General features: G+C 60.6%; 55 protein-coding genes, 1 tRNA gene and 1 pseudogene (1 of these 57 only partly in view). 34 read left to right on the forward strand and 23 right to left on the reverse strand.

Annotation, left to right across the window (positions count from 1 at the left end; all coding sequences use genetic code 11):
- Positions 1-235: 235 nt before the first annotated feature.
- From FHX16_RS03850 to FHX16_RS03865, 4 genes are all read left to right on the forward strand, one after another.
- Complete coding sequence (locus FHX16_RS03850; RefSeq protein ID WP_259126537.1) at positions 236-820, forward strand: hypothetical protein; 585 nt, start codon at positions 236-238, stop codon at positions 818-820.
- Positions 821-1,312: 492 nt separating this feature from the next.
- A complete protein-coding gene (locus FHX16_RS03855) occupies positions 1,313-1,558 on the forward strand; it encodes a helix-turn-helix domain-containing protein (RefSeq protein ID WP_016552825.1) in 246 nt (81 codons plus the stop codon).
- 236 nt (positions 1,559-1,794) lie between these two features.
- A complete protein-coding gene (locus FHX16_RS03860) occupies positions 1,795-2,250 on the forward strand; it encodes a hypothetical protein (protein WP_183860140.1) in 456 nt (151 codons plus the stop codon).
- 65 nt (positions 2,251-2,315) lie between these two features.
- A complete protein-coding gene (locus tag FHX16_RS03865) occupies positions 2,316-2,783 on the forward strand; it encodes a DUF4174 domain-containing protein (protein WP_183860138.1) in 468 nt (155 codons plus the stop codon).
- Between the two features lie 21 nt (positions 2,784-2,804).
- Here the strand turns inward: FHX16_RS03865 and FHX16_RS03870 are convergent, their stop codons facing one another.
- The gene (locus FHX16_RS03870) at positions 2,805-3,686 is read right to left on the reverse strand and encodes a LysR family transcriptional regulator (protein WP_259126541.1); all 882 of its coding nucleotides are present in this window, start codon (positions 3,684-3,686) and stop codon (positions 2,805-2,807) included.
- Entirely contained in the window at positions 3,683-3,997 is a 315-nt protein-coding gene (locus tag FHX16_RS03875) for a putative quinol monooxygenase (protein ID WP_183860136.1), read from the reverse strand. Before FHX16_RS03875 ends, FHX16_RS03870 begins: the two co-directional genes overlap by 4 nt.
- A 186-nt stretch (positions 3,998-4,183) precedes the next feature.
- Here FHX16_RS03875 and FHX16_RS03880 point away from each other — a divergent pair, with 186 nt between their 5' ends.
- From FHX16_RS03880 to FHX16_RS03915, 8 genes are all read left to right on the forward strand, one after another.
- Positions 4,184-5,680, forward strand: coding sequence for a CoA-acylating methylmalonate-semialdehyde dehydrogenase (locus tag FHX16_RS03880; protein WP_183860134.1), 1,497 nt, complete (start codon positions 4,184-4,186; stop codon positions 5,678-5,680).
- Positions 5,681-5,891: 211 nt separating this feature from the next.
- Positions 5,892-6,374: an iron-responsive transcriptional regulator RirA gene (rirA, locus tag FHX16_RS03885; protein WP_016552831.1), complete on the forward strand. Its 483-nt coding sequence runs from the start codon at positions 5,892-5,894 to the stop codon at positions 6,372-6,374.
- A gap of 331 nt (positions 6,375-6,705) precedes the next feature.
- Complete coding sequence (locus FHX16_RS03890) at positions 6,706-8,301, forward strand: ABC transporter substrate-binding protein (RefSeq protein ID WP_183860132.1); 1,596 nt, start codon at positions 6,706-6,708, stop codon at positions 8,299-8,301.
- Positions 8,302-8,391: 90 nt separating this feature from the next.
- Positions 8,392-9,396 (forward strand): ABC transporter permease subunit, encoded by a 1,005-nt coding sequence (locus FHX16_RS03895; RefSeq protein WP_183752561.1) that lies wholly within the window; start codon positions 8,392-8,394, stop codon positions 9,394-9,396.
- Between the two features lie 9 nt (positions 9,397-9,405).
- Complete coding sequence (locus tag FHX16_RS03900) at positions 9,406-10,296, forward strand: ABC transporter permease subunit (protein ID WP_183860130.1); 891 nt, start codon at positions 9,406-9,408, stop codon at positions 10,294-10,296.
- 1 nt (position 10,297) lies between these two features.
- On the forward strand, positions 10,298-11,134 hold the full coding sequence (locus tag FHX16_RS03905; protein ID WP_183860128.1) for an ABC transporter ATP-binding protein: 837 nt from the start codon (positions 10,298-10,300) through the stop codon (positions 11,132-11,134).
- The gene (locus tag FHX16_RS03910; protein ID WP_259126546.1) at positions 11,131-11,970 is read left to right on the forward strand and encodes a dipeptide ABC transporter ATP-binding protein; all 840 of its coding nucleotides are present in this window, start codon (positions 11,131-11,133) and stop codon (positions 11,968-11,970) included. The genes FHX16_RS03905 and FHX16_RS03910 overlap by 4 nt, the downstream gene beginning before the upstream one ends.
- A gap of 52 nt (positions 11,971-12,022) precedes the next feature.
- Positions 12,023-12,556, forward strand: a complete 534-nt coding sequence (locus FHX16_RS03915) for a gluconokinase (RefSeq protein ID WP_259126547.1) — start codon at positions 12,023-12,025, stop codon at positions 12,554-12,556.
- A gap of 8 nt (positions 12,557-12,564) precedes the next feature.
- Here FHX16_RS03915 and FHX16_RS03920 read toward each other — a convergent pair whose 3' ends face one another.
- From FHX16_RS03920 to FHX16_RS03930, 3 genes are all read right to left on the reverse strand, one after another.
- Entirely contained in the window at positions 12,565-13,812 is a 1,248-nt protein-coding gene (locus tag FHX16_RS03920) for an FAD-binding oxidoreductase (protein ID WP_259126548.1), read from the reverse strand.
- Between the two features lie 74 nt (positions 13,813-13,886).
- A complete protein-coding gene (locus FHX16_RS03925; protein ID WP_259126550.1) occupies positions 13,887-14,387 on the reverse strand; it encodes an isoprenylcysteine carboxyl methyltransferase family protein in 501 nt (166 codons plus the stop codon).
- Positions 14,387-15,439 (reverse strand): type III polyketide synthase, encoded by a 1,053-nt coding sequence (locus tag FHX16_RS03930; protein WP_259126552.1) that lies wholly within the window; start codon positions 15,437-15,439, stop codon positions 14,387-14,389. Before FHX16_RS03930 ends, FHX16_RS03925 begins: the two co-directional genes overlap by 1 nt.
- Positions 15,440-15,601: 162 nt before the next feature.
- On the opposite strand from FHX16_RS03930, the gene FHX16_RS03935 reads away from it, so the two are divergent.
- The 3 genes from FHX16_RS03935 to FHX16_RS03945 are packed head-to-tail and all read left to right on the forward strand — an operon-like array spanning position 15,602 to position 17,635.
- Positions 15,602-16,189, forward strand: coding sequence for a tetratricopeptide repeat protein (locus tag FHX16_RS03935; protein WP_259126553.1), 588 nt, complete (start codon positions 15,602-15,604; stop codon positions 16,187-16,189).
- Positions 16,190-16,241: 52 nt separating this feature from the next.
- Positions 16,242-16,847: an RNA polymerase sigma factor gene (locus tag FHX16_RS03940; RefSeq protein WP_259126554.1), complete on the forward strand. Its 606-nt coding sequence runs from the start codon at positions 16,242-16,244 to the stop codon at positions 16,845-16,847.
- Positions 16,844-17,635: an anti-sigma factor gene (locus FHX16_RS03945; protein ID WP_259126556.1), complete on the forward strand. Its 792-nt coding sequence runs from the start codon at positions 16,844-16,846 to the stop codon at positions 17,633-17,635. The genes FHX16_RS03940 and FHX16_RS03945 overlap by 4 nt, the downstream gene beginning before the upstream one ends.
- Before the next feature lie 137 nt (positions 17,636-17,772).
- On the opposite strand, the gene FHX16_RS03950 is transcribed toward FHX16_RS03945, so the two are convergent.
- From FHX16_RS03950 to FHX16_RS03970, 5 genes are all read right to left on the reverse strand, one after another.
- On the reverse strand, positions 17,773-19,986 hold the full coding sequence (locus FHX16_RS03950; protein WP_259126557.1) for a xanthine dehydrogenase family protein molybdopterin-binding subunit: 2,214 nt from the start codon (positions 19,984-19,986) through the stop codon (positions 17,773-17,775).
- Positions 19,983-20,960 carry a xanthine dehydrogenase family protein subunit M gene (locus FHX16_RS03955; RefSeq protein ID WP_183860112.1) on the reverse strand — a complete coding sequence of 326 codons (978 nt, stop codon included), beginning with the start codon at positions 20,958-20,960 and terminating at the stop codon, positions 19,983-19,985. Before FHX16_RS03955 ends, FHX16_RS03950 begins: the two co-directional genes overlap by 4 nt.
- A gap of 3 nt (positions 20,961-20,963) precedes the next feature.
- Positions 20,964-21,605: a (2Fe-2S)-binding protein gene (locus FHX16_RS03960; RefSeq protein WP_210296591.1), complete on the reverse strand. Its 642-nt coding sequence runs from the start codon at positions 21,603-21,605 to the stop codon at positions 20,964-20,966.
- A 183-nt stretch (positions 21,606-21,788) separates the two neighbouring features.
- Entirely contained in the window at positions 21,789-22,694 is a 906-nt protein-coding gene (locus tag FHX16_RS03965) for an AraC family transcriptional regulator (RefSeq protein WP_259126561.1), read from the reverse strand.
- A 139-nt stretch (positions 22,695-22,833) separates the two neighbouring features.
- Positions 22,834-22,907, reverse strand: a tRNA-Gln gene (locus tag FHX16_RS03970).
- Between the two features lie 256 nt (positions 22,908-23,163).
- On the opposite strand from FHX16_RS03970, the gene FHX16_RS03975 reads away from it, so the two are divergent.
- From FHX16_RS03975 to FHX16_RS03985, 3 genes are read left to right on the forward strand one after another with little or no spacing between them, the layout of a single operon-like run.
- Complete coding sequence (locus FHX16_RS03975; RefSeq protein ID WP_183860111.1) at positions 23,164-24,696, forward strand: Ppx/GppA phosphatase family protein; 1,533 nt, start codon at positions 23,164-23,166, stop codon at positions 24,694-24,696.
- A 9-nt stretch (positions 24,697-24,705) separates the two neighbouring features.
- The gene (locus FHX16_RS03980) at positions 24,706-25,425 is read left to right on the forward strand and encodes an RlmE family RNA methyltransferase (protein ID WP_183860109.1); all 720 of its coding nucleotides are present in this window, start codon (positions 24,706-24,708) and stop codon (positions 25,423-25,425) included.
- Between the two features lie 58 nt (positions 25,426-25,483).
- Entirely contained in the window at positions 25,484-25,867 is a 384-nt protein-coding gene (locus FHX16_RS03985; RefSeq protein WP_183752531.1) for a VOC family protein, read from the forward strand.
- Between the two features lie 3 nt (positions 25,868-25,870).
- Here FHX16_RS03985 and FHX16_RS03990 read toward each other — a convergent pair whose 3' ends face one another.
- Positions 25,871-27,295, reverse strand: coding sequence for an MFS transporter (locus FHX16_RS03990; RefSeq protein WP_183860108.1), 1,425 nt, complete (start codon positions 27,293-27,295; stop codon positions 25,871-25,873).
- Positions 27,296-27,548: 253 nt separating this feature from the next.
- On the opposite strand from FHX16_RS03990, the gene FHX16_RS03995 reads away from it, so the two are divergent.
- From FHX16_RS03995 to FHX16_RS04005, 3 genes are all read left to right on the forward strand, one after another.
- Positions 27,549-28,541 carry an MBL fold metallo-hydrolase gene (locus FHX16_RS03995; protein ID WP_183860106.1) on the forward strand — a complete coding sequence of 331 codons (993 nt, stop codon included), beginning with the start codon at positions 27,549-27,551 and terminating at the stop codon, positions 28,539-28,541.
- A 178-nt stretch (positions 28,542-28,719) separates the two neighbouring features.
- Positions 28,720-30,204: an IMP dehydrogenase gene (gene guaB / locus FHX16_RS04000; RefSeq protein WP_183860104.1), complete on the forward strand. Its 1,485-nt coding sequence runs from the start codon at positions 28,720-28,722 to the stop codon at positions 30,202-30,204.
- A gap of 2 nt (positions 30,205-30,206) precedes the next feature.
- Positions 30,207-30,767 carry a hypothetical protein gene (locus FHX16_RS04005; protein WP_183860102.1) on the forward strand — a complete coding sequence of 187 codons (561 nt, stop codon included), beginning with the start codon at positions 30,207-30,209 and terminating at the stop codon, positions 30,765-30,767.
- A gap of 2 nt (positions 30,768-30,769) precedes the next feature.
- Here FHX16_RS04005 and FHX16_RS04010 read toward each other — a convergent pair whose 3' ends face one another.
- Positions 30,770-31,687, reverse strand: a complete 918-nt coding sequence (locus FHX16_RS04010; protein WP_183860100.1) for a LysR family transcriptional regulator — start codon at positions 31,685-31,687, stop codon at positions 30,770-30,772.
- Positions 31,688-31,782: 95 nt separating this feature from the next.
- Here FHX16_RS04010 and FHX16_RS04015 point away from each other — a divergent pair, with 95 nt between their 5' ends.
- From FHX16_RS04015 to FHX16_RS04025, 3 genes are all read left to right on the forward strand, one after another.
- A complete protein-coding gene (locus FHX16_RS04015) occupies positions 31,783-32,538 on the forward strand; it encodes an SDR family oxidoreductase (protein WP_183860099.1) in 756 nt (251 codons plus the stop codon).
- 101 nt (positions 32,539-32,639) lie between these two features.
- Positions 32,640-33,062 (forward strand): MAPEG family protein, encoded by a 423-nt coding sequence (locus FHX16_RS04020; RefSeq protein ID WP_183860097.1) that lies wholly within the window; start codon positions 32,640-32,642, stop codon positions 33,060-33,062.
- A gap of 106 nt (positions 33,063-33,168) precedes the next feature.
- Positions 33,169-34,044, forward strand: coding sequence for a dienelactone hydrolase family protein (locus FHX16_RS04025; RefSeq protein WP_183860095.1), 876 nt, complete (start codon positions 33,169-33,171; stop codon positions 34,042-34,044).
- Here FHX16_RS04025 and FHX16_RS04030 read toward each other — a convergent pair.
- Positions 34,045-34,949 (reverse strand): annotated as a pseudogene (locus FHX16_RS04030) (LysR substrate-binding domain-containing protein).
- A gap of 375 nt (positions 34,950-35,324) precedes the next feature.
- On the opposite strand from FHX16_RS04030, the gene FHX16_RS04035 reads away from it, so the two are divergent.
- Entirely contained in the window at positions 35,325-35,957 is a 633-nt protein-coding gene (locus FHX16_RS04035) for a TetR/AcrR family transcriptional regulator (RefSeq protein ID WP_246712551.1), read from the forward strand.
- A gap of 3 nt (positions 35,958-35,960) precedes the next feature.
- Here the strand turns inward: FHX16_RS04035 and FHX16_RS04040 are convergent, their stop codons facing one another.
- Positions 35,961-36,917, reverse strand: coding sequence for a LysR substrate-binding domain-containing protein (locus FHX16_RS04040; protein WP_210296590.1), 957 nt, complete (start codon positions 36,915-36,917; stop codon positions 35,961-35,963).
- Between the two features lie 201 nt (positions 36,918-37,118).
- On the opposite strand from FHX16_RS04040, the gene FHX16_RS04045 reads away from it, so the two are divergent.
- A complete protein-coding gene (locus FHX16_RS04045; RefSeq protein WP_114711580.1) occupies positions 37,119-37,418 on the forward strand; it encodes a DUF1127 domain-containing protein in 300 nt (99 codons plus the stop codon).
- Positions 37,419-37,504: 86 nt separating this feature from the next.
- Here the strand turns inward: FHX16_RS04045 and FHX16_RS04050 are convergent, their stop codons facing one another.
- The 5 genes from FHX16_RS04050 to FHX16_RS04070 form a co-directional block, all read right to left on the reverse strand.
- Positions 37,505-38,365: a DUF937 domain-containing protein gene (locus FHX16_RS04050; RefSeq protein WP_183860090.1), complete on the reverse strand. Its 861-nt coding sequence runs from the start codon at positions 38,363-38,365 to the stop codon at positions 37,505-37,507.
- An 86-nt stretch (positions 38,366-38,451) separates the two neighbouring features.
- Positions 38,452-39,825: a glutamate--cysteine ligase gene (locus tag FHX16_RS04055; RefSeq protein WP_183860088.1), complete on the reverse strand. Its 1,374-nt coding sequence runs from the start codon at positions 39,823-39,825 to the stop codon at positions 38,452-38,454.
- A gap of 149 nt (positions 39,826-39,974) precedes the next feature.
- Positions 39,975-40,712 carry a 16S rRNA (uracil(1498)-N(3))-methyltransferase gene (locus tag FHX16_RS04060; protein WP_183860086.1) on the reverse strand — a complete coding sequence of 246 codons (738 nt, stop codon included), beginning with the start codon at positions 40,710-40,712 and terminating at the stop codon, positions 39,975-39,977.
- A gap of 13 nt (positions 40,713-40,725) precedes the next feature.
- On the reverse strand, positions 40,726-42,225 hold the full coding sequence (locus FHX16_RS04065; protein WP_259126583.1) for an inorganic phosphate transporter: 1,500 nt from the start codon (positions 42,223-42,225) through the stop codon (positions 40,726-40,728).
- A 64-nt stretch (positions 42,226-42,289) separates the two neighbouring features.
- On the reverse strand, positions 42,290-42,802 hold the full coding sequence (locus FHX16_RS04070) for an NUDIX hydrolase (RefSeq protein WP_183860082.1): 513 nt from the start codon (positions 42,800-42,802) through the stop codon (positions 42,290-42,292).
- A gap of 255 nt (positions 42,803-43,057) precedes the next feature.
- Between FHX16_RS04070 and FHX16_RS04075 the strand changes: the two genes are divergently transcribed.
- Positions 43,058-43,948, forward strand: a complete 891-nt coding sequence (locus FHX16_RS04075) for a LysR substrate-binding domain-containing protein (RefSeq protein ID WP_183860079.1) — start codon at positions 43,058-43,060, stop codon at positions 43,946-43,948.
- Positions 43,949-44,040: 92 nt separating this feature from the next.
- On the forward strand, positions 44,041-45,198 hold the full coding sequence (locus tag FHX16_RS04080) for an adenosylhomocysteinase (RefSeq protein ID WP_183860077.1): 1,158 nt from the start codon (positions 44,041-44,043) through the stop codon (positions 45,196-45,198).
- A gap of 30 nt (positions 45,199-45,228) precedes the next feature.
- Here FHX16_RS04080 and FHX16_RS04085 read toward each other — a convergent pair whose 3' ends face one another.
- Complete coding sequence (locus FHX16_RS04085) at positions 45,229-46,227, reverse strand: zinc-dependent alcohol dehydrogenase family protein (RefSeq protein WP_183860075.1); 999 nt, start codon at positions 46,225-46,227, stop codon at positions 45,229-45,231.
- 106 nt (positions 46,228-46,333) lie between these two features.
- Between FHX16_RS04085 and FHX16_RS04090 the strand changes: the two genes are divergently transcribed.
- Positions 46,334-47,185: a LysR family transcriptional regulator gene (locus FHX16_RS04090; protein ID WP_183860073.1), complete on the forward strand. Its 852-nt coding sequence runs from the start codon at positions 46,334-46,336 to the stop codon at positions 47,183-47,185.
- Positions 47,186-47,197: 12 nt separating this feature from the next.
- Here FHX16_RS04090 and FHX16_RS04095 read toward each other — a convergent pair whose 3' ends face one another.
- A complete protein-coding gene (locus FHX16_RS04095; protein WP_259126586.1) occupies positions 47,198-48,094 on the reverse strand; it encodes a LysR family transcriptional regulator in 897 nt (298 codons plus the stop codon).
- A 134-nt stretch (positions 48,095-48,228) separates the two neighbouring features.
- Here FHX16_RS04095 and FHX16_RS04100 point away from each other — a divergent pair, with 134 nt between their 5' ends.
- From FHX16_RS04100 to FHX16_RS04115, 4 genes are read left to right on the forward strand one after another with little or no spacing between them, the layout of a single operon-like run.
- Complete coding sequence (locus FHX16_RS04100; protein ID WP_183860071.1) at positions 48,229-49,668, forward strand: FAD-linked oxidase C-terminal domain-containing protein; 1,440 nt, start codon at positions 48,229-48,231, stop codon at positions 49,666-49,668.
- Positions 49,665-50,870, forward strand: coding sequence for a glycolate oxidase subunit GlcE (glcE, locus tag FHX16_RS04105; RefSeq protein WP_183860069.1), 1,206 nt, complete (start codon positions 49,665-49,667; stop codon positions 50,868-50,870). Before FHX16_RS04100 ends, glcE begins: the two co-directional genes overlap by 4 nt.
- Before the next feature lie 5 nt (positions 50,871-50,875).
- Positions 50,876-52,189, forward strand: a complete 1,314-nt coding sequence (gene glcF / locus FHX16_RS04110) for a glycolate oxidase subunit GlcF (protein ID WP_183860067.1) — start codon at positions 50,876-50,878, stop codon at positions 52,187-52,189.
- A 36-nt stretch (positions 52,190-52,225) separates the two neighbouring features.
- Positions 52,226-52,666 carry a hypothetical protein gene (locus tag FHX16_RS04115; RefSeq protein ID WP_259126589.1) on the forward strand — a complete coding sequence of 147 codons (441 nt, stop codon included), beginning with the start codon at positions 52,226-52,228 and terminating at the stop codon, positions 52,664-52,666.
- A 30-nt stretch (positions 52,667-52,696) separates the two neighbouring features.
- Here FHX16_RS04115 and FHX16_RS04120 read toward each other — a convergent pair whose 3' ends face one another.
- Positions 52,697-53,377, reverse strand: coding sequence for a L,D-transpeptidase (locus tag FHX16_RS04120; protein ID WP_183860065.1), 681 nt, complete (start codon positions 53,375-53,377; stop codon positions 52,697-52,699).
- A 135-nt stretch (positions 53,378-53,512) separates the two neighbouring features.
- Positions 53,513-54,256 (reverse strand): L,D-transpeptidase, encoded by a 744-nt coding sequence (locus FHX16_RS04125; protein ID WP_183752468.1) that lies wholly within the window; start codon positions 54,254-54,256, stop codon positions 53,513-53,515.
- A gap of 209 nt (positions 54,257-54,465) precedes the next feature.
- Between FHX16_RS04125 and FHX16_RS04130 the strand changes: the two genes are divergently transcribed.
- Positions 54,466-54,980, forward strand: partial view of a DNA-3-methyladenine glycosylase I gene (locus FHX16_RS04130; protein WP_183752466.1) — the 5' portion only. The gene runs 115 nt beyond the window's last position; the window shows 515 of its 630 coding nt (coding positions 1-515); its start codon is at positions 54,466-54,468; the stop codon falls past the right edge of the window.

Consider the following 54,980-nt stretch of genomic DNA (forward strand, 5'->3'; position numbering starts at 1 on the left):
CGGGGAACGGGGCACCAAAGAGGGATCACAGACTGTCGGAACGTTAATTCGCTCACTTGTAGATGCCGATCGATATCGGCGCCTGGTGCGATTTCCCGTGTCCTGACACTCAGACCTACCTGCGTTCCAACGCTGTGATCCAAAGAATGAAAGGTGCATAAGTATGGGATTTACTCTCCTTATTCAGACTCTCAGCCAAGATCCTGCAGTATCAATCAAGTCTGCATTGAGAATAGTGCATTTCATTGGGTTGGCACTCGGGCTTGGCGCCGCAACAGTGCTCGATCTTCTTGTGTTGCGGTTTTTGGTGAGAGGCAAGATCACCGAAGATCATTGGAAGGTCTTCAAGTTCGGCTCTAAAGTCGTTAACTGGGGCCTGATCCTGCTCTGGGCCACAGGACTTGGTTTTCTCACTTATTATGGTGCGTTCGATCCGGCGAAGCTGGGCAATGAGAAGATCTGGGCCAAGATGACCATCGTGCTCATCCTGACCGTCAACGGCGGCTTTATCCACTCCGTCATCCTTCCGCGCGTAAAGAAGCAGATCGGTCGTTCGATCATGGAAGGCCTGCCGTCGTCGCATCGCAGTGTGTTTATCGTCTCTGGTGCGATTTCGGCCGTCTCCTGGTACGTGCCGATGATGCTCGGCGCGCTGCCGCAACTCAACTTCGCGGTGCCGATGGGTACAATCCTGCTCGCCTACGCGGCCCTGCTGGGCTCGGCGATCTTGTTTGCCCACGCATTGCTGTTCGTCGTCCCGACCGGAAGCTCTGAGGACGCTTCTGAGGAAGACGTCGCTTTGTCCGCCAAGTTTGCGTGACAGCCACGTTGAGGCGCGTGATCTTCGGGCCACCCGCTACATGATCCCTTGACCTAGCGGTATCGTTGGATCCCACCTTTATCCGCTCGGCCTGGACTTGCTTCGGAAAATGCCTTGCCCCTTTTCGAAGCAAGTCCGGCCACGCATTGGTCTTTGCCGATGCGCCTAACCAGGAGCCTTGGCTCTTGTCTCATTTGCCCGATTTCGATCGCAATGATTCGTCCTCAAGCCGATGTGAATGCCTAAAAATAGGTGACAAATCGCCGCGTGCCGGCCGTTTTTTACATCGATGGCAGCGTGGATGAAGCGGGCGGGACTGTCAGGCAAATGTGCTTTGCTTACAAAGGACAATGGGGTTTTAGGACCCGGTTCGGCTTCCCGCTGGCGGGCTCTGGCCGATCACGAATTAACCATACTGCATTGCAAATCGTGATCGGGAGTGCCATTTTCCCGCCGGGGGCTAATTCAGAGTGATTTCAGAAGGAGACTTAAATGTCCATTTCGCTCAGCAATCTGGATGCATCCAAGGCTACCGCCGTTTCGGCCGTGAATGTAGCCGGTGCTGTACGTGCCGCTCGTGAGGCGGTCGGCTATAGCGTCGACGACCTCGCAGTAACCTGCGGTTTGGTTGTTAATGAGATTGAGGAAATCGAGAGCGGTGAGGATGCTGATCCCGCCAAGCTCAAGCGGATCGCCTCTGCACTGCAGGTGCCGGTCTCATCGTTTGTTCCGATGTGAACATAATCTCAGGGCCGGGCGGCATTTGCCGCCTGGCCTTGCCTGCCTTCAGGCACCTTAAAACGACCCTTAATCCTTCTTTAACTTTTCCCTCCGAACCGGCTGAACGCTTTTGCCCGCAAAGGGTAGTTTTACCGTCGCTGATTGTGCGGTGCGTTAGCAACTTCATAGCAAATCTCCCTCGAACGAGCCGAGCGCCACCGCGCTGCGGTGGTTTACTGTATCGGGGAGGTAGAATGAGCCGGGTACGCATTGGCGCCACGCGGATTGACTTGAACGAAATCATCAAGCGCGGTGTGCTTGCCGTCTTTTCCGTTCTCGCGGTCTTGCTGCCGATCCTGAAGGTTAGTTCCCTGGGTGAATCCGACGATGTTGTTCTCGGCGACTTTCCGCTCCTGGGCGGCGCTGCCTATCTGTTACCGGTGGCATTTCTCTGCGGCCTTGCGACCGTTGTCATCGATGGCATGAGGGCACATGCGCGCTTCATCGACATGGCCGGACTGATCGTCGCGTTCGTCGCCGTCCTGCGCGGCGCCTATGCTCTTGGCTCAAGTTCTGCGCCGGGCGCGGCAGCTGGATCCATGCCGAGGCTGGATCAACTGGCGCAGGTTTCCCTGTCCTACGGCAGCATAGCCTTGTTGCTGGTGCTGCTCGGTGCCATCTGGCAATTGCGGAAATCCTGGCGCAGCTGAGCCCCGTTGCGGTGGATGGAACCGTCCATACTCCTTCGACGTTCCGTCGAGAGGAGATAATGTGCATGTCGAAAACGCTTCTATATGGTGCCACCAAGGTGGATGAGGACAACAGCGCCTATTCCGCCCTCACAAGTCTCGAGCAGTTTCAATGGCGCAATCGCGTCCTGGTCATCTTCGCGGATAAGAAGAATGCACGGGCCGCGCGTCAGGAAAATCAACTCCTTGCCAATCGGGATTCCTTGCAGGAACGCGACATCGTCCTTCTCAAGATTGTCGGCGGTAGCGTGAGAGTGCTTTTCGGGGCAGGTGAAAATCTCGACGCTGCGGCGATCGCAAGCGAACTCGGCAATCCGACGGTTGGAGATTTTGTCGCCTTTCTTGTCGGCAAGGACGGGACGGTGAAACTGAAGGTCGGCGAGCCGATCACGAGCGGCGAATTGTTCACGATTGTCGATGGCATGCCAGTGCGCGCAGCGGAGGTCGCTGCAGAGAAGCAGCAGATCAGCGACGAGCCTGACAGGCGTGATTGACCATCATGCGCTGCGCCGGTGTCACAGGAATATGTGGCGCTCGGCAGCGACGAGTTCCTGCAGGAAATCGGAAACCGTGCGCACCCGCACGAGTTCCCGCGCGCTCTCGTGAAATGTCGTCCAATATGCCCGCCGGATCGAAATATCCGGCAGGATGCGTACGAGTGCCGGGTGCTGGCGCGCGATGTAATCATGCAGGATGCCGATGCCGGCGCCTGAGAGCACCGCTTCTGTCTGCCCCGTCGCCGATGAAATCTCGAAGCCGGCGTTCCAGTTGCGCATCACCTCTCCGGTGAAATTCAGCGACTGCGAGAAGATCAGATCCTCGACATAGCCGATACGCCGATGCTGCTTCAACTGCTCTGCATCGGCGGGCAGGCCATTGAGTTCGGCGTAGCTCCTCGACGCATAAAGTCCGAGCGTGTAGTCGGTCAGTTTGGCCGAGACCAGGCGGCCTTGCTCGGGCCGCTCCAGCGTGATGGCGATATCGGCCTCGCGCTGTGAGAGTGAGAACGACCGCGGCACCGGCACAAGCTGGATCTTCAGTTCCGGATGGCGCTCGATCAGCCGACCGATGCGGGGCGCAAGAAACGAAACCCCGAAACCATCCGGTGCTCCCACGCGCACGGTTCCCGCGATTGCCGTATCCGTGCGACCGAGATTGGCCTGCACGGAAAGGATTTCGGTTTCCATTCGCTCTGCGGAGGCAAGGAAAACCTCGCCTTCCGCCGTCAGTTCGCAGCCGTTTGTGCGGCGGACGAAGAGGCGGCTCTTCAGTGCCTCCTCCAGCGAAGTAAGGCGCCGCGAGAGCGTGGCGTGGTTTAGACCCAGCCTCTTTGATGCGGCCAGGATCTGACCTGTGCGGGCAACGGCGAGGAAGATGCGAACGTCGTCCCAGTTCATGGCTTGCCGTGCATGGCGATTGGATCGACGTCGAGCAACGTCAGGGACGTCACCATACCCGCGGTCGCGCTCTTGTATTTGAGGAAATGCGGAGTCTGCAGGTGTGCTTCATACGCCGCCTGGCTCGCGTACACCTCGAGAATACGAATGCTGTTGGGACTGTCCTTGACGGAGACCGCATTCAGCGACAGAACGCCGGGCTCCAATGCGACGGACGCCTCGATCTCCTCGGCCAGCAGAGCCCGATAGGATTCAAGCTGATCGGAGTCGATCTCGAGCTCCGCTATTCTGACAACCAGTTTCCCGCTCATCGAGCACTATCTCCTCTCCAGTTTGGGCCGGCCGTGGTAGTCTGGTCATGTCCTTTGCAGGCCTTGAGGAAGCGCAGCTCGATTTGCTGGGCTTCAATTTGTGCACAACGGTTGCTTATCGCAGCTCATTGATTTGTGCAAATTGTAGTGCGAATGTTCGCCATCCAAAAAACAGGAGGAGCACTCATGCGTGAGATTGGTCATTTCATCGGCGGCAAGCATGTCGCCGGCACCAGCGGCCGCACCAGCAATGTCTACAATCCGGCCACCGGTGAAGTTCAGGCAACGGTAGCGCTCGCGAGCGTCGAGGACATGCGCGCCGCGGTCGAGAACGCCAAGGCCGCTCAGCCGAAGTGGGCCGCCACCAACCCGCAGCGTCGTGCACGCGTTTTCTTCAAGTTCGTCGAGCTGCTGAACAAGCATATGGATGAACTCGCCACCCTCCTGTCCACCGAGCACGGCAAGACGGTCGAGGATTCGAAGGGTGACATCGTCCGCGGTCTGGAAGTCTGCGAATTCGTCTGCGGCATCCCGCACCTCCAGAAGGGCGAATTTACCGAGGGCGCGGGTCCGGCAATCGACATGTACTCGATGCGCCAGGCAGTCGGCATCGGCGCGGGCATCACCCCGTTCAACTTCCCGGCCATGATCCCGATGTGGATGTTTGCGCCGGCAATCGCCTGCGGCAACGCCTTCATCCTGAAGCCGTCCGAGCGCGATCCGTCCGTTCCGATCCGCCTGGCAGAACTCATGATCGAAGCTGGTCTTCCGGCCGGTATCCTCAACGTCGTCAACGGCGACAAGGCTGCAGTCGACGCGATCCTCACGGATCCCGATATCGGTGCTGTTTCCTTCGTCGGCTCCACACCCATCGCCCGTTACGTCTATGGAACGGCTGCCATGAACGGCAAGCGCGCCCAGTGCTTCGGCGGCGCCAAGAACCACATGATCATCATGCCGGATGCCGACATGGATCAGGCCGTCAACGCTCTGATGGGCGCAGGCTACGGCTCTGCCGGCGAACGCTGCATGGCGATCTCCGTCGCCGTGCCGGTCGGTGAGGACACCGCCAACCGCTTGGTCGAGAAGCTGGCACCGAAGATCGAGTCGCTGCGCATCGGCCCTTACACCGACGACAAGGCCGACATGGGTCCGCTCGTCACCAGGGACGCCTATAACAGGGTCAACGGCCTCATTGACCGCGGTGTGGAGCAGGGTGCCAAGCTCGTCGTCGATGGCCGCGGCTTCAAGCTGCAGGGATACGAGGACGGCTACTTCGTCGGCGGCACGCTGTTCGATCATGTCACGCCCGACATGGACATCTACAAGACCGAGATCTTTGGGCCGGTCCTTTCCGTCGTCCGCGCCAAGAACTACGAGGAAGCCCTCGATCTGCCGATGAAGCACGAATACGGCAATGGCGTCGCGATCTATACCCGCGACGGCGATGCCGCCCGCGACTTTGCATCGCGCATCAACATCGGCATGATCGGCATCAACGTGCCGATCCCGGTTCCGCTCGCCTACCACTCCTTCGGCGGCTGGAAGGCATCAAGCTTCGGCGACCTCAATCAGCACGGTTCGGACTCGATCAAGTTCTGGACCAAGACCAAGACGATCACCGCCCGCTGGCCCTCAGGCATCAAGGACGGCGCCGAGTTCGTCATGCCGACGATGAAGTAAGGCAAAGGAACGAACCTTATCGAATTGGGGGCTGCGGCCCCCAATTTGCATTTCGGGATGTCGGCGCGTAGGCACCTGGGAACTGTTGCAGAAGCAATTGTCGCGGCAATCGGTCTCACATAAGGTGAATATGGTTTTCATATTTTGGAATTGTTCAAAACTAGCAAAGCCCCTATATAGACGATTGTAGACGACGATTCTGGAGATCGGCATGCGTTTGACCAAGCAGACCAACTATGCGGTTCGCATGTTGATGTATTGTGCTGCCAACGATGGGCAGTTGAGCCGGATTCCTGAGATTGCGAGGGCATACGGCGTTTCTGAACTGTTCCTGTTCAAGATCCTGCAACCCCTCAACAAGGCAGGTCTCGTTGAAACCGTCCGCGGCCGCAACGGCGGCGTGCGGCTCGGCAAGCCGGCGAAGGACATCAGCCTGTTCGACGTCGTTCGCGTCACTGAGGACAGTTTTGCGATGGCAGAATGCTTCGAAGACGACGGCATGGTCGAGTGCCCGCTTGTCGATAGCTGCGGTTTGAACTCTGCCTTGCGCAAGGCCCTCAACGCCTTCTTCGACGTGCTGACGCAATATTCGATCGACGACCTCGTCAAGGCACGACCGCAGATCAACTTCCTGCTTGGCCTGACCGGCGAACAGGAACACCGCAAGCCTCGCGTGGCGGCACCCGCCGCCTGATCAGCGATGACAAAGTTTTGATAGGCCGTGGCTGCGTCAAGCGCCGCGGCCGTTCCGTTTTAGGGGAGTTTTTGTCGGTAAATTCGCGTGAAGCGTGTGCGCAAAAGTCGCCATCGACGCGAAATTATACCAAATGCGACAAGAATCGAGTTTATCCAGTCCGATTATTTCTAAATACGGCCCATTTTTGGCGGAAAATTACTAAAGTTGTCCGCGTGGAAAAATTTTCCACTTCGGTCGTTGATTTCAGCAAACAAATGTCGTTCCATCTGCCGTCATTCCGGGGTCCCCCGGGGTCTCAAATAAAAGAACAAATCTGGGAAATGATATCATGAAAAAGATGTCTGTCTTGCTGGCCGCGACGGTCCTGGCTTCGGCCATGGCATCCGCAGCCTGGTCCAAAACGCTCGTTTACTGCTCCGAAGGGTCGCCGGAAGGCTTCGATCCGGGCATCTACACTGCAGGCACCACCTTCGACGCTTCCTCGCGTACGGTTTATAGCCGTCTCGTCGAGTTCCAGCACGGGAAGACCGAAATCGAGCCGGGCCTGGCCGAAAGCTGGACGGTTTCCGACGACGGTACGGTCTACACCTTCAAGCTGCGTCCGGGCGTAAAGTTCCAGACGACGGAATTCTTCACGCCAAGCCGTGATCTGACCGCTGACGACGTCGTCTTCTCGTTCGAGCGCCAGCTGAAGGCTGATAGCCCGTGGGCGAAGTACGTTGCTGGCGTTTCCTACGAATATGCTGCTGGCATGGGCTTCCCGGAACTCATCAAGTCGGTCGAGAAGGTCGATGACCTGACCGTCAAGTTCACGCTGAACCATCCGGAAGCACCGTTCCTTGCCGACCTCGCAATGGACTTCGCGTCCGTCGTGTCCAAGGAATATGCCGACAAGCTGCAGGCTGACGGCAAGATGGAACAGATGAACCAGATGCCGCTCGGCACCGGTCCGTTCACCTTCGTTGCCTACCAGCCGGATGCCGTCATCCGCTACAAGGCCAACGAAACCTACTTCAAGGGCAAGGAAAAGATCGACGATCTCGTTTTCGCGATCACCCCGGACGCTTCCGTCCGCGCTCAGAAGCTGAAGGCCGGCGAATGCCACATCATGCCTTACCCGAACGCTGCTGACGTCAAGGATCTTCAGACGGACTCGAGCCTCAAGGTTCTGGAACAGCCGGGCCTGAACGTTTCCTACCTCGCCTACAACACGCTCCAGGCCCCGTTCGACAAGGCCGAAGTGCGTCAGGCGCTGAACATGGCGATCAACAAGCAGGCGATCGTCCAGGCCGTCTTCCAGGGCGCCGGCCAGGTTGCCAAGAACCCGATCCCCCCGACGATGTGGTCGTATAACGACGACATCAAGGATGACGTCTACAACCCGGACGAAGCAAAGAAGATGCTCGAAAAGGCTGGCGTCAAGGATCTCTCGATGAAGATCTGGGCAATGCCGGTTTCGCGCCCGTACATGCTGAACGCACGTCGCGCCGCTGAACTGATGCAGGCTGACCTCGCCAAGGTAGGCGTCAAGGTCGACATCGTCACCCATGAATGGGCTGAATACCTGAAGCTCTCCAAGGACAAGGCCCGCGACGGTGCTGCGATCCTCGGCTGGACCGGCGACAACGGCGACCCGGACAACTTCCTTGACACTCTGCTCGGCTGCGAAGCCGTTGGCGGCAACAACCGCGCGCAGTGGTGCAACAAGGAATTCGACGATCTCGTGAAGAAGGCCAAGAAGACCGCCGACGTCGCAGAGCGCACCAAGCTCTACGAACAGGCACAGGTCGTCTTCAAGAAGGAAGCTCCGTGGGCGACCATCGATCACTCCACGGAATTCGTACCGATGAGCGCCAAGGTTTCCGGCTACGTGCAGGATCCGGTCGGTGTTCACCGTTTCGACGGCGTTGATATCGCCGAGTAATCAAAATTATGCAAAGATGCCCGGCAATCCCGGGCTTGGCCGGCGGTCAGGTTTGATACCTGACCGCCGGAACACTATGGACACTTGCCAATGTTGCGATTTCTCATCGGACGCCTTGCGATCCTGATCCCAACCTTCATCGGCGTTTCACTCATCGCCTTCTCGTTCATCCGACTGCTGCCCGGTGACCCGGTCATGCTGATGTCGGGCGAGCGCGTGATGGCGCCGGAACGCCATGCCCAGGTCATGCATGATCTCGGCCTCGATCGACCGGTCTACGTTCAATACCTTGATTACCTCGGCAACGTGGTGCAAGGCGATCTCGGTTCGTCGATCGTTACCAAGCGCCCGGTTCTGCAGGAATTCGGCTCGCTCTTCCCGGCGACGCTCGAGCTTTCGCTTTGCGCGATCATTTTTGCCATCGTGCTTGGCATTCCCGCCGGCGTCTTTGCCGCGGTCAAGCGAGGAACCTGGTTCGACCAGAGCGTGATGGGCGTTGCCCTCGTCGGCTATTCGATGCCGATCTTCTGGTGGGGCCTGCTGCTCATCGTTCTCTTCTCGAACACGCTGCACTGGACGCCCGTGTCCGGTCGTATTTCGCTGATGTATTTCTTCAAGCCGGTGACCGGCTTCATGCTGATCGACAGTCTGCTCTCCGGCCAGGCCGGTGCATTCAAGTCGGCGTTCGTCTCGCTCATCCTGCCGACAATCGTCCTCGGCACCATTCCGCTTGCGGTCATCGCGCGCCAGACGCGCTCGGCCATGCTGGAAGTGCTCGGTGAAGACTATGTACGAACCGCTCGCTCGAAGGGCCTAGCGCCCTTGCGCGTCGTCGGCTTGCACGCGCTTCGCAACGCGATGATCCCGGTCGTGACGTCGATCGGTCTGCAGGTCGGCGTGCTGCTCGGCGGCGCGATCCTGACGGAAACGATCTTTTCCTGGCCGGGCATCGGCAAATGGATGGTCGATGCCGTCTTCAAGCGTGACTACACCGTTGTGCAAGGCGGCCTGTTGCTCATTGCCGGCATCATCATGATCGTCAACCTGATCGTTGACCTCATGTACGGTCTCATCAATCCACGTATTCGTCACTAGGAGCGGCTTATGAGTGCGATAACCACCAAGTCGACCCAGCCGTCAGGGCTCTCTGAGTTCTGGTATTACTTCTCCCGCAACAAGGGCGCCGTCATCGGCCTCGGCGTCTTTCTGTTGGTGCTGGTGATGGCGATCTTCGCGCCGTTGATTGCACCGCATGATCCGAACGTTCCTTTCGACGGCATGCAGCGCGTCCCGCCGGTTTGGGCGGAAAAAGGCAACCCGATGTTCCTGCTTGGAACCGATGCCGTCGGTCGCGATATGCTGTCGCGCCTGATTTATGGAACGCGCTTCTCTCTGTTCATCGGCCTTGTCGTCGCGTCGCTTTCGGCTGTCGCCGGCGTGCTGCTCGGTCTTGTCGCCGGGTATTTCCGCGGCCGCACCGATACTTTCATCATGCGCGTCATGGATATTATCCTGGCTTTCCCGTCGCTGCTGCTCGCTCTGGTGCTGGTCGCCGTTCTCGGACCGGGCCTGCTGAACGCCATGATCGCCATCTCGATCGTCAACCAGCCGCATTTCGTGCGCTTGACGCGCGCCGCCGTGATCAGCGAGCGCGAGAAGGAATATGTTGTCGCATCGCGCGTGGCCGGCGCAGGCACTTTCCGTCTCATGTTCAAGACGATCCTGCCGAACTGCCTGGCGCCGCTGATCGTTCAGGCGACACTCGCATTCTCCGCTGCGATCCTCGATGCCGCAGCTCTCGGCTTCCTTGGCATGGGCGCCCAGCCTCCGACATCGGAGTGGGGCACGATGCTCGCCGATGCGCGCGAATTCTTCCAGAGCTCTCCGTGGCTCGTCACTTTCCCGGGTCTTTGCATTCTGATCACCGTTCTCGCTATCAATCTGATGGGCGACGGACTGCGCGATGCGCTCGACCCCAAACTGAAGAGGTCCTGAGATGGCACTTCTTGAAATCGAAAATCTCGTCGTCGAGTTCCAGACCTCCACGGGTCCGTTTCGTGCCGTCGATGGCGTATCGCTGAAGGTTGATGCGGGCGAAGTCCTGGCAATCGTTGGCGAGTCGGGATCCGGTAAGTCGGTCTCCATGCTGGCTGCGATGGGCCTCCTGCCGTGGACCGCAAAGGTGACGGCAGACAAGATGGTCTTTGACGGCCGCAATCTGCTTGGCATGTCGGCAAGCGAACGACGCAAGATCATCGGCAAGGATATGTCGATGATCTTCCAGGAGCCGATCGCCAGCCTCAATCCGTGCTTCACCGTAGGCTTCCAGATCGAGGAGGTCCTGCGGATCCATCTCGGGCTTGATAAGGCTGCGCGGCGGAAGCGCGCGATTGAGCTGTTCGAGGCTGTTGGCATTCCCAACCCGGCCGAACGGCTCGGCCACTTCCCGCACCAGATGTCGGGCGGCCAGTGCCAGCGCGTCATGATCGCCATCGCGATCGCCTGCAATCCGAAGCTCTTGATTGCCGACGAGCCGACTACCGCACTCGACGTCACCATCCAGAAGCAGATCCTCGATCTGCTGATGCGGCTGCAGACGGAGCACCGCATGGGTCTCATCATGATCACCCACAACATGGGCGTGGTCGCCGAGACGGCCGATCGCGTGATCGTGCAGTACAAAGGACGCAAGATGGAAGAGGCCGACGTCCTGTCGCTCTTCGAGTCTCCGAAGAGCGACTACACGAGAGCACTGCTCGCCGCCCTGCCGGAAAACGCCACCGGTGACCGACTGCCGACCATCGGCGAGATTTTCAAGGGAGCGGCCCAATGACGCCAGTCCTCGAAGCAAAGAACATTGTCCGCAACTATTATCTGCCGGGCGGTCTCTTCAAGAAGGAGAGAACCGTACATGCCGTCAAGGGTGTGAGCTTCAAGGTGGAGCAGGGCAAGACACTGGCGATCGTCGGCGAAAGCGGTTGCGGCAAGTCGACGCTCGCCCGCATCGTCACGATGATCGATCCGGCGAGCGGTGGCGATCTCTTCATCGACGGCAAGAAGGTCGATATCGCTGCAGGCGATCTGACACCGGAAATTCGCCGTAAGGTGCAGATTGTCTTCCAGAACCCCTACGGCTCGCTGAACCCGCGCAAGAAGATCGGCGACATCCTGATGGAGCCCCTGATCATCAACACCGATACGCCCGCCCCCGAGCGGCGCGAATTGGCGATGGCGATGCTCAAGAAGGTCGGCCTGCAGGAGATCCATTTCAATCGCTATCCGCACATGTTCTCCGGCGGCCAGCGCCAGCGTATCGCGATCGCCCGCGCTTTGATGCTGAAGCCGCGGCTCCTGGTTCTCGATGAGCCGGTGTCTGCACTCGACCTTTCGGTCCAGGCTCAGGTTCTCAATCTGCTCGCGGATTTGCAGGACGAGCTGAACCTCACCTATGTCTTCATCAGCCACGATCTCTCGGTCGTTCGCTACATGGCCGACGACGTCATGGTGATGTATTTCGGTGAGGCTGTGGAGTATGGCGCGCGGGATCAGGTTTTCAACGATCCGCAGCACAGCTATACGAAGACCTTGTTTGCTGCGACACCGCGCGCCGATGTCGACACCATTAAGGCTCGCCTTGCGCGCAAGAGTGCGGCACTCGCCGCGTCATAGGAATATGGTTCTCCCCGTTCCGGGAGTGCCGGAACGATAAGAGAGATAAACGATGCCAGAGACCAACAAGACCCCTCATGCCATCATCGTCATGGGGGTCAGTGGTTGTGGCAAATCCTCAATCGGCCTGAAGATTTCGGACGCCCTCGGCATGCAATTTGTCGAGGGTGACCAGCTTCATCCTGCGTCGAATGTCGAGAAGATGTCGAAGGGCATTCCGCTGACCGATGACGATCGTATTCCGTGGCTCGACCTCATCGGTCAAACTATGAAACAGGCGCTCGATCGCGGGCAGGGCGTCATCGTTTCCTGTTCGGCGTTGAAACGCACCTATCGCGACCGGCTGCGCAACGCCGTGAACGGCAACCTGTTCTTCGTTTATCTGTCAGGTTCGAAAGAGCTGCTGACGAAGCGGATGGGTGAGCGGAAGGGCCACTTCATGCCCCCATCATTACTTGAAAGCCAACTCGCGACACTGGAAGTGCCGACCGGCGAGCCCGGCGTGGTGACGGTCGATATCGATGACAGCATCGACGGGATTGCAAGGGCGGCACTCCGGGATTTGTCGGGACTCGGTATCGCCTAGGGGAGAGTTCACGGATTGAAACGCTGCGGCGAATAGGCGGAAAGATCGACGAATGGCCTCTCGCCGGTCATGACCTCAGCCAGAGCACGGCCTGTAACCGGCCCCAGCGTCAAGCCGTGGTGGGCGTGGCCGAAGGCGAACCATAGCCCATCATGCCGCGGCGCTTTTCCAATGATAGGCATCATATCAGGGGTGCACGGGCGAGCGCCCATCCAGGGCTCCGGATCAAGCCTTTCGCCGAGCGGAAAGACCGTGCGCGCCACCTTCTCGGCTCGATCGAGCTGCACGGGCGTCTTTGGCGCATCCATGGCGGCGAATTCAGCGCCCGTCGTCAGTCGTATGCCGCGGTTCATCGGTGCAAGGAAATAACCGCGCTCAGCATCGAGCGTCCAGTTGTTGAGGGTCGCATCCTTTGCCGCGGCATAGTGCATGTGGTAGCCGCGCTTGACGCCGAGCGGAAAGGCATAGCCGAGCCGTCGGGTTGCTACCGCGGCCCAGGGGCCGAGCGCCAGGACCGCATCCTCCGCGTCCAGCGAGCCTTCGCTGGTTACCACCCTCCAATTTGCCCCAGAGCGGCCGAGAGAGTTGGCATCACCGGTCAGGTATCTACCGCCCAGGCTTTCGAAATAAGCGCGATAGGCCATCGTCAGCCCGTGCGGATCGAGAACCGACCAAGGATCGCGCCAGCGTAGGCCGCCGACGAAATCTCCGTTGATGTGGGGCTCCAATCGCGCAACGCCAGCAGCATCCAGCTGCTCATAGCTGATCCCGAATTCCGCCCGCAGCCGTTCGGCCTCGGCAAATTCTGCATCACGCTTGCCGGCCGTGCGGAAGATCTCCATCCAGCCATTCTTGCGGATCAGGTGCTGCGCATTGGACGCCTCGATCAGATCATTGTGCTCCGATATCGAGTGCTGGATCAGCGGCGCATAGGCGCGGGAAATCATTTCGTGGCGTTTGGCGTTGGAATTCCACCAATAGCGGGCGAGGAAGGCAAGTTGGCCGGGCAGCGCCTTGAGATGATAGTGGGCATCGATCCGGTTGTTGAAAGCGTAGCGGACCAGAACGCCGAGCTGTTGTGGAAAGCCGTAGGGAACGACACCCTCGCGTTGAATGAGTCCGGCATTACCAAAGGACGTTTCCTTGCCTGGCGCCTTGCGATCGATCAATGTCACCTGCCGTCCCCGGCGCTGCAGATGGATGGCTGTCGATACGCCGACGATCCCGGCGCCAAGCACAATTGCGTTCTTTGTCATTTCCGTGCATTCCACCTATTTCAGGCAATGAAAATGCCGCTCCGGCAAGTCGCACGCAAACGAAAAATTGCGTTTCATTTCAAAAACATTGCGGTTCTCAACGCCTCATTTTCCGCTTTGATGCGGACGTAGAGTGCCGCCGCGTTCAGCGCCGAAAATATCGCGGCGTAGACGGGCATCCCAAAGGCGAGGGGAAGGACGGCGATCTCGCCGGCGACGACCGCATAGTTCGGATGCGTCATGAACCGGTACGGTCCACCGCTGACGAGGGGAGCGCCGGGCAGCACGATGATGCGTGTCGTCCACCGCCCCTTGAGCGTGCCGATGACCCAGAGACGACCTGCCTGCAAAACCACGAAAACGGCCAACCACACTGGGTCGATCGGGCGACCAATTGCCAGCAGCCACAATCCGGCAATCCAGCAGCTGTGCAGCGCCACCATGTAGCGATAGTGCTCCGGCGCGACCTCCTTCGCGCCGCTGTCCAAAAGCGCCCGCGTATTGCGGCGGGCGAGAACGAGTTCCGCGAGGCGCTGGGCCGTCACGAAGGCGAGGAGGGCAACAGAGGGCCACATTACGCGACCCTCTTCAACGTTACGCAGCTCGCCGCAAAGCCTGGCCCCATTGCGACCATGGCGCTACGTGGCGGCAATCCGGCCTTCAAGACGCGTTCCAGTACGAAAAGGATCGTCGGCGAGGACATGTTGCCATATTCGGCGAGCACGGCGCGCTCATGATCCAGTTTTCCTGCTTCGAGTGACAGAGCGCTTTCCAAAGCTGTCAAGACTCGCGCGCCGCCGGGGTGACAGATGAAGCGATCGATATCGCACCGGGACAGGCCGTTACGCGCCAGTATTCCGTCGACGGCGGGGCCGAGTTCAGCCTCGGCAAAGGGCGGCAGCGACTGGGCGAGAACCACGCCAAAGCCGGTATCGTCGATCTTCCAGCCCATGATGCCCAGCGTATCGGGGAAAAGGTGCTCGCCCGTCGACTCGACCTCAGCCTTGCCATGCGGCCCCGCCCGGAGAACGCAGGCCGCCGCGCCATCGCCGAAAAGAGCCGTGGCGATAATGTTGGCGCGTGTCAGTTCGTCGAGCCGGAACGCGAGCGTGCAAAGTTCGATGGTCACGAAAAGCACGGTCTTGCCCGGCCGGTCGCGGGCAAACCGCGAGGCAATGGCGAAGCCCGAAACGCCCGCAGCGCAGCCGAGCCCGAAAACGGGAACACGTTCGATATCCGAGCGAAAGCCCATTTTTTGCGCGAGCTGTGCATCAAGGCTCGGTGTCGCGATCCCAGTGGATGAGACGGTGACGATGCAGTCGACGTCACGCCCCTGCAGTCCCGCCTGTTTCAGCGCGTTGGTGGCGGTTTCGAAGAACAGGCTGCGTGCCACCTCGCCATATGCTTCCATCCGGTCCTGCCAGCCGTGCGGTTCGATGAACCACTCCAGTGGACGCGCGGCATAGCGCTTCTTGATGCCGGAATTTTCGAAGACGCTGGCAAGGTGAGAGAAATCCTTGAATCGGGACGAAAACAGCCGGGCGGACGTCTCCGCTGCTTCCTTCTGGGTGATGACATGCTCTGGTGTCGCGACGGCAAGACTCAACAGTTTTACGGTATCACTCACGGAATGCTCCTTTTGGCCGGCGCGAACGGCTAACACCTCAGCTTCGCATTTATTCGCCGGCGGTGCAGCGCAGCGCTCCAAAAAAGAAGAACAAGCAATCGAATAAACTGCCATTCAACAGTGTTCACTCGCCGCCAACGTCATTTTCTTAGGAGATATCCCATGACGATCGCGACTGTTCGTATTGCTTCCATCCTGGTCGGCGGCTGCATTGCCGCTTTCGCGCTTTCGGCTCCCGCTTTTGCAGTGGGTGGCGGTGGCAGCGGCGCTGGTGGCGGCAGCGGTGCCAGTGGCACGGGCGGCAGCAGCGGCACCATGCCGACCTGCAAGAAGGGCCAGCTGTATGACAAGAAAACAAGGAGATGCGTCAAGCAGAGCAGCGCCAACGTGACGGAGGAAAACCGCACGGACTATGCCTATTCGCTGGCAAAGGCTGGCCGCTACGAAGAAGCGATTGCCATGCTCGATACGCTGAAGGACCCGAACACGGCTGAAGCCCTGAACTACCGCGGCTACGCCACCCGCAAGCTCGGCCGCACGGACGAAGGTATTTCCTACTACCTGAAATCCGTCGAGATCGATCCGAAATATGCGCAGGTTCGCGAATATCTCGGCGAAGCCTACGTGGTTAAGGGTCGCCTCGATCTCGCCAAAGAACAGCTCGAAGTGATCAAGACGCTTTGCGGCAGCACCGAGTGCGAGGAATACGAGGACCTCCACGAAGCAATCATGAAGCCCTCTAAGATGTGATTTCCGGCGACTGGACAGGAGCGCGCAATCACGGTTGACAGGAACCCTCCAAATGCCGTTCGCGTACACCACATTTCCTGCCTATAGTCCTGCAACGCCAAAGCCGCCGGTACAACCGGCGGCTTTGGAAGGAAAACTTGTGGCGGAGGCTCACATCGCAAGCGAAGCCGATATCAGAAGCGGCCTGGCGGACAATCTGCTGCGGCTGTGGCGCTATGGCCTTGTGCTTTCGCATCGCCGCGACGTTGCCGACGATCTCGTGCAGCAGACCTGTGTCCGCGCGCTTGAGCGTGTCGGGCAGTTCGAAACGGGAACCCGGCTGGATCGATGGTTGTTTTCCATCCTGCATTCCATCTGGCTGAATGAGATCCGGTCGCAACGAGTGCGCCTTGGTCGGGGCTTCGTTGATGCCGACGAGGCCTTGGTCGTCGATGGTGCCCGCGAAACGGAAACACATGTCATGGCGAACCAGGTTCTGCGACTGGTCAATACGCTGCCGGACGCGCAGCGGGCAGCCGTGTTCCTCGCTTACGTAGAAGGTCTTTCCTACAAGGAAGTAGCAGACGTATTGGACATCCCGATCGGAACGGTGATGAGCCGCCTTGCTGCCGCGCGCGCCAAGATCGCAGCCAGCGTATCGGGGGGAGGGGACACATGAGCGACAAGAACAAAATCCCCTCCGATGAGGAATTGACGGCCTATATCGACGGTGAGTTGTCGAATGCCGAGGTATCGCGCATCGAGGCGGTTCTGGGCTCTGACGAGCATGCGGCCGCAAGGCTGGCGTTCCTGTCGCAGAGCAGCCTGTCATTCCAGCAGGCCTTCGAACCATTGCTGTCCGCGGCACCGAAGGCGAGGCTCGATGCGATGCTGGGCATTCTGCCGGCCGAGGCAAGGCCGGTTCGGGCGCGCTCCAATCGCCGCGGCTTCCTGGCTGCGCTTGCCGCCTGCCTGGTCGCCGGTGTTGTGGCCGACCGGGCCGTCATCGGCATTCGCAACCGCGTTCACGCACCCGACGAAAGCAATGAATGGCGGGCCGTGGTCGCCGAATACATCGCTCTCTATACGCCAGACACCCTGGCCGGACCGTCGCCATCCGCCGAAGCACAGGTCGCCCAACTCGCGCGCCTCGACGACAAGCTTGGCCTCTCGTTGTCCCCTGAAGCCGTGTCGCTGCCGGGCATCGAGTTCAAGCGCGCACAGATGCTGCAGTATGACGAAAAGCCGCTCGCGCAGATTGCCTATCTCGATCCCGAGACCGGACCGCTGGCGCTCTGCATCGTTCGCTCGGATGTCGGCATGAAGGAGCCTGACGTCGAAGGCCGAAATGGCATGAACGTCGTCTACTGGTCGAACGCAACGCACGCCTTCATGTTGATCGGCCGCATCCCGATCGATCGGATGCAGGAACTGGCGGATGGTGTCAGGGCAAGGATGTCGGCGTAGTCTCGGCCAGGTGTGGCCGAGTGGGCATCGGTTGGCCCTCTAGGCCAGGCTCTCCTCGTCTGCGCGAGGCCAGGATATTGTCTTCCAGACCGAGGCAATTCCATTGCCTGCATCCGATCCGGAAGACCATTTGATGGCTATGCGGTCAGCATATCTTCGATCCGGATCGGCAGGGTTCGCACGCGTTTGCCTGTCGCATGGAAGATTGCGTTTGCGATCGCTGGAGCGGTGCCGACGAGTGCTATCTCGCCAAGGCCCTTCACGCCGAGCGGGTTAACGTGAGGGTCGACTTCCTCCACGAAGTGTGCCTCCAACGTCGGGATGTCGAGGTTTACCGGCATCAGATAGTCGGCCATGTGAGCGTTGACCGGGCGGCCATCGCGCGGATCGAGTGCCGTCTGCTCCATAAGCGCCATCCCCATGCCGCCAATCATGCCGCCGGTGCACTGACTGCGGGCGAGAAGAGGATTGACGACGCGACCGATCCCATAGGCACCGACGATGCGGCGGACGGTGATCGTGCCCACATCCGGATCGATGGCGACCTCCGCAAATACAGCTCCGAAGGAGTGCATCGAATATCGCTCCGCCACGCTCGGATCGCGCTGCGCGGATCCACTGGCTTCGATCGGACCGCGGTTGGCGACAACAATGTCCTGATAAGAAATGCCCAATGACGCTTCGCCGCGGCGCCGAAGCGTGCCTTCGCGCCATTCAAAATCTTCTATCGACGTTCCCGAAACCGGCAAGTTGGCGCTTGTGGTTGCAAGCCGAGTCGCTTCTGCCTGCACCTCGAGACAGGCAGCACGGATTGCCGACCCGACTGACGCCATCGTCCAGGAGCCACCGTGCGAGGGTGTTTGCGGATAGTCCGACCTTCCAAGCTTGAAACGGATTCGCTCCAACGGGAGGCCGAGGAATTCCGCCGCCACCTGGCTCATGGAAGTATAGGTTCCTGGACCCATGTCGCTGGCGGCTGCCTCTACCTCGGCCGTTCCGTCTGCAAGCAATCGCACTCTCGCGTTTGCCGGTGCATGGAAGGCCGGATAGGTCGCGCTGGCCGTTCCCATGCCGATAAGAAGACGCCCGTCGCGCATGGAGCGCGGTTGGGCGGTTCGTCGCTTCCAGCCAAAACGCTCGGCGCCGAGGTCGTAACATTGGATGAGCGACCTGCTGGAGAACGGCTTGTTTTCGCCTTCATCGATATCAGGTTCATTACGACGCCTCAGCTCGATGGGGTCGATACCGAGTTTGTAGGACAATTCGTCGATAGCGCTTTCGAGCGCAAAGATGCCGCTCGCCTCGCCGGGACCGCGCATATGATTTGGCGTGCTCGTGTCGAGCTGCGCCAAGCGGTAGCCGGTCTGGACGTTGGGGCAGGAATACAAGTAGTCGGTGACCGAGGTTAGCGCCTCCGTAAATTGCTCATAGCGGCTCGTTTCTCCCGTACCTTCATGGATCACAGCGGTAAGCCTGCCCTCTGACGTAGCACCGAGCGCAACCCTCTGAAAGGTGCGTGGCCTGTGACCGGTTGTGAAGAACATCTGCTTGCGGGTGAGCACGAGCTTGACCGGCCGTCGGATCTGGCGCGCCGCCAGTGCTGCCAGCGTAACGTGCGGCCACGTCCTGAGGCTGGTTCCGAAGGCGCCTCCGATAAAGGGACAGATGACTTCGACATTCTCCAGCGGCAAGCCGAATACTGCCGCGATTTCGGCTTGCTCATTGACCAGATATTGGCTCTTGCTCCATAGGGTCACACGGTCGCCGCTCCAGGATGCGACCGTTGCGTGCGGCTCCATTGGATTGTGGTTCTCACGCGCAATATTGTAGGTCTCGTCAATGACGACAGGCGCCTCGGCCACTGCCTTATTGGCATCCCCTCGTGATCTGTCGACGCTACCCGCTTCCGGAATGATGCGCTCAACCCTCCGATCCGTCGGGTCCGTGAGCGGCTGCTGGGCTTCATAGGAAATGTGCAGTTCTGCGGCAGCCCGCTCGGCATGATCGATGCTGTCCGCAACGACTACGGCGACGGGCTGGCCGTAGAAGCGCACCTTGTCGTCCTGCAGGACATGAAGGCGGTCCCCCGACGCCGGATCGATGATGGCCCTATGCGGCAGATAAGGCAGCCGTTCGGCGTTACGATGGCTGATGACGGCGATGACGCCCGGCATCTTCTCGGCGGAAGTGCTGTCGATATCGGTGACCGTACCGAGGCCGATCGTGGAACTGACGATGGCGGCGTAGGCTTGGCCAGGTTGATTGAAGTCGGCCGCGTATCGGGCGCCGCCCGTCACCTTCTGCGGGCCGTCGACTCTAGTTCTGGCTGTGCCGATGAGATTGGTTGTCATGCGACTTCTCCTGCCATTTCGAGGGCACGGACAATGGTCCGCGGCAGTAGCTCCACCTTGTAGTGGTTATGGCTTAATGGACGGGCACCGTCGGTCGCCAGATGGGCGGCAGCCTCGAAGCTTGCGCGATCTGCGGCATTGCCGGCAAGGGCCGCCTCGCAGGCTCGCAGACGCCAGGGCTTGGTGCCGACCCCGCCCACAGCGATACGCGCTGAGCGGATCAGCCCGTTGTCGACATCGATCGCGACTGCCGCCGAAACAAGCGCGAACTCATAGGAAGCCCGGTCGCGTACCTTGAGATAGCGTGCGCGTCGGCTGTGGGGTCCGCCGGGGACGCGGATCTCCAGGATCAACTCGGCCGGAAGGAGCGTATGCTCCAGATGCGGAGTGTTTCCGGGCAATCGGAAGAGGTCTTCGACGGGGAAACTGCGCTCGCCTTGCGGACCCCTGACCCGCATTGTCGCGCCGAGTGCGACGAGCGCGACCGCGACATCCGAGGGATGTGTCGCGACGCATTGATCGCTGGTGCCAAGGATCGCGTTGCCCGCATTGAGGCCGTCGATCGCGGCACAACCGGAGCCGGGAGCCCGCTTGTTGCAGGCAGCGTCCAGCATCCGGAAATAAGGACAGCGGCATCGCTGCAGCAGATTGCCGCCCATCGAAGCCATATTCCGCAATTGTGGCGAAGCGCCTTCGATCAGGCTCTCCGCGATCACCGGCTGCAGGCGCTGCACGTCCGGGTGGGTAGCAACGTCGGACATCCGGGCGAGCGCGCCAATAACCAGATCCTCACCATCCACTCGAACATCGCCCAAGGGGAGGGCGTTGATATCCACGAGCTGATCCGGCCGTTCGACCTCCTCGCGCATAAGATCGACAAGCGTCGTTCCGCCGGCGATGTAGCGCGCGCCGGCGGCTGCGGAGGCTATCGCGGCTTCGGTGTTACGTGCCTTTTCCAATACAAACGGAAGCATGGGTCAGCTCCTTTCGGCCGCGTCAGCGATCGCAGCGACGATGCCTGGATAGGCGCCACAGCGACAGATATTGCCGCTCATCCAGAACCGGATATCCTCGAGGGACGCCGCATGGCCCTCGGCAATGCAGCCTAGTCCCGACATGATCTGGCCAGGAGTGCAGAACCCACACTGCAGGCCTTCATGCTCCACGAACGCCTGTTGCAGTGGATGAAGCTCGCCGTTCCTTTCGAGCCCTTCGATGGTTTCGATTTCGGCTCCGTCATGCATGGACGCCAACGTCAGACAGGAAACGATACGTCTGCCGTTGAGGAGAATAGTGCATGCGCCGCAGGCGCCCTGGTTGCAGCCCTTCTTCGTGCCGGTGAGATCAAGAGTTTCACGCAAAACGTCGAGCAGGGATTGCCGGGAATCGACCTGAAGTTCTCTTGCCGTTCCATTCACGACGAGCCGAACCGGCCCTGTCACGCCGCTGGTTGTCACGCTTGGCGGGGACGACTGCGATTCAGCATGGGACACGGACGCGAGTGACACGACGCCTCCCGCCATCTGAAGAACCGTGCGGCGTGAAACCGATATCGAAGCGGCGGAAGAGTGCTCCTCCGGTCCAGCCTCATTTGACAATGTCTGGTTTTGATTGGTCATCTTGGCCTCCTGACGCGGACCGCGTGCGAGGCTTGGCCAGTTAGCCAGCCCCCACCGCACCTTCGCTTAACGCTATCTGCCGATTGCTCGCAGACCAGTGCACAGAGTGCTGTTTTTTGTATGCCAGTGCTACCTTGCAATAAAGCGCCGTGGCCCGACGGGACCGTGTCGGATGGAGCTTGCCTAGAGGCTGCGAAGGCGCCGCCACGAGCCGGGTGTGACACCAACCGCCTTGGAAAAGCTACGCGTGAAGTGGCTCTGATCGGTAAAACCGCATTGATGGGCGATCAATTCGATCGGCACGGAAGGCTTCAGAAGTAGATTTTTTGCTCGTTCTATCCGCTGCGCCTGCAACCACTGAAGCGGCGGCAGGCCCGTCGTGGCCTTGAATTCGCGTGCGAAATGGCTGCGTGACAGGCCACACCCGCGAGCGAGTTCCCCAAGACCGATCTTGTCGTCGAGGTTCGCCAGCAGCATCTCCTTCGCCCGACGCTCTTGCCACTGCGCCAGTCCCCCACGGATCGCATGTACGACCGCAGGCCGCTCGGCATACGCAACGCTGATGTGCGTCAACAGAGCCAGCGCAATGCCATCAGCAAAAAGCTGAGTCGCAGTCTCCTGCTGCTCGAAAGCGGTTACCAGGCATTCGCCCAGATTTCTGATCACGCCATCATCGAAGGCCACGCCGCTGGCGGTGCGGAGCGACCCGACCGACCCCAGATCGTGCTCGTCGTGGAACTGCTGCAATGCCTCATGCGACGCATACATGGACACACAGTCGACAGCTCCACGAGTCAGCGAGGCATGTTCCTCGTTGAGGTCAAGGAAAAGAAACTGCCCGGCATTGAGCGGCATCGCGGGCATTGGTCTGTCATTGACCCAATAGGGATACTCGGCGAGATAGCGCCGCTGGAGGCAGATCAAGTAGCCGTTGCTCCGTTCCATGCGGACCGGAGCTTCGTTTTCCGGTTCATTCCAGCGCAATCGACCGCCGGTAACTTCCGCCAGTTGCAAAAAGCGCGTGGAAAGGGTGCGAGGTTGCTCCAACCCCACAAATCGACCGATGCTCCGTCCAAACTCCTTCGCCATCGTCGCCCCCGGTGTGGAAACCAGCCATGTAAATAGCATTGCGCAGGGGAATTCAAAGCGAAATCAAGTTACCGTGGGAGGTGGTAGGGCTGCCGGGACTAAGGTCAGAGGGAGATCGGCACGCAGCAAAGTGGAGAATTGGCTGGGGAACCTGGATTCGAACCAAGATCGACGGAGTCAGAGTCCGCTGTTCTACCATTGAACTATTCCCCAGCAGCTGCGGCGCTCGAAGCGGCTCCGCTGGTGTGCGGCGCTTATAAACAAAAGCTGGCGGATTGCAAATACCTGTTTCGAAAAAAATGACCAGGGATTTTGCAGCGGGTTTTGATCTCAAAAAGTTGGCTTATTTCGCAACTGCCAAAAAGAATTTGGTGATTTCGCGATGCGCTGGTATCTTCGCGGCAACGCAAAATCGAATGAGCGCCTGCTGCATACCTTCTGGACTTGCGCGGTGCGATGGAAAAAGAACGTGGAAGACCCCGAAGGCGGCCAAGGGCCGCAAGGTAACGGGGCGTTGGCGGCAGGGCGCAAGGACGGCAAGAAGTCCAGGCGCCGCAAGGGCAAGCGTGGCGGGCAATCCCGCAGCGCGAACCAGTCCGCTCAGCATGTCCTCTCAGGCGAGACCGGAGAGGCGGCACGCCCAATCGAAGCCGGCAACGCGGCGCGCAAGCGAAAGCGTCGCCGTCGTGGTATAGGCGCCTCAGGCGAAGCCGCGCAACAACATCGTCAAAGCAACGAAGTTTCCGCCATCGCAGCGCAAGCAGCTCGCGTTGACAGCGAGTCGGTACCGAGCCGCCGCAATCGCCGCAAGCATCGCGGCAAACGCGGTCTGCAGGGACGTCCCCTGGTGCATGAGAAGCCGGTCGGACGTCCAGCTCAGCCGCAGCAGGCGACCCAAGGGAGCGACACCGCTGAATCGCGGATAGGTCAGAACGAGAATCGGGCGCCGCGGCAGGCCGAAAATGGGTACCGCAATCACGGCGAACATCCGTGGCCGGACGAGCTCTATGCCGCTCTCGATCTCGGCACCAACAATTGCCGCCTGTTGATCGCGCAGCCGACGCGGCCCGGCCAGTTTCGCGTCGTCGATGCCTTTTCGCGGATCGTGCGCCTCGGCGAAGGATTGGCGGCAAGTGGTCGGCTCTCCGACGATGCGATGGATCGGGCGGTCGATGCGCTGCGCGTCTGCGCTTCCAAGCTGAAAAGCCGTGAAATCCGCCGGATGCGGCTGATCGCCACCGAGGCCTGCCGGCAGGCGGTCAACGGCGCCCAGTTTCTCGAGCGCGTTGTGGCCGAGACCGGCCTCGAACTCGAGATTATCGATAGGGAGACGGAAGCGCGGCTCGCCGTTTCCGGCTGCTCGTCTCTGGTCGGTCGGGAGACACGGTCGGTTGTCCTCTTCGATATCGGCGGCGGCTCCTCCGAAATCGCGGTCATCCGCATCGGCGATAGCCGCTTCAATCGCCTCGCCAATCACATCACGCATTGGACCTCGCTTCCCGTCGGCGTCGTGACGCTTTCGGAGCGTCACGGCGGGCGGGATGTCACGCCGGACGTCTTTGAAGGAATGGTCGTGGAGGTGGAGGGCATGCTTGAGCGCTTCGATTGCCCTGCGATCGACATCGGTCATGCCGGTGACTTCCATCTCATCGGCACATCAGGAACGGTGACGACGTTGGCCGGCGTTCACCTCGATCTGCCGCGCTACGACCGGCGCAAGGTCGATGGTATCTGGCTTTCCGACGACGAGGTCTCGGCTATGCAGGCCAAGCTTCTGTCGTGGGATTTCGCCAGCCGCGCCGCCAATCCCTGCATCGGGCCGGATCGCGCCGACCTGGTGTTGGCCGGTTGCGCCATTCTCGAAGCGATCCGCCGTCGCTGGCCGAGCCCCCGTATGCGTGTTGCCGATCGCGGCTTGAGGGAAGGCCTGCTGACGGACATGATGGCGGATGACGGCGTCTGGCGGCGCCACCGCAACCGCCGCGGTCAGCGCGGCAAATAGGGGACAAGCATGGCGAAGCCAACCATTGCGGGCAACCGCACCGGCCGCAAACTCGGTCAGCGCGTCAAGAACAAGAAGATGAAGGCGTCGTCGCGGCAATGGCTGCAGCGCCACATCAACGATCCCTATGTGCAGCGTGCCCAGCTGGAAGGCTATCGCGCCCGCGCCGCCTTCAAGCTGCTAGAGATCGACGAGAAGCACAACATTCTGAAGGGCGCCCGCCGCATCATCGACCTCGGTGCCGCACCGGGGAGCTGGTCGCAGATCGCCGCCAAGGTCACAGGCTCCACGGACGAAGATATCCGCGTCGCGGCGATCGACTTCCTGGAGATGGATCAGCTGCCGGGCGTGAAGATCCTGCAACTCGATTTCCTGGATCCGTCGGCGCCGGCGCAGCTGATCGAGGCGGTCGGCGGCACGCCGGATGTGGTGATCTCGGACATGGCGGCGCCGACGACCGGCCACCACCGCACCGACCATTTGCGTACCATGCATCTCTGCGAAGTCGCGGCCCACTTTGCCGTCCAAGTCCTGGGTGAGGGCGGCCACTTCCTGGCGAAGACCTTCCAGGGCGGCACGGAGCGCGATCTTCTCAACATGCTGAAGCGGCATTTCAAGCAGGTAGTTCACGTCAAGCCGCCGTCGTCGCGTGCGGAGTCGGTCGAAATGTTCCTGCTGGCGAAGGGCTTCAAGGGACGGCAACCCGAACCAGATATTTCGGAAGCTTGATCTTTGGGCTGGTCTTGAGTGATGATCGATGCCCCCAGACCTGGAATGCCCGGCTACCATGCTCCTATACGTTACCCTCGGAACCAATGATATCGATCAGGCGAGGCGGTTTTACGACATCGTCCTGCCAGTGCTCGGTTACCGCCGTCAACGCTATTCCGAAGAAGAGATCGGCTACGCCGCAGATGGCGACACCCGCTGCCGGCTCTGGGTCGTCACCCCGTTCAATCGCCGGCGGGCCTCCAACGGCAATGGTTCTATGGTCGCGCTGCATGCCGAACGCCGAGCGGATGTGGATGCGTTCCACGCTGCGGCACTGGCCGCAGGCGGCGTCGACGAAGGCGCGCCGGGATTGCGGCCGTTCCATGCCAATTTCTATGCCGCCTACGTTCGAGATCCGGACGGCAACAAGCTGAGCGCTGTCTGCGAAACTCCGGAATAGCCCTTACTTCACCGCTTGCTGTGCGGCCTCGATTGTTGCTGGGGAGATGCGCTTTACCCGGTGGCCGGAGACGACCGCCCCGGCGCTCTTGTCCATCCGGATGAAAGGGATCGTTGCCACGACCGTCAGGACCGCGATGACATAGAAGGCGATGTGGAAGTCGGCCACCTGCAGTGCCTCGCCGCGGAAATAGATCGAGGTCTCGAGGATTGCCGCGGCAACCGCGACACCAAGCGCCAGGCTAATCTGCTGCATCACCGAACTCATGGAGGTAGCCTGGCTCGCCTGCGCATCTTCGATGTCGGCAAAGGCCAGCGCATTGACGCCCGTGAAGAAGAACGAGCGCGAGAAGCCGCCGACAAGAAGGACGGCGATGATGACCAGGTGCGGTGTTTGCGGCGTGAAGAAGCCCGTCACCACCGTCACAATCGTCGTGACGCCCGCTGCCGAAAGCAGCGTCGTGCGGAAGCCTGCCGCCGCAAAGACGCGGCGCGCCATGAACTTGGTGGTGATCGCGCCGATCGCGCCGGCAAAGGTGATGAGGCCGGATTGGAACGGCGTCAGACCGAAGCCGAGCTGCAGCATCAGCGGTGTCAGGAAGGGCATTGCGCCGATGCAGATGCGAAACAGTGTGCCGCCGGTGGTCGATGCCCGGAAAGTCGGGTTTTTGAAGAGGTTCAAATTGAGGATCGGCGCTGGATGCCGTTTGGCATGGCGTACATAGAGAAAACCGCAGATGAGACCGATTGCCGTCGCCGTGATGCCGATCACAGGCGGCAGAGCCGGCAGGCTGACGACCGAGAGGCCGAAGACCACGCCGGCCGCCGAAAACGATGTCAGCACGAAACCCGTCACGTCAAGCTTTGGCGGCGCGGTCGCTTCCACCTCCGGCAGGAAGATTGTCGCGAGCCAGACGCCGATGATGCCGACCGGCACATTGATCAGGAAGATCCAGTGCCAGGTAAAATAGGTGGTGATGAAGCCGCCGAGTGGCGGTCCGGCCAAGGGGCCGACCAATGCCGGGATGGTCAGCAGCGCCATCGCCGAGACGAGCTCGCTTTTCTTCGTCGTCCGCACCAGCACCAGGCGGCCGACCGGCGTCATCATCGCGCCGCCCATGCCCTGTAGGAAGCGGGCGACCACGAACTCGATCAGGCCGGACGAGATCGCGCAGAAGATGGAGCCGACGACGAAGACGCAGATGGCAAGGCGAAAGATGCGCTTGGCGCCGAACCTGTCAGCCATCCATCCGCTGATCGGAATGAAGACAGCGAGCGATACCATGTAGGAGGTCAGCGCCAGCTTCAGCGTGATCGGCCCGACATGGAGGTCGTTGGCGATGGCGGGGAGGGCGGTTGATATGACGGTGGAGTCCATCTGCTCCATGAAGAGAGCGACGGCGAGGATCAGCGGAACAATGCGGTTCATGCGCGAATGCCTTGAGGGTCTTGCGAAGGCGTCTGGGGGCCTGTGCTCTGTAGTCCTCGGGAAGACCTCTGCCAACCCCTCATTCCGCTTCTGAAACACGTTTGCATCACGTCTGCGTGAGACTGCTTGCTCAGCAATTTCAACGGTCAAGATTGACATATGTTCGTTTCGGCCAGCTGCAAGAAAGATGGCAGCGGTTCGCTATTTGGGGGCTGGGCGGCAACGATGTCGAACGCTATTGGAAGGATGGGATATGGCAGTACCGTCGGGGATGAAACGGCGCACCTTATTTGCAGCGGGCATCGGCCTGCTGGCGGCGCCGATGATTTTGACAGAGACGGCCGCAAGGGCCGCAAGCGGAGACAAGACCAAGATGGATGCGACGACGCAGCCCCAGTTCAATCAATTCAAGCTCGGCTCCTATAAGTTTACCGTCTTTAAGGACGGCGCCAATGTTGGTGAAAAGCCCTACGAGACATTCGGGACCAATCAGAAACCGGAAACTGTCCAGGAACTGCTCGCGAAGAATTTCCTGCCGACCGAGAAGTTCGTCAATTCCTATGCGCCGACGTTGATCGATACCGGCTCGGACGTCATCCTTGTTGATACCGGCTTTGGCGAAGGCGGCCGTGCGCGAGGCAATGGCCAGCTTCGCGATGGCCTGAAGGCGGCTGGCTATTCGCCCGACGACATCACTGTGGTCGCGCTCACCCACCTGCATGGCGACCATATCGGCGGGCTGATGGAAGGCGGGGCTCCGGCCTTCAAGAATGCGCGCTACGTCATCGGCCAGATCGAATATGACTTCTGGACCGACAAGGCCCGCGAGGGCACGCCGGCCGAAGGCGGCCACAAGGCGGTTCTCGCCAACGTGGTGCCCCTTGCCGAAAAGGCGACGTTCATTGGCGACGGCGGCACCGTCACAAGCGGCATTACCGCGATGCTGGCACCGGGTCACACGCAGGGTCACATGGTTTTCCACGTCGAATCCGAGGGCAAGCGCCTGGTGGCAACAGGCGACACCGCCAACCACTATATCCTGTCGCTGCAGAAGCCGGATTGGGAGGTTCGTTTCGATATGGACAAGGCCCAGGCCGCTGCCACCCGTCGCAAGGTGTTCGGCATGATCGCCGCCGAGAAGATCGCCTTTGTCGGCTACCACATGCCGTTCCCGTCGGTCGGCTTCGTCGAGACCTACGAGGACGGCTATCGCTTCGTTCCGAAGACCTACCAGTTCGACCTGTGAAGTCGCTGCATGGCAGCCATACCGGGCCCGGCGGACACGCCGGGCTTTTTGCTATTCCCTTCCTGTCATAGACGTGTTACCAGCCCTCGCCAACTTCCAAAGCAACCCTTGCACACCGCCGGTGCGGACGATTCGTTCCGGGAGGCGTTGCATTTTTCTTAATTGAAGGAAATTGGCCATGGCTCGCATCATAGAAACGCCAACCGGTTTGGACGCACTCACCTTCGATGATGTGCTCCTGCAGCCCGGTCATTCCGAGGTTCTGCCCGGTCAGACGAGCGTCGCAACCCGCATCGCGACCGACTTCGAGCTGAACATTCCGATCATCTCTTCAGCCATGGACACTGTCACGGAAAGCCGTCTCGCGATCGCCATGGCGCAGGCCGGCGGCCTCGGTGTCATCCACAAGAACCTGACGCCGGCCGAGCAGGCCGAGCAGGTCCGCCAGGTCAAGAAGTTCGAAAGCGGCATGGTCGTCAACCCGGTGACGATCGGCCCCGACGCGACGCTCGCCGACGCGCTCGCCTTGATGAAGATCCACAGCATCTCCGGCATTCCCGTCGTCGAAAAGACCGGCCGTCTCGTCGGCATTCTGACGAACCGCGACGTTCGCTTCGCCTCCGATCCGAGCCAGAAGATCTACGAGCTGATGACGCGAGAGAACCTCGTCACCGTCAAGGAAAGCGTCGACCAGCAGGAAGCCAAGCGCCTGCTGCACGCTCATCGCATCGAGAAGCTGCTGGTGGTCGATGGCGAGGGCCGTTGCGTTGGCCTCATCACCGTCAAGGATATCGAAAAGTCGCAGCTGAACCCGAATGCATCGAAGGATGCGCAGGGTCGCCTGCGGGCCGCCGCCGCCGTCGGCGTCGGTGACGATGGTTTCGAGCGCGCCGAGCGCCTGATCGAAGCCGGAGTCGACCTTCTCGTTGTCGATACCGCGCATGGCCATTCGCAGGGCGTTCTGAATGCCGTGGCGCGCGTGAAGAAACTCTCCAACTCCGTGCGGGTCATGGCCGGCAACGTCGCCACATCTGATGGTACCAAGGCGTTGATCGATGCCGGTGCGGATGCCGTCAAGGTCGGTATTGGCCCGGGCTCGATCTGCACCACGCGCATCGTTGCCGGTGTCGGCGTCCCGCAGCTCGCCGCCATCATGTCGGCCGTCGAGGCAGCACGGGCGCAGGATATCCCTGTCATCGCCGACGGCGGCATCAAGTTCTCCGGCGACGTCGCCAAGGCGATCGCGTCAGGCGCCTCCGCCGTGATGATCGGCTCGCTGCTTGCAGGCACCGATGAAAGCCCCGGCGAAGTCTATCTCTACCAAGGCCGTTCCTTCAAAGCCTATCGCGGCATGGGCTCCGTCGGCGCCATGGCGCGCGGCTCGGCAGACCGTTACTTCCAGGCGGAAGTGCGTGACACGCTGAAGCTCGTGCCTGAAGGCATCGAAGGCCAGGTTCCCTACAAGGGTCCAGTATCCGGCGTCCTGCACCAGCTCGCAGGCGGCCTCAAGGCGGCGATGGGCTATGTCGGTGGCAAGGACATCAAGGACTTCCAGGAGCGCGCGACCTTCGTGCGCATCTCGGGTGCCGGTCTTCGCGAAAGCCATCCGCATGACGTGACGATCACCCGCGAGAGCCCGAACTATCCGAGCGCTGGCGGCTGAGAATGAACGCGGGCAGCCGTATTCCACTCTGGATTATCGCGCTGCTCGCGGCCATCTGCATCGGTGTGCTTGCGTGGACGACATTCGGCTTTGTCGTCCCCTTCAAGCACGAGACCGGGCAAGCGGTTCTCGATATCTATTTCGCCGGCTATGACGAGTTGACCGTCGGTCGCATGCAGCGGCTCCTCGGCGAGAACGATGTTGCCAATAGTCTGCTGCGGGCCATGTACGCCGGTCCCGAGCTGATCTTTCCGGCACTTCTGACCGCACTCCTTTTGCTGGTCTTGATGAAGTTGCGGCCGGGCGGATCCTATTTTGCGCGTCCGATCAGTCCTGCCCTCATTAAGCTCATCTATGTGCTGCCCTTTGTTTACGGTCTTGCGGACTATGGCGAGAACATCGCTAGCTTGATTGCCTTTGGCGGCAGTGCCTGGGCAGACCGGGCCGCCGAGCTATTGCCATGGATGACTCGGCTGAAATTCGCGAGCCTCGCCATCTGCCTGATCATCATCGCCCGTTTTGCTATCGTTCGAGCCATGCACCGCGGCGACGGCGAACGGTAGCCTTATCGCGGCCACCTCCAGGGCGGATTGGTAAGGCGGGCTGCCATGAACTCCGCCAACACCTCGACCTTTGCCGGTCTTGCGCGTGCAGATGGCGTGACAAAATAGAGTGCACCGCTCGGCAGGCTCCAATCAGTCAGGATCGCCTTCAAACGCCCGTCAGCCAAGTATTCGCTGGCCATGAACTCCGGTAGTTCGCAGATGCCGAGGCCGCGCAGCGCCATTGGGATCAATGCCTCCGAGTTGGTCGCCCGGAGCGGACCGGTTGGCGTGACGAATTCCTCGTCGCCAGCCTTGTTCGTCAGGCGCCAAATGTCCTGTCGCGGGCGATAGGCATAGCCGAGGCAGTGGTGAGCGGCCAGCTCGCGTGGATGCTGCGGGCATCCGTATTTCTCAATATAGGCGGGCGACGCCAGAATGAACGGGGCAACCGGCGCGAGCCGCCGGGCGATCAGCGATGAGTCGGGCAGGACCGCGATGCGCAGCGCTGCATCAAAGCCTTCCGCCACAAGATCGACGCTCGCGTCGCTCATGTGAAGGTCGATTGTGATATCCGGGTAAAGCTCGAAGAAGTCAGGCAGGATCGGCGCAATCCAGTGGACACCGAACGTCATCGGCGCCGCCAGCCGGATCAGACCGCGCGGACGGCTCGACAATTCGAGCGCCGCTTTCTCGATTTCCTCGGCATCCGTATAGATCCGCGACGCCCGTTCGGCGAGACGGAGGCCGAACTCGGTTAGCGATAGCTGGCGCGATGTGCGATTGAACAGCCGGGCGCCCAGCCTCTCTTCCAGGCGTGCGACGCCGCGCGAAACGGTTGCCACGGAGATGCCGAGTGTCTTCGCGGCGCGGGCGAACGACCGTTCCTCCGCCACTTTGGCAAACATTGCGAGACCTTCGAAATCCGGCAGCTTCATCATTTCATTTCTGCAACAATGGATTTCATGCCTTTCTATTCCGAAATGATCGCGTCGTCCATATCTCCTGCTCAGTCGAACAAAAGGAGACGACTGATATGACACAGAGACTGAACGGGAAGATTGCGGTCATCACAGGCGCGACATCGGGGATCGGCCTCGCCACCGCCAAGCGTTTCGCTGCCGAAGGCGCGCGCCTCTTCATCACTGGACGCCGGGCGGATGTGCTCGAGGCGGCCGTCGCCGAGATCGGCGGCAACGTCACCGGCATCCAGGCTGATTCCGCCAAGCAGGCTGATCTCGATCGCCTCTTCAATCGCGTGAAGGACGAAGCCGGTCGCATCGACGTTCTCTTCGTAAATGCAGGCGGCGGCTCATTCGCGCCGATTGGCCAGATCACCGAAGAGCAGTTCGACGACACGTTCAATCGCAATGTGAAGGGCGTGCTCTTCACGGTGCAGACGGCGCTGCCGCTGCTCGGCAACGGCTCGTCGGTCATTCTAACCGGCTCGACCGCTGGCGCGACCGGTACGCCAGCCTTCAGCGTCTACGCTGCCTCCAAGGCAGCGATCCGCAACTTCGCACGCAACTGGATCCTTGACCTGAAGGATCGCGGCATCCGCATCAACACCCTGAGCCCCGGCCCGACCGAAACCACCGGCCTGGTCGAACTCGCCGGCAAGGACAAGGCACAGCAGCAGGGTCTTCTCGACTATCTCGGCTCGCAAGTTCCGATGGGTCGCGTTGGCCGCGCCGAAGAAATCGCCGCCGCCGCTCTGTTCCTCGCCTCGGATGAATCGAGCTTCGTCACCGGCGCAGAACTCTTCGCCGATGGTGGCATAGCTCAGGTCTGATGCCAGCCTCGCCCGTCGCAGAATTGCGGCGGGCATTTGCGGCGTTCGCGGTTTTCCTCTACAGCACGGAAATAAAACGGAAAACTGCAAGGAAAGACAGCATGACCGGCTACGAGATGTTTTGGCCCATTATCGCCCACGTAGCCTTGGTTTATTTGCTCTACATGCTGCTCGGCTATCGCCGCCGGCAGCTGGTTCAGGCGGGCAAGGTTCGCCGATCGAACTACCGCGAAAATCGCGACGAGCCGCTGGAAGGTCTCGTCGTCAAGAATTGCTTGGCCAACCAATTCGAACTCCCCGTGCTGTTCTATGCCTGCTGCGTCCTCCTCTACATGACCGAAGCCGACAATCTGGTCGCCGTCGGGCTTGCCTGGGCCTTCGTTGCACTCCGCTATCTGCACGCCTTCGTGCACGTCACCAGCAATGACCTCCGTTACCGCAGTCCGCTTTTCGGGGCTGGCTACGTGGTGCTCGGCGCTATGTGGGTTTGGCTGGCCATCTGGATGGTCTTTCCTAATGGCTGATCGGCTGAACCGCTTGAAGTAACGCAGTTTTGTTCCCGCGTTACCGGTCACTGACCTATCTTCCCCGACAGGTGAAAGCCAACAGGTAGGGAACGGGAGACCTCACATGGACAAGCCGGAAATCACGCAGGCGATGATCAACGCCTACGACGAATATACGCATCTGACACTCGACCGCCGCAACTTCATGGACAAGCTGACGAAACTGGCCGGTTCCGCCGGTGCAGCGGCCGTCATCGCGCCGATGCTCGCTGCCAACAAGGCGAGCGCGGAGATGATCTCGGCCGATGACAAAAGGCTGGTGGCCAAGGACGTCACCTATCCCGGCGGCACTGGCGAAATGAAAGGCTACCTCGTCGAACCCAAGGATGCCTCCGGAAAGCTCGGCGCCGTGATTGTCATCCACGAGAACCGCGGCCTGAACCCGCACATCCGCGACGTTGCGCGCCGCATGGCGCTGGAGGGCTTCATCGCCTTGGCCCCGGACTTCCTTTCCCCTCAGGGCGGTACGCCTGAAAACGAGGACAAGGCCCGCGAGATGTTCGCCAAGCTCGATCGGCCCGCTACCGTCGCGAATGCCGAAGCGACGCTGACCTATCTGGGCAAGCTCGATAATTCCAACGGCAAAGTCGGTGTGATTGGATTCTGCTGGGGCGGAGGGCTCGTCAACGATTTTGCTGTTGCCTCACCGGACCTGAAGGCCGGCGTCGCTTACTACGGTGCTCAGCCGAAGGCGACCGATGTACCAAACATCAAGGCGGCGCTGATGCTGCATTATGCTGGCCTCGACGACCGCATCAACGCCGGCATCGACGCCTACAAAAAGGCATTGCAGGAAAACGGCAAGGACTTCCAGATCTTCGTCTACGACGGCGTCAACCACGCCTTCAACAACGATACGTCGTCGGCGCGATACGACAAGAAGGCCGCCGACCTTGCCTGGACGAGGACGGTCGAATTTCTGAAGAAGAACCTCGGCTGATCAGGCGGGCAGCTCGCGCGGGGTAGGGGCGACGGCAACGATCGCCTCCGCCAGCGCCTCCATCTCCTTGCCGCGATGGTTGCTGCGCCGCCAGGCAAGGCCGATTTCGCGCGACGGCTGTGGATCGGTGAAGGGAACGATACGGATCGAATTGCGGCTGGTCTCGGTCGGAATGGCCATTTCGGGGATAAGTGTCATCCCCATGTCGTGCGACACCATCTGCAGCAGCGTCGCCATCGACGTCGCGCCGAAATTGACCAGGCTGCGCTTGCCGGCGCTGCAGACGGCGAGCGCCTGGTCGCGCAGGCAATGACCCTCCTCGAGCAGCAGCAGGCGATCGACATTTACTTCATGCTCGGTCAGGGGGATGTCAGCACGGCCTCGCCGTTATCCGCCACCGCCATGAAGAAGCGGTCGGTGAAGAGTGGCCGCGTCTGGATGCCTTCGATATCGAGCGGTAATGCCGCGATCACGGCGTCGAGCTTTCCGGTCAAAAGGTCCGCCATCAATCGATCTGTGACCGCTTCCCGCAACTCCACCTCAACGCTTGGATAGGTCTTACGCAAATGCGGAACGAACTGTGGAACGAGGTAGGGGGCAACCGTCGGAATGATCCCGATGCGGATCAGTCCTTCAAGCGTGCCGCCGCCCTTTCGCGCGGTCTGCTCGAGCAGGTCGACCTGATGCAGAATGGCGCGGACGTAGTGCAGGACTTCCTCGCCCTTCGGCGTCAGGATGGTGCTCTGCCGGGTTCGCTCGACAAGCTTGGCGCCGAGATACTCTTCCATCTCCATGATCTGCGTCGACAGGGCCGGCTGGCTGATGTGGACCATTTCGGCCGCCCTGCCGAAATGGCGTGTCGTTGCCAGTGCATCGAAATAGCGCATCTGTCGCAGGGTCAGCATGATAAGTTCTTTCAATCGAATGTCTCAGTAAATACGATTGGAAGTTATCGAAGGTCAATGAATTTACGACAGGGGCCGCTGGGTAGTCGGCATTGTAGCAGCCGATGGCGGGATGGGTGCCGCGACGCCGGCTGCTGCGAATCGGTAGTGCCCAAACAAGCGGCACGAGCGCGCATCGAGCGACCGCGATTGCGTTCGCTTGCGGTCGAAACTGGACCAAATCCGGGTGTATCACCCCGATTTTGCTATGCTTTTCTGGATCCGTACAATCCAATCTATCTCGTTTACGAGTCGTGAAGACCTGCATGTCATATCGGCAAAAAGGCGCCGGCATGAATGTCCTCCGTCGCTCCACATAGAACAAATGGGAACGACATGAAGGTCGGAAGTTTGGATCGTATTGGCCTCCGCCGGAAGCCAAAGCAGGAACGCAGTATTCAAAGGCTCGACCTGATCTTGTCGGCCGCAGCAGCAATTATTGCCGAAAAGGGCGTAAGCGCCATGCGAATGACGGAACTGGCCGTCGCCGCCAAGGTGCCGATCGGCTCCGTCTATCAGTATTTTCCAGAGAAGGCCGCGATCGTCAAAGCGCTCTTCGACCGCCATGCTTCGGCAATTCAGGCCCGTATCGCCGAGGCTTTTTCGTCAGTGCACTCTGTCGATCATGCGCTTGAGGTGCTCGCGGCGACGATCGACTGGCACTACGAAGACTATCGTAACGACGCCGCCTATCTCGGTATCTGGATGGGCACCGAGACTGACCACGATCTGTTGCGCCTCAACATCGAGCACAGCAAGCGGATTGCCGACATTTTTCAAGATGCCGTCCGCCGCGTCGCCCCCGAACTGTGTGCGGCCGACATGCAGGCCAGAACCTACCTCTTCAGCCATTTGCTCGGCGCCTCGATCCGCCTTGCGGTCGTCAGCGAGGACACGCTCGCCAGGCGCATTCTCGACGAGTGGAAGCGCGTGATCCGCACGGCCTTCCTCTCGCCGGTTGCTGCGTGACGGCTACCAGCTCGGAACGACGCTGGCGACCTTGAGGCGGGGCTGGACCCGCCCATAGGCGTTCTTCACATCAGGCTCCAGATTGTCGTCGACGACAGCGGGCGTGATGTTGTCAAGGCAAGCGGTGATATGGGCGGTGATCGCGTTCATGAGCGACAGGGAGACGCCCGGCCGTTTCATGATGCCGATCTGGACCGGGGGGAGGGCAGGGAAGCCATCCGCCTGGCTCAGCACCTTCATCCCCGTGCGCAGCGCCGATTCCGGCATGACGGAAACGGCCATGCCAGCGAGGACCGCGGCTGCAACGACCGTGCACGACCAGCTGGTGAACAGAATTTGATGTTCGCGGCCGACGGCATCGAGTGCTGAGCAGGCAAGCTGACGCCACTGGCAGTCGCGACGCCCGACGGCAAGCGGCACCGGCGCATCGTCACGGATAGGATGGTTCGCCGAGCCGACCCAGCAGAGGGGTTCGGTTCGCACGACGTCCGACATGCGCTCGCGCGGATTATGCGTCACCAGCGCGATATCGAGTTCGCCGCGATGCATGCGCTCGGCGAGGTCCACCGAAGGCTCGCAGACGATATAGAGTTCGACGTTCGGATGCGTCTTGGCGAAGCGGCCAATGATCTCCGGCATGTAGCGGTCGGCATAGTCATCGGGCGTGCCGATGCGCAGCGTACCCTCGAGACGGTTGTCGTCGAAGGCGGCGATCGCCTCGTTGTTGAGGCGGATCATGCGTCGAGCATAGTTCAAGAGCTTTTCGCCCTCGGCGGTCAGGCGGTTGCCGCGACCGTCCTTGATGAAGAGCTGCTTGCCGATGCGCTCTTCAAGCCGTCGCATCTGCATGGAAACGGCCGATTGCGTCTTGTAGACCCTGTCGGCAGCCTTGGTGAAGCTGCCGGAATCCACGATTGCGATGAAAGTCTGCAACTGATCGATATCAAGAGGCGCTGACATGATCTCACCCATAAAGTTCTCTGATGGTAATCATTAGAAACATTCGTTGGACTGATCAATAGGTGTTTGGCATCTTCGGGATGCAAATCAAGCAAAGTGAAGGACAGACATCCTGCCTGTCCGAACCGATTTCAACCGATGCCCTCCCGCTCGACCTCGCGGGAGGGGTGGGTTGTTGCGCGCCTATGAAAGGATCGTCCCATGCGCACGACAGACCGGATACTCGAACTCGACTGCAGCCCGACCTCGCTGACGTTTGCTCAGCGCGTCGCACATGGCTTTGCAACGCTGTCATCCGTACTGCGCGTGTTCCGCAATCGTATGGAGATCAACCGGCTGCACGAGCTCGATGACAATCAATTGAAGGATATCGGCCTTTCAAGGACCGATCTCACTTCCGCGTTCCTGGCGTCCACCTTCTTTGAAGATCCGTCGGAACACCTGACCCGCTCCGCGAGCGTTCGCGGACGTAAGTCGCTCTTCCGGTCCCGAAAGGATTAAGGCCGGCCCAGTTTTTCCCCGCAGGGTGATAGCCAATAGCCCTGCCTCTTGCCCGGTGCCGGCCTCCCAGCCGTCTCCGGGTTTTTTTATGCCTTGGGGGGAGTGGGGGGCGCCTTGGGCATATAGGTCTCGAAGATCGCTTCCATGCTTTTCTGGTAGTTCTTCTGGACCTCGAGTCCGCTATCGAACATGTTGTTCAGCATGTCCATGTAGTTTTCGGTTTCAGCCTTTGCCTGCTCCTTCGGCGCTTCGGCTGGTTTCGGTTCGACCGGCTTTCCGAGCGAGCCCATCATTTCCTGAAACGCCTTTGCAAAAGGATTGTCGAAAAACGGGTTGGTGACGGCCTTTTGGGCCTCTGGCTTTTGCATGCCGAACATCAGCTGCATCGCCTGCGTGAAAGGGTTGTCGAAGATGCTGGGCTCGGGTGCCGCCGCCTGCTTCGGCGCAAAGCCGGTGCTTTCAAGCCATTTCTGAATGCTCTCACCCATCGCCGTGTTGACGAACGGATTGACTGGCGCCGTCATCTGTCCCATCGACTGCTTGAAGAGGCCCCCCATCAGCGTATCGGCCATGACGGGCAGCATCTGCTTGTAGATCTCCTGTCCGATGCCGGTCATCTGGGCCGCCTGCGCCGCGACGGCCCGCGAGACTTCCTTGGAACCGAACAGCTGCGCGAGGATGTTGTTGCCGTCCGAGATCCCTTGCGGCGTAAAGGCCTTGCTCATGTCCTCAAAATATTTGGTGTAGTTCCCGGAGGCGACCGCCTGCATCAATCCCATGAAGTCGTAAGGGTTGCTGGTGCTTCGCTTCAGGCCGGCGGAAAATGCCGGCATGAGCGCCGCAATCGCCTTGGCGGTCTGCTCCTGAGCCAGATTGAACTGCTTGGAGACCGCATCCATCGCCGCGCCGTTCTGGGCCTGCATCATCATGTCGAAGAGTGGCAGCATGGTAATCCCCTTCCCGGTTTCGCAACGCGTAATTGCGTCACTATAGCCGGAAAAAGGAATGCGCAAACCCCTTTTTGTAGAAGGGCTTAGTATTGATATTCTTCGAAGACCGGCTCAACCGAACCGTTCCAGCGGCCGTGATAGAGCGCCAACAGGTCCTCGGCCAACGTCGCCTTCTTGGCCATGACTTCGTCGAGCGGTGCAAGGAAGATGGTTTCGTCCTGGCCTTCCTTGTTGAGCTTGTTGCGCGCCGTTAGACCCGCCTTCGAAACGGCGATCACTTCGCGCGCGGTTTCATAGAGCTCATGCCCGCGGAACTTTGCCTTTAGGCCCTGAGAGGGGACGGCGTCACGCAAGGCGTTGACCTCGTCGAATGTCCAGTCCTTGGTCAGCATATCGGCGTCTTCGAGCGCCGCGTCATCGTAGAGAAGGCCGACCCAGAAGGCCGGCAACCCACAGATGCGCCGCCAAGGCCCGCCATCCGCACCGCGCATCTCGAGGAAGCGCTTCAGGCGCACGTCGGGGAAAAGCGTCGAAAGATGGTTCGTCCAGTCCCCCATGGTCGGCTCCCATGCGGCGACTTCGCCCTTCAGTGCACCGTTCATGAACTGCCGAAAGGTGACGTGGGTACAGTCGTGATAGTGCCCGTCGCGCACGATGAAATACATCGGAACATCGAGGGCCCATTCGACATAGTCATGGAAGCCGAAATCGTCGCGGAACGTGAAGTCCAACAGACCGGAGCGATTGTTGTCGGTGTCGCGCCAGATGTCGCCACGCCAAGAGAGCAAGCCGTTGAGCTTGCCTTCGGTAAAGGGCGATGAGGCAAAGAGGGCGGTTGCCAGAGACTGCAGCTTCATCGAAACGCGCATCTTCTTGCGCATGTCGGCTTCCGAAGAGAAGTCGAGGTTCACCTGGATCGTGCAGGTGCGATACATCATGTCGAGACCCTTGGATCCGACCTTCGGCATGTAGCGGGTCATGATCTCGTAGCGGGATTTCGGCATGACCGGCGTCTCGGCCAGCGTCCACTTGGGGCTGCCGCCGATACCGAGGAAGCGGATGCCCATCGGTTCTGCGATCTCGCGCAGCGTGGCCAGGTGAGTATTCGATTCCTTGCAGGTCTCGTGGATCGTTTCCAGCGGTGCGCCGGAAAGTTCGAACTGGCCGCCTGGCTCGATCGAGATGGCGCCCATTCCCTTCGGTTCGCCAAGGCCGATGATGTTCTCGCCATCCATGATCGGATCCCAGCCTGACTTTTGCTGCAGTCCTTTCAATAGCGCCGAAATGCTGGCCTCGCCGAAGTACGGCACGGGGCTGTTGTCGGCACGAAAGAAGGCGAACTTCTCATGCTCGGTGCCGATGCGGAATTTTTCTTCAGGCTTGCTTCCCGCAGCAAGATAATCGGTCAGCTCCTGAACCGAAGAGAGTGGCGTCTGGTCGGTGGTATCGCGAGCCATTCAAGTCTACCTGCAATGGGAGAGCGCCTGGGAAAACCCGGGCAATTGGAAGGGTGATTAGGACCGCTCCCACGTATGTTGCAAGTGAAATTGTTTCAACGGTCCATCAAAAAAATAGCAGCATATTTCGGCCGCGACCGATCCTAAGGTTAATTCCAGTCGCCAATCGACGCCTGAATGACCGCCATGGCAGCCACCGCCGCCGTATCCGCCCTGAGGATCCGCGGCCCGAGCGGGATCGCGGTGACGAAATCGAGGCTGCGCAGTCGCGCGCGTTCCTCCTCGGAAAAGCCGCCCTCCGGGCCGACGAGGAGCGCCAGCTTTCGCTCGCTGACTTTGGACAGGAGTGGAAGTGGGTTCTGCCCTGCATCGCCTTCGTCGCAATAGACGATGCGGCGATCGCTCGGCCAAGTATCCAAGAGGTCGAACAACCTCACCGGCTCGGCAACTTCAGGGATAGCAAGAATGCCGCATTGCTCCGCAGCCTCGATGACGTTTGCCCGCAGCTTGTCGAGATTGGTGATCTTACCTTGCACATGCTGGGTCAGCACGGGCCGCAACACGCCGGCACCCATCTCGACCGCCTTCTGCACCAGATAATCCAACCGGCCGACTTTCAGCGGCGCGAAGAGATAGTGCAGGTCGGAAGGGACCGGTTGTGGTCGCGTCTGCTCCTCGGGGATCATTACAATCCGCTTCCGCGACGGAAAGGTCAGGCGCGCCTTCCACTCGCCGTCGCGACCGTTGAAAACGAGCAACTCGGCGCCTTCGGCCATCCGCAGCACGTTGGCGAGATAGTTGAATTGATCTGCCGTTGCCTCCACCGTCGCTCCGGCAGCAAGAGGGGCATCTACGAACAACCGTTGCATCCGGAAATTGGCGCGCATCGAAAGGTCCTGCTCAAACAAAGAGCGCGAACATAACCCAATAGATCATGGCTGCAAGCGCTGCGGAGGCCGGAACGGTGATGATCCAGGCAGCGATGATCGTCATGAAATGCGAACGGCGAACGAGATAGCGACGGCGAACCTCATGTGTGTTCGGATCTTCGGGCTCGTCGGTCGCGAAGCTTTCGGCCTTCCGGCGCATGTATGCGATGCGGCGCTTCGAATGCCGGGTGTACCACTCGCGGAAGAAGCCGACGCCGAACACGGAGCCGACCGCGATATGCGTCGTGCTGACGGGCATACCGAGCCATGAGGCGACGATAACGGTGAAGGCCGTCGACAGCGCCACGCAATAGGCCCGCATGGGGTTGAGCTTGGTGATCTGCTCACCGACCAGACGGATCAGGCGCGGCCCGAAGAGCAACAGACCGATGGAGATGCCGAGAGCGCCAATCAGAAGCACCCAGATCGGCGGCTTCCCATGCGTACCCTCAGGGGACGCACCGACCGCGCGCACGATTGCTGATAGCGGGCCGACGGCGTTCGACACATCGTTGGCACCATGCGCAAAGGAGAGCAAGGCGGCCGAGCCAATCAAGGGGATTTGGAAAAGGACGCGCAGCGAGCTGTTGCGGTTTTCAAGCCCAACCGACTGTCTGCGGACGAACGATCGTGCTGCGAGCCACCCGACGATCCCGGCGCCGAACCCGAAAAGGATGATGGTGAGCGGGGTGAACTCATTGGTCGCTTCGAGCTGCAGGGCCATGTACGACGTGAAGCCACCGATCATCATGGCAATCAGCACCGGCACCCAACTCCGCGCCGCCGCGATCTTGTCATCGCGGTAGATAATAAGGGTTTTCACCATAAAGAGCAGGCCGGCTGCTATCACCCCTCCGAGCAGAGGGGACGTCACCCAGGCCGAGGTGATCTCGATCATCACCCGCCAGTTCACTGGCGCCGGACCGACCGCGCCGACGCCGGCTCCAATCACCGCGCCGACGATCGCATGCGTGGTCGAGACCGGTGCATTCATCCAGGTCGCAAGGTTGATCCACAAGGCGGCGGCCATTAGTGCCGCCATCATGATCCAGCCAAGCGTCCCCGGAGGCACCTGCACAGTATCGACGATGCTTGAAGAGATGGTCTTGACGACCTCGCCGCCGGCAATTGTCGCTCCAAGAATCTCGAAGATGGCGGCGATGACGAGCGCTTGCGCCATCGTCATCGCACGCGCGCCCACCGCTGCGCCGACGTTGTTGGTGACGTCGTTCGCGCCGATGTTCATGGCCATGTAAGCGGCGAGCGCCGCGGCGGCGATTACGAGGACGGCGCCGGGCCGGTCAAAGACATAGACGCCGGCAAAAAGCATCGCGAGCCCGAGAAAGACCAGCGCGATGCCTGGTGCCACCAGCTTTCGCAACACGAACTTCGTGGCGTCCTCGACATGCGTAAGCTTGTCGAGATCCTTGTCGAGCGTTCGTTTCGTGAGGACGGCTGGTCGTTCGGGCATGCTATTCCTTGGCGTTCATTCCTGCTTTAACGTTGCCAAGTTTAGCAGTGCAAGATGGCAGTATTCACTCCGCCGGAATTTGTTTTGGCACACTTGCCGCGAATTGGTCCTGCATGCGGCGCTTGAAAAGCAGAAAGATCTCCCGAAGCTCCGGTTCGTGGACGCACGTCGCGGCTTCGTCGCAGGAAACCCACTCGGTCTTGCGCTCGCCTTTCTCTTTGAAATTCTTGGCGATGCTAGCGACTTCGAGGGCGTAGACCTGAACCCTGCAGGTTACGCTGAGGCCGTTCTTCAAGACCTTGGGATAGGAATAGGTACCGAGGATTTCACTCTCGACCGTCCCGCGCACGCCGGCTTCCTCATAGGCCTCGCGGGCCGCGACCTCGTAGGCGGTACGTCCGTCCATCGGCCAGCCTTTGGGGATGACCCAGCGGCCAGTGTCGCGGCTCGTTAGCAGCAGCACCTCGATCTCGCCTGTCTTCTTCTTCACCCGATAGCAAAGCGCAGCATATTGTTGACGCGGTGGGCGTCTGAACATCAGCTGTACGTCAGAAGCGAGACGGGCGAGGAGAGTCAACGGTCGGGTCACCTTTTATTTTAGTTCCTTCGATCAGCTATATTAGTATCCAATGGAAAGCTTGCGCGATCCATACGTCTTTCAAGTTTTCCAGCGGGATTTGATACTTATCAATAAGGCAGCTTCCGCTTCGCTACGGTTCGGAAAATCCGCCAAATACTATCCTGATTCCGCCATTGCACAGGTGTTCAATGTGCACCCGTCTTGCATTCGGATCAACGACGGGGTCATGTCATACACTGTTATGTCAATACTATGGTAACCATGCGTCTTCCTCCTCTAAAAGCAGTCCGTGCCTTCGAAGCCGTTTGCCGTCACGGAAGCATTCTCGGCGCTGCCGCCGAGCTTGGGGTGGTCCGGGGCGCGGTGCGCCAGCAGATCTCAATTCTGGAAAACTACTTCGGCGAGAAACTATTCGAACGCGACGGGAGAAAATTGGCTGCAACCACGAAAGCTGTACAGTTCGCGGAGGCCTCCAATGCCGCACTTGCGACGCTGGAACGCGCCGCTGCAGATTTTGTCGGTGCGGGGCATCGCCGCATCCGCTTGGGCGTACCTTCCGCCTTTGCCATATGGTGGCTGATGCCACGGCTTGCAAACATGCAGGATGCGCTTGGCGTCGTCGAGGTCGATATCGTGCCGATGACGGTCGTCGAGCCGTTGGCGCTGCATCCTGAACTCGATGCGGTCATTATGGGCGCCGAATACCGGCCGGCGGTAGGAGTGACGGCGGTCAAGTTTATGGAGGACGAATTTGGGCCCATCGCGACGCCCGATCTTGCAGACCGGATCGCGAGAGATCCTCGGCTGATGGCGGAGGTCACGGCTCTTTTCAGCCGCACTGCGCCAACCCTTTGGCAGGAGTGGTTTGCCGAGAGCGGTACACTGGCAGTGACGTTTCGGCGCAAGCAGGAGTTTGAAGATCTGCTTCTGGCAATCGGGGCGGCCCGATCAGGAATCGGTGTCGTTCTCGCGCCACGCGCAGCCATCGAGGATGATTTGCAGCGCAAAGTGCTTGCGGCACCCTACGGCTTCGTTCGCCGATCGGCCGGCTATAGCCTGTCGTGTCGCGACGCTGACACGAAGAAGCCTGCATTCTCCGCACTTCGAGATTGGTTGGTCCGGTTGGGCGCGGCAACCCAATAGGCAGATTTTCTGCCCTATTGCGAAGAATTATCTCCATGGCCGAAAAGCGTGGCCGGGTCTAACACTGCATTAGCAGCAGAAGGACACGGAATATGCAGAGAGACGCAACCCGCATCGAATGGATCGGCAACAGCTGCCGATTGCTCAAGGCAACGGCGGCGGAATTCGAGAAAACCCAACCGTTCGCCGGTCTGACCATCGGCACCGGCATCCATCTGGAGCCGAAGACCGTAGCGCTGCTGATGACACTCAAGGCCGGTGGCGCACGGCTCGTCTGCACCGGAAACCTGAACAGCACGCAGCCTTCGACCGTCGAGTTTCTTCGTTCGCAAGAGATCACCGTGTTTGCGACCCAGACGACGGACCCGGTCGCGCATCACAAGAGCCTCGAGGCGGTTGTTGCGGAAAGGCCGGATCTGCTGCTCGACAACGGCGGCGACCTTTTTGCGATCGCGGCCGAGGCTCCTTACGCTGGCCTTCTCGGGGGGACGGAGGAGACGACGTCCGGCCGCACACGTCTGCTGCCGATGCGGGAAAAATTGAATATGCCGATCCTGGTCATCAACGACAGCCCGATCAAGCAGTTCGCCGAAAACAAGCATGCCGTCGGCCAGAGCCTGTTCGAAAGCTACATGCGCTTCACCAATCGCTCGACCAACGGCAAGCGTGTGACGGTTTTCGGCTATGGCGCCTGCGGCAAAGGCACTGCAGCCTGCTTCCGCAATGCGTTTTCAACCGTCAGCGTCGTTGATATCGATCCAGTGACTGCGCTAGAGGCGCACCTCGACGGCTTCTCCACGCCGCTGCGCAACGAGGCGATTGCCTCAGCCGACGTGCTTGTCACCGTTACCGGCTTTCCCGCGATCGTCACCGCCGCCGACCTCCCGCTGATCAAGGATGGCGCGATCCTGATGAATGGTGGACATTTTCCGCATGAGATCGATGTTGCGGCGTTTCGACAGCACCCCGAAGTCGTCCGGATCGATCGCTACGAGGCGGACCATATCGAGACCTTGCACCTGAGGGATGGCCGCTCTTTCCATATTCTTGGCGGCGGGCATATGGCAAACCTTGCCGGCCCCCGGCCGCTCGGCAATTCCGTCGAATCGATGGATCTTGGTTTTACGCTGCAGGCGCGCTGCCTTGAGCGTGTCGCCAGGCGCGAAGTCGGCGCCGAGAGCTGCATCGTCCCGGTGCCGAGGGATATCGACGCGATGGTGGCAAGCGCCTATCTCGATCTGGCGCGTTAAGGAGAGGGCGCGGCGCGCGCCCTTCAAACTTTAGGCGATCTCAACCACCAGCTTGCCGTTTGCCTGACGGCTTTCGATTAGAGCATGGGCTTCCGCGACATCGGAAAGTCCGAAGCGACGCGCGTCCAGCCTTGGCATCAGCTTTCCGGCCTCGACGAGTTTGCCGACCTCACGCAGGATCTTGCCGTGGTGGCTTCGACCTTCGCCGGTCAGAAGCGGCAGCAGCGTAAACACTCCCGAATAGGTTGCCGCTTTGAACGACAGCGGGGCAAGCGCGTGTGTTCCCCATCCGAGCGCGCTGACGACGTGACCGAAGCGGCCGATCGCCTGGAAGGCAGTGTCAAGGCTGGCGCCGCCGACCGTATCGTAGACGATGTCGAAGCCTTTGCCCCCCGCGTGATTGACGACATAGTCCGTCACGGTCTCCACCCGGTAGTCGATCGGCGTTGCTCCGAGGCTTCCGAGGTAGTCAGCCTTGGCGGCACCGTCGACGGCAAATACATCGGCACCTACGGCTTTTGCGATCTGTACGGCAATGTGCCCGACGCCGCCGCCGGCGCCGAGGACAAGAACCTGCTGACCATCGCGGACATTGGTGCGATCGACCAGGCCCTCCCAGGCGGTAATGGCGATCAGCGGCAGCGCTGCTGCCTCCCGCATCGAGAGATTGTGGGGCTTCGGCGCGAGCAGCCTGGCGTCAACCGCCGCGAATTCAGCCAGCGAGCCTTGGATGCCGCCGACGCCACCGGTCATGCCGTAAACCTCGTCGCCACGGCGGAACTCGGTGACGCCGGGACCTACCTGCTCGACGACTCCGGCCAGATCAATGCCAAGAACGGCGGGAAACGGATGCCGCGCATGGGCGGCATTGCCGGCACGGATCTTGGTGTCCAAAGGATTGACGCCGCTCGCCTTGATCCGAACCAAAATCTCACCCTCGCGTGGCGTCGGTTCGGCGATCTCGACCAAGCGGAAATCGGCGTTCGGCGCGTCGATCAGGAGCGCCTTCATCGTTGTGGACTGAGACATGCAACTCTCCGTTCGTTTGAATTGCCCGGAGAATGCGCCGTTGATGTGCGAATGGAAATGAAAGAGAATGCACGATGTCCATGCATTTTTGTTTGGGAGCCGGATAGTGGAATGGAGCGATCTCAAGCTGTTCCTGGCGATCGCCCGCCATGGAACTCTCGGCGCTGCCGCCCGCAGCCTCGGCCTGACGCAGCCGACGATGGGGCGTCGCCTTCGCGCTCTGGAAGTTTCGCTCGGCCAGACGCTGTTTCAGCGGACAGCCGACGGCTTTGTGCTGACGGACGAGGGCACGGCCGTCTTCACGCACGCCGAACGGATGGAAGAGGAAGCGCTGGCTCTCGAACGTGAACTCGCCGGACAAAGCCGGCAGTTGAGCGGCTTCCTACGCCTGTCGTCGTCGGAGTGGTTCGGTGCACATGTGCTTGCGCCGGTGCTTGCGGAATTCTCGCTGCGCCATCCGAAGATCGTCGTCGAATTGCTGACCGATAGCCGCCTGCTCAGCCTCTCCCGCCGCGAGGCGGACGTCGTCGTTCGGATCGCGCCCTTCACCGAGCCTGATGTAATATCGCGCAAGCTGCTGCATATCGAGTACCAGCTCTATACGCGCCGGGGCGCAGAGCATCCGAAGGCAGGGGATGGCGCAGGCGCGCGCCTGGTCACGATGGACGAAGCCTTCGGCGGCATGCCCGATGTCATGTGGCTGGCGCGCGTCCTGCCAAAGGCCGAGATCGCCATGCGCAGCAACAACCGCGATGTGCAGGCGACGCTGTGCAGGAATGGCGCGGGGCTCGCCGTCCTGCCGCGCCCCCTCGGCGATGCGATCGCTGACATCGAGCCGGTCGATCTCGGCGAAGCCCCGCCTGGGCGCGACACCTGGATCGGTTATCACCGGGACATGAAACGGCAGGCCCGCCTGCGGGCGCTCCTCGATCTCGTCATCGAGAGGCTGGCGAGTTGACCAGTGAAAGCTCTAGCGTTCCCAATAGGGGACCGGGCCGTAGACCTCGGCGAGATAGTCGATGAACAGCCGCACCTTGGCCGGCAGGAACTGGCGGCTTGGGTAGATTGCCGACAGCGTCACGCTGCGCGACCCCTCATAGGCAGGGAGAATGTGCACCAGCCGACCATCCTTCAACTCGCGGCTGATGTCCCAAGTGGAGCGCAGCGCAATGCCGAGCCCAGATATCACGGCCTCACGCACGACCTCGCTGGAGTTCGTCACAAGCATCCCTTCCGGCCGGAGTGAAAGCGGGCCCTCAGGCCCTTCCAGTCGCCAGGCATCGTTGTTGTGAGCAGGCAGACAGCGGTGCTGCTTCAGGTCTTCGATCGTTTCCGGCGTGCCGTTGGCGGAAAGATAATCGGGGGAGGCGCAAAGCAGGCGCCTGACCGGCGCGAGTCGCCGCGCGACGAGGCTCGAATCCGTCAGTTCCGCAATCCGGATAGCAAGGTCAAAGCCTTCACCGACGATGTCGGTGAACTCGTCGCTGAGCACGAGATTGATCGCAACCCCGGGATGCATGTCCATGAAGGACTTCAGGTGTGGGGCGACATGCGTGCGCCCGAAGGAGGTCGGCGCCGTCACCTTCAGCGTCCCCTGCATCTGCGCCGAGCGCCCGGAGATATAGTATTCGGCCTCCTCGATCCCGGCGAGAATGCCGAGGACGCGATCGTAAAAGCCCTGGCCAGCTTCCGTCAGCGAGATTTGCCGCGTCGTGCGCTGCAAAAGCCGCGTGCCCAGCCGATCTTCCAGCCGTTTGATGCGTTTGGAGACTACGGCCGGTGAGAAACCGAGCGCCCTGCCGGCCAGCGACATGCTCCCGGTCGAAACGACTTTTGCGAAAATTTCAAGGTCACCCAGATTGGTCATACGCTTAGATTGTTTGTCCTTTTGGAATAAGTGCTTAGCATTTGCGCCATAATCGGGAAAGTGTTAAGCCCGTTCGAGCCGGCAGCGCGGAGGATGCGCCGGGTTTTCGCTGCCGCCGGCGAAGGGAGGGAGCCATGTCCGACACCATTTCGTTTCTCGCCCCGCGTGCCGACGTGCTTGCTCGCCGCCGGCAGATTGTTGCCGATCTCATCGACCTGCTGCCGCCGGAATGCTTGGTTCATGAGGCGCGCGAACTGATGCCGTTCGAGACCGATGCCTTCGTTTCCTACCGCCGCATGCCGCTTGCTGTTGCCTTGCCGCGGACAACCGCGGAGGTGGCCGCCGTGATGAAATACTGTCACCGCTACGGTGTCCCGGTGGTGCCGCGTGGTGCGGGAACCTCGCTGTCGGGCGGCGCGATCCCGCAGGAGGATGCGGTCGTCGTCTGCGTCTCAAAGATGAACCGCATCCTCGATATCGATCTTCCCAATCGCGTGGCGGTTGTCGAAGCCGGCGTGACCAATCTGAATATCTCGGAATCCGTCTCGGTGGATGGTTTCTTCTATGCGCCCGATCCCAGCTCGCAGCTGGCCTGCACGATCGGCGGCAATATCGGCATGAATTCGGGCGGCGCGCACTGTCTGAAATACGGGGTTACGACCAATAACCTGCTCGGCGTCAAGATGGTGATGACTGACGGCACTGTCATCGATCTCGGTGGCAAGGCGTTAGATGCGGCAGGCTACGATCTGCTCGGCCTCGTCTGCGGACACGAGGGCCAGCTGGGGATCGTCACCGAAGCGACGGTCCGCCTGATTGCCAAGCCCGAGGGCGCGCGGCCGGTCCTGTTCGGCTTCGATACCTCAGAAGAGGCAGGGTCCTGCGTCGCTGACATCATTGCGTCAGGCATCATTCCGGTTGCCATCGAATTCATGGACAAGCCGGCGATCGAAATCTGTGAAGCCTTTGCCAAGGCCGGCTACCCCCTGGATGTCGGCGCGCTGTTGATCGTGGAGGTCGAGGGATCGGAAGCGGAAATGGACGACATGCTGAAGAGCATCGTCGAAATCGCCCACAGGCATGGCGTGAAGACCGTCCGCGAATGCCAGTCGGCAACCGAGGCGGCGCTGATCTGGAAGGGCCGGAAGTCGGCCTTCGGCGCCACCGGGCGCATCGCCGATTATATCTGCATGGACGGCACCGTGCCGCTCAGCCAGCTTTCCTACGTGCTGAAGAAAACCTCTGAAATCATCGATCGCCATGGGCTTCGCGTCGCCAACGTGTTCCATGCCGGTGATGGCAACATGCACCCCCTGATCCTCTTCAATGCCAACGATCCGGACGACGCCGCACGTGCGGAAGCCGCGGGCATGGAAATCCTGAAGCTGTGTGTCGATGCCGGCGGCTGCCTGACGGGCGAACATGGCGTCGGCATCGAAAAGCGAGACCTGATGCGCCATCAATATTCCGAGGCGGACCTGGCGCAGCAGATGGCGGCACGCGCCGCTTTCGATCCGGCCTGGCTCCTGAACCCGTCCAAGGTCTTCCCGCTCGAGGGACGTCCGGCCGCATGATCGATCTATTGCCTATGACGGATGACGAGGCTGCGGCAATCGTCCGCAGCCATGCACAGGCAGGCAAGCCGCTGGCGATCTGCGGCGGCAACACCCGTTCCGGTTTCGGAAATGCAGTCGCGGCGGAAAGTCGGTTGCGTTCGTCCAACCTGAGCGGCATCACGGCTTATAATCCCGGCGAGATGGTTTTGACTGCACGATCTGGAACGCCAATGTCCGAGATCGAAGCCGCACTCGCTGAGAACGGCCAGATGATGGCCTTCGAACCGATGGATCATCGGCCGGTCATGGGTACATCGGGCGAGCCGACCATCGGCGGCGTTTTTGCCGCCAACGTTTCGGGGCCGCGCCGTTTTGTGGCCGGGGCCGCACGCGACAGCCTGCTTGGCGTGAGCTTCATCAATGGCAAGGGCGAACTGATCAAGGCGGGCGGCCGCGTGATGAAGAACGTGACCGGACTGGATCTCGTCAAGCTGATGGCCGGCTCGCATGGAACGCTGGGGTTGCTGACGGAAGTGACCTTCCGCGTGCCGCCGCGACCGCGAACTGAAGCGACGATTGTCGTTTCCGGCCTCAACGATGCCGAAGCCGCCAACGCCATGGCGGCGGCGATGGCCTCGCCAGTCGAAGTCTCCGGCGCCGCGCATCTGCCGATGACCGTATCCTGGAAATTTCTCGACAGTACGCTTTCGGGAGGCGAGGCGACCTGTCTGCGCATTGAAGGCCTGCCTGGCTCCGTTGAAGCCCGCGCAGCCAAGCTCGTTGCGGCCATGCAAGCGTTCGGATCGGTCACGCGGTTGGAGCAAAACGAGAGCGTACGCCTTTGGAAAGACATCCGGGATGCCGCCCCTTATGCTGACGGCACGATGCGGCCCGTTTGGCGGGTTTCTGTCGCGCCAACCATCGGCCATCAGCTGGTCGCGGCCCTCCGCCTCGAAGCCGGCGTCGACGCATTCTACGACTGGCAGGGCGGGCTGATCTGGATGCGGATGGAGGCGGATGCCGATGCGGATCTCCTGCGCCGTTTCATCAAGGCGCTGGGCGGTGGCCACGCCACGCTGATGCGGGCGCCCGAACCAATGCGGGCATTGACGGCCGCCTTTCAGCCGCAGCAGGAGGCGGTGGCCTTGCTCTCGCAGCGACTGAAACTGAAATTCGATCCCGCCGGCATCTTCAATCCCGGGAAGATGGCAGGAGCCTGAAGGCAATGCAGACCAATTTTACGCCCGCCCAGCTTGCCGACCCTCATGTCGCCGAATCCGAGCAGATCCTGCGCAAATGCGTGCATTGCGGCTTCTGCACCGCGACCTGTCCGACCTATGTGACGCTCGGCAACGAACTCGACAGCCCGCGCGGGCGCATCTACCTGATCAAGGACATGCTGGAAAACGGGCGCCCGGCGGATGCCGAGGTGGTCACCCATATCGACCGCTGTCTCTCGTGTCTCGCCTGCGTGACGACCTGTCCCTCCGGGGTCGACTACATGCACCTCGTCGACCATGCACGGGCACACATCGAGAAGACCTACAAGCGTCCTTTCATGAACCGGCTCGTGCGCGCCATCCTTGCCGCTGTCCTGCCATATCCTGATCGGTTTCGCCTTGCGATCAAGCTGTCGTCGGTGGGCCGACCGTTTGCCGGGTTCCTTCAGCACTCGCCCGCATTGAAGCCATTTGCCGCAATGCTGGCGCTGGCGCCGCGACATATCCCTCCCGCCTCGATCTATGCAGCACCGGCAAGCCACGCGGCGGCCGGTGAAAAGCGCGGACGCGTCGCGATCCTAACCGGCTGCGCGCAGCCAGCCCTCGATCCAGGCATCAACGAGGCGACCATCAAGCTGCTGACGCGACTGGGTGTTGAGGTGGTCGTACCCGAGGGGGAAAGTTGCTGCGGCTCGCTCGTCCATCACATGGGACGCGAAGAGCAGGCGTTAGCAAGCGCACGCGCCAACGTCGATGTGTGGACGGGTGAACTCGAAAAGGGTGGGCTCGACGCGATCATCATCACCGCTTCCGGCTGCGGCACGACGATCAAGGATTACGGTCACATGCTGCGGCTCGATCCCGCCTACGCCGAAAAGGCGGCGCGCATCTCGTCGCTGGCGAAGGATGTCACCGAGTACCTTGCGTCGCTTGACCTGCCGGCCCAGATGCCGAAAGGCGTCATCGTCGCCTATCACTCCGCCTGCTCGATGCAGCACGGCCAGAGGATCACGATGGCGCCGAAGCAGCTGCTGAAGGCGGCCGGCTTCAACGTCCGCGATCCCGCGGAAGGCCACCTCTGTTGCGGATCTGCCGGTACCTACAACATCATGCAGTCCGATATTTCCGAAGCGCTCAAGACCCGCAAGGTCAGGAATATCGAGGCGACGAAGCCGCATGTGATCGCAACCGGCAACATCGGCTGCATGATGCAGATCACGACCGGGACAGCAATTCCGATCGTTCACACGGTCCAACTGCTGGACTGGGCCTACGGCGGAGATGTACCGGAAAAATTAAAGGATTTGCCCTTAGCTTAGCGGCGCTGGATCGTCCGGCAATCTCAGGAGCCCGCTATGTACCGCACCATCCTCGCGTTCACGCTTCTCTGCGGTGCGACCAATGCCGCCCACGCAGCCACTCGTTTCTTCTGCTCGGCGGATGACAAGAATGTGCGCTTCACGGTGGAAAGCGGCTTCGAGGCGGAAGGCGGCCACAAGCTCAATCATTTTCGCGGCGCTCTTGTGGTGAAGAGCGGCGATGCACCCCAGGCGCTACAGAAGATTGCCGTGACGTCGGAGAACCTGACGCACCACTGGTCACACGATGGCGAATTGCGGCTGGAAGTATTCTATGAGGATGGAGACGACCCTAAGGGGCAGGGCGCCAGCCTGATCGTGACCGCCGGCCAGCGCGGCAAATCGATGACGACATTCTCGGGCGCCTATGAGCTTGCTCTTGAGGGCGGCGCGAAGCCGCTTAGCGTGACCGGCAAGGTCAGTTGCGGATCGAAGTAGGCGGCCGTCGCCGGCCGCCAAATATTTGCATTAGCCGCCGAATAGCGTCCGCAGGATGTCGATGCCGCGATCGTCGAAGCTGATTTCGCCCTGCTTGTTGCCTGGGCCGACAACGATGACCTTCGTGCCGACAGGAGCGCGATCGTAGAGATCCATCACATCCTTGTTCATCATGCGAATGCAGCCGGACGACATGTTGAGGCCGATCGACCACGGCTGGTTGGTGCCGTGGATGCGGAAGGACGTGTCATTGCCACCCTTGTAGAGATACATCGCGCGGGCGCCGAGCGGATTGTCTTCGCCACCTTCCTGGAAGGCCGGGAGGATGTGGCCTTTCGCAGCTTCGCGAACCCGCATTTCAGGCGGTGGCGTCCAGCCCGGCCACTCTGCCTTGCGGCCGATCTTGACGACGCCCGACCAGCCGAAGCCTTCGCGACCGACGCCGATGCCGTAGCGCGTCGCGCGGTCCTTGGTCTCGACGAGATAAAGGAACTTGTTGTTGGTATCGATGATGATCGTGCCGGGTGCCTCGTTGGTGACGAGGTGGACGCGTTGGCGCTTGAACTGCGGCTTGACCGATTTCGGCTGCACGGCGACCCGAACGACAGGCGCAGCGTCATGAGCGGGCGCGATCGGCTGTGCCGACACAGATGTGGATACGGAAGAGACCAGAAGGCCGGCGGCTGCGAGAGCCGTCGCGAATTTCAGCATATTTGATTCCCTCAAAGCAAAACCGGACCGAAGCTAACCGAACTTCGATCCAGTTCAAGATGTCGGGGGCGGAATGAAGCGGCTGCGATGTTTAATTGCAACTATGCTTGGCTCCGCGCCGGTATTGATGAGCCTTTACATGACGATGACGCGAGTTCCAACCTTTACGCGCTCGTAAAGGTCAACCACGTCTTCGTTGCGCAGTCGGATGCAGCCGGAAGAAACGGCATTGCCGATCGTCCAGGGGGCGTTGGTGCCGTGGATGCGATAAAGGGTAGAGCCGAGGTACATGGCGCGTGCGCCAAGTGGATTCGCAGGCCCACCGTCCATGCGCGCCGGGAGATAATGGCCCTTGGCGGCTTCGCGACCGATCATTTCCGACGGCGGCGTCCAATCCGGCCACTCGGACTTGCGGGTGATCTTGTGCACGCCAGCCCATTCGAAGCCCGGCTTGCCGACGCCGACGCCATAACGCCGAGCCTTGCCGCCGTCCATCACCAGATAGAGGAAGCGGTTGTTGGTATCGATAACGATCGTGCCGGGCCGCTCCTTGGTGTCGTAGCTGACAATCTGCGGCAGATACTGTGGCTCAAGCTGACGACGGATGACGGGAACGCCGGGATTAGTGGCGGATACCGGCTGTGCCCTGGTAGCAGGAGTGCCACCGAAGACGCCGGACGTGAATAGACCACGCGGCGCGAAGGCCGGTTGCCGGTAAACGACGGGGCGAACCTTGCCGCCGCCGAGCTGCATGGTCCACGGGGCTGCGAGATCTGGGCTCAACACGACCGGCGGGCGCGTCGTGTAGCGGTCGTCGCCGAGCGCAGCCGTGGAAAAGACGCCGAGCATCGCTGCGGCGAGCAAAAGGGATTTCATCATCGGACGGACTCTCTACAAATGGCCGAAAATGTGCGGACGGCAGCGGCCGCCTTGCTTCACGCTGCCACCGTTCCCGCCAGTGAATGGTAAATCTGAACTCATTCGAATCCGAAGCGGGAGATAAACTTTTCGTCAGGGTTATCGTTCGGTTTGGAAACAGAGTTTGCAAATGGTAAAGCCGGATTCGCAGCAGGAGAGCGAAGCGAGACATGAGCGATACGGGCATCATCATCGGTGAAGACGGCAAGAGCCGCTGTCACTGGCACGCCAACCTCCCGGACTACCTCAAGTATCACGACGAGGAGTGGGGACGACCCGTCACCGATGATATCCGCCTCTTCGAAAAGATCTGCCTGGAAGGGTTTCAGTCGGGTCTCTCCTGGCTCACCATCTTGCGTAAGCGCGAGAACTTCCGCGCTGCCTTTGCCGGCTTCGACTTCGAGAAGGTCGCGCTCTTCGACGACGCCGATATCGCGCGCTGCCTTGCCGATCCCGGCATTGTGCGTCATCGCGGCAAGATCGTTTCGACGATCAACAATGCTGGCCGAGCGATCGAGTTGCGGCAGGAGTTCGGGTCGCTCGCCCGCTATTTCTGGAGCTTCGAGCCCGGCCATAGCGATCGCCCGAAGGTGGTCGATCGCGCCACTGTCATGGCCAACCCGACAACGCCGACATCGGTCGTCATTTCCAAGAATCTGAAGAAGCGCGGCTGGACGTTTGTCGG

The organism is Rhizobium sp. BK661 (genome assembly GCF_024808825.1).
In the GTDB taxonomy this organism is placed as follows: domain Bacteria; phylum Pseudomonadota; class Alphaproteobacteria; order Rhizobiales; family Rhizobiaceae; genus Rhizobium.

What these genes read in the sequence shown, in the direction of transcription:
- FHX16_RS03855 (WP_016552825.1), top strand. Translation starts at nt 1,313, where the DNA reads ATGTCCATTTCGCTCAGCAATCTGGATGCATCCAAGGCTACCGCCGTT.
- FHX16_RS03980 (WP_183860109.1), top strand. Translation starts at nt 24,706, where the DNA reads ATGGCGAAGCCAACCATTGCGGGCAACCGCACCGGCCGCAAACTCGGT.
- FHX16_RS03880 (WP_183860134.1), top strand. Translation starts at nt 4,184, where the DNA reads ATGCGTGAGATTGGTCATTTCATCGGCGGCAAGCATGTCGCCGGCACC.
- FHX16_RS03965 (WP_259126561.1), bottom strand. Translation starts at nt 22,694, where the DNA reads ATGGCGAAGGAGTTTGGACGGAGCATCGGTCGATTTGTGGGGTTGGAG.
- FHX16_RS04095 (WP_259126586.1), bottom strand. Translation starts at nt 48,094, where the DNA reads ATGACCAATCTGGGTGACCTTGAAATTTTCGCAAAAGTCGTTTCGACC.
- FHX16_RS03890 (WP_183860132.1), top strand. Translation starts at nt 6,706, where the DNA reads ATGAAAAAGATGTCTGTCTTGCTGGCCGCGACGGTCCTGGCTTCGGCC.
- FHX16_RS03945 (WP_259126556.1), top strand. Translation starts at nt 16,844, where the DNA reads ATGAGCGACAAGAACAAAATCCCCTCCGATGAGGAATTGACGGCCTAT.
- FHX16_RS03935 (WP_259126553.1), top strand. Translation starts at nt 15,602, where the DNA reads ATGACGATCGCGACTGTTCGTATTGCTTCCATCCTGGTCGGCGGCTGC.
- FHX16_RS03865 (WP_183860138.1), top strand. Translation starts at nt 2,316, where the DNA reads ATGTCGAAAACGCTTCTATATGGTGCCACCAAGGTGGATGAGGACAAC.
- FHX16_RS03940 (WP_259126554.1), top strand. Translation starts at nt 16,242, where the DNA reads ATGCCGTTCGCGTACACCACATTTCCTGCCTATAGTCCTGCAACGCCA.
- FHX16_RS04100 (WP_183860071.1), top strand. Translation starts at nt 48,229, where the DNA reads ATGTCCGACACCATTTCGTTTCTCGCCCCGCGTGCCGACGTGCTTGCT.
- FHX16_RS04085 (WP_183860075.1), bottom strand. Translation starts at nt 46,227, where the DNA reads ATGTCTCAGTCCACAACGATGAAGGCGCTCCTGATCGACGCGCCGAAC.
- FHX16_RS03875 (WP_183860136.1), bottom strand. Translation starts at nt 3,997, where the DNA reads ATGAGCGGGAAACTGGTTGTCAGAATAGCGGAGCTCGAGATCGACTCC.
- FHX16_RS04045 (WP_114711580.1), top strand. Translation starts at nt 37,119, where the DNA reads ATGCGCACGACAGACCGGATACTCGAACTCGACTGCAGCCCGACCTCG.
- FHX16_RS04080 (WP_183860077.1), top strand. Translation starts at nt 44,041, where the DNA reads ATGCAGAGAGACGCAACCCGCATCGAATGGATCGGCAACAGCTGCCGA.
- FHX16_RS04055 (WP_183860088.1), bottom strand. Translation starts at nt 39,825, where the DNA reads ATGGCTCGCGATACCACCGACCAGACGCCACTCTCTTCGGTTCAGGAG.
- FHX16_RS03915 (WP_259126547.1), top strand. Translation starts at nt 12,023, where the DNA reads ATGCCAGAGACCAACAAGACCCCTCATGCCATCATCGTCATGGGGGTC.
- FHX16_RS03870 (WP_259126541.1), bottom strand. Translation starts at nt 3,686, where the DNA reads ATGAACTGGGACGACGTTCGCATCTTCCTCGCCGTTGCCCGCACAGGT.
- FHX16_RS03860 (WP_183860140.1), top strand. Translation starts at nt 1,795, where the DNA reads ATGAGCCGGGTACGCATTGGCGCCACGCGGATTGACTTGAACGAAATC.
- FHX16_RS04005 (WP_183860102.1), top strand. Translation starts at nt 30,207, where the DNA reads ATGAACGCGGGCAGCCGTATTCCACTCTGGATTATCGCGCTGCTCGCG.
- FHX16_RS04025 (WP_183860095.1), top strand. Translation starts at nt 33,169, where the DNA reads ATGGACAAGCCGGAAATCACGCAGGCGATGATCAACGCCTACGACGAA.
- FHX16_RS04060 (WP_183860086.1), bottom strand. Translation starts at nt 40,712, where the DNA reads ATGCGCGCCAATTTCCGGATGCAACGGTTGTTCGTAGATGCCCCTCTT.
- FHX16_RS04040 (WP_210296590.1), bottom strand. Translation starts at nt 36,917, where the DNA reads ATGTCAGCGCCTCTTGATATCGATCAGTTGCAGACTTTCATCGCAATC.
- glcF (WP_183860067.1), top strand. Translation starts at nt 50,876, where the DNA reads ATGCAGACCAATTTTACGCCCGCCCAGCTTGCCGACCCTCATGTCGCC.
- FHX16_RS03895 (WP_183752561.1), top strand. Translation starts at nt 8,392, where the DNA reads ATGTTGCGATTTCTCATCGGACGCCTTGCGATCCTGATCCCAACCTTC.
- FHX16_RS04120 (WP_183860065.1), bottom strand. Translation starts at nt 53,377, where the DNA reads ATGCTGAAATTCGCGACGGCTCTCGCAGCCGCCGGCCTTCTGGTCTCT.
- FHX16_RS03995 (WP_183860106.1), top strand. Translation starts at nt 27,549, where the DNA reads ATGGCAGTACCGTCGGGGATGAAACGGCGCACCTTATTTGCAGCGGGC.
- FHX16_RS04075 (WP_183860079.1), top strand. Translation starts at nt 43,058, where the DNA reads ATGGTAACCATGCGTCTTCCTCCTCTAAAAGCAGTCCGTGCCTTCGAA.
- rirA (WP_016552831.1), top strand. Translation starts at nt 5,892, where the DNA reads ATGCGTTTGACCAAGCAGACCAACTATGCGGTTCGCATGTTGATGTAT.
- FHX16_RS03990 (WP_183860108.1), bottom strand. Translation starts at nt 27,295, where the DNA reads ATGAACCGCATTGTTCCGCTGATCCTCGCCGTCGCTCTCTTCATGGAG.
- FHX16_RS04020 (WP_183860097.1), top strand. Translation starts at nt 32,640, where the DNA reads ATGACCGGCTACGAGATGTTTTGGCCCATTATCGCCCACGTAGCCTTG.
- FHX16_RS04065 (WP_259126583.1), bottom strand. Translation starts at nt 42,225, where the DNA reads ATGCCCGAACGACCAGCCGTCCTCACGAAACGAACGCTCGACAAGGAT.
- FHX16_RS03905 (WP_183860128.1), top strand. Translation starts at nt 10,298, where the DNA reads ATGGCACTTCTTGAAATCGAAAATCTCGTCGTCGAGTTCCAGACCTCC.
- FHX16_RS03910 (WP_259126546.1), top strand. Translation starts at nt 11,131, where the DNA reads ATGACGCCAGTCCTCGAAGCAAAGAACATTGTCCGCAACTATTATCTG.
- FHX16_RS04035 (WP_246712551.1), top strand. Translation starts at nt 35,325, where the DNA reads ATGAAGGTCGGAAGTTTGGATCGTATTGGCCTCCGCCGGAAGCCAAAG.
- FHX16_RS03925 (WP_259126550.1), bottom strand. Translation starts at nt 14,387, where the DNA reads ATGTGGCCCTCTGTTGCCCTCCTCGCCTTCGTGACGGCCCAGCGCCTC.
- FHX16_RS04050 (WP_183860090.1), bottom strand. Translation starts at nt 38,365, where the DNA reads ATGCTGCCACTCTTCGACATGATGATGCAGGCCCAGAACGGCGCGGCG.
- FHX16_RS04125 (WP_183752468.1), bottom strand. Translation starts at nt 54,256, where the DNA reads ATGATGAAATCCCTTTTGCTCGCCGCAGCGATGCTCGGCGTCTTTTCC.
- FHX16_RS04115 (WP_259126589.1), top strand. Translation starts at nt 52,226, where the DNA reads ATGTACCGCACCATCCTCGCGTTCACGCTTCTCTGCGGTGCGACCAAT.
- FHX16_RS03900 (WP_183860130.1), top strand. Translation starts at nt 9,406, where the DNA reads ATGAGTGCGATAACCACCAAGTCGACCCAGCCGTCAGGGCTCTCTGAG.
- FHX16_RS04010 (WP_183860100.1), bottom strand. Translation starts at nt 31,687, where the DNA reads ATGATGAAGCTGCCGGATTTCGAAGGTCTCGCAATGTTTGCCAAAGTG.
- FHX16_RS03950 (WP_259126557.1), bottom strand. Translation starts at nt 19,986, where the DNA reads ATGACAACCAATCTCATCGGCACAGCCAGAACTAGAGTCGACGGCCCG.
- FHX16_RS04015 (WP_183860099.1), top strand. Translation starts at nt 31,783, where the DNA reads ATGACACAGAGACTGAACGGGAAGATTGCGGTCATCACAGGCGCGACA.
- FHX16_RS03955 (WP_183860112.1), bottom strand. Translation starts at nt 20,960, where the DNA reads ATGCTTCCGTTTGTATTGGAAAAGGCACGTAACACCGAAGCCGCGATA.
- FHX16_RS03985 (WP_183752531.1), top strand. Translation starts at nt 25,484, where the DNA reads ATGCTCCTATACGTTACCCTCGGAACCAATGATATCGATCAGGCGAGG.
- FHX16_RS03920 (WP_259126548.1), bottom strand. Translation starts at nt 13,812, where the DNA reads ATGACAAAGAACGCAATTGTGCTTGGCGCCGGGATCGTCGGCGTATCG.
- guaB (WP_183860104.1), top strand. Translation starts at nt 28,720, where the DNA reads ATGGCTCGCATCATAGAAACGCCAACCGGTTTGGACGCACTCACCTTC.
- FHX16_RS03960 (WP_210296591.1), bottom strand. Translation starts at nt 21,605, where the DNA reads ATGACCAATCAAAACCAGACATTGTCAAATGAGGCTGGACCGGAGGAG.
- glcE (WP_183860069.1), top strand. Translation starts at nt 49,665, where the DNA reads ATGATCGATCTATTGCCTATGACGGATGACGAGGCTGCGGCAATCGTC.